Origin of the sequence: Pseudonocardia sp. T1-2H (genome assembly GCF_038039215.1) — a bacterium.
In the GTDB taxonomy this organism is placed as follows: domain Bacteria; phylum Actinomycetota; class Actinomycetes; order Mycobacteriales; family Pseudonocardiaceae; genus Pseudonocardia.
Genome location: NZ_JBBPCL010000001.1, coordinates 55,644 through 111,726 on the forward strand (window position 1 = coordinate 55,644; position 56,083 = coordinate 111,726).

General features: G+C 71.8%; 57 protein-coding genes, 2 tRNA genes, 1 other RNA gene and 1 pseudogene (1 of these 61 running past the window's edge). 32 read left to right on the forward strand and 29 right to left on the reverse strand.

The window, feature by feature from the left end:
• Positions 1-32: 32 nt before the first annotated feature.
• From WBK50_RS00310 to WBK50_RS00350, 9 genes are all read right to left on the reverse strand, one after another.
• Positions 33-2,027, reverse strand: a complete 1,995-nt coding sequence (locus WBK50_RS00310; protein WP_341333681.1) for an NAD(+) synthase — start codon at positions 2,025-2,027, stop codon at positions 33-35.
• A gap of 212 nt (positions 2,028-2,239) precedes the next feature.
• Positions 2,240-2,476 carry a hypothetical protein gene (locus tag WBK50_RS00315; protein ID WP_341333682.1) on the reverse strand — a complete coding sequence of 79 codons (237 nt, stop codon included), beginning with the start codon at positions 2,474-2,476 and terminating at the stop codon, positions 2,240-2,242.
• Positions 2,477-2,509: 33 nt separating this feature from the next.
• On the reverse strand, positions 2,510-3,469 hold the full coding sequence (locus tag WBK50_RS00320) for an LLM class F420-dependent oxidoreductase (protein WP_341333683.1): 960 nt from the start codon (positions 3,467-3,469) through the stop codon (positions 2,510-2,512).
• A 78-nt stretch (positions 3,470-3,547) separates the two neighbouring features.
• Complete coding sequence (locus tag WBK50_RS00325) at positions 3,548-4,174, reverse strand: DnaJ family domain-containing protein (RefSeq protein ID WP_341333684.1); 627 nt, start codon at positions 4,172-4,174, stop codon at positions 3,548-3,550.
• Positions 4,093-5,121, reverse strand: a complete 1,029-nt coding sequence (locus WBK50_RS00330) for an LLM class F420-dependent oxidoreductase (protein ID WP_341333685.1) — start codon at positions 5,119-5,121, stop codon at positions 4,093-4,095. The genes WBK50_RS00325 and WBK50_RS00330 overlap by 82 nt, the downstream gene beginning before the upstream one ends.
• 82 nt (positions 5,122-5,203) lie before the next feature.
• On the reverse strand, positions 5,204-5,611 hold the full coding sequence (locus WBK50_RS00335) for a hypothetical protein (RefSeq protein ID WP_341333686.1): 408 nt from the start codon (positions 5,609-5,611) through the stop codon (positions 5,204-5,206).
• A gap of 80 nt (positions 5,612-5,691) precedes the next feature.
• The gene (locus tag WBK50_RS00340) at positions 5,692-7,266 is read right to left on the reverse strand and encodes a long-chain-fatty-acid--CoA ligase (protein ID WP_341333687.1); all 1,575 of its coding nucleotides are present in this window, start codon (positions 7,264-7,266) and stop codon (positions 5,692-5,694) included.
• 147 nt (positions 7,267-7,413) lie between these two features.
• Positions 7,414-8,982 (reverse strand): AMP-binding protein, encoded by a 1,569-nt coding sequence (locus tag WBK50_RS00345; protein ID WP_341333688.1) that lies wholly within the window; start codon positions 8,980-8,982, stop codon positions 7,414-7,416.
• A gap of 36 nt (positions 8,983-9,018) precedes the next feature.
• Entirely contained in the window at positions 9,019-9,966 is a 948-nt protein-coding gene (locus WBK50_RS00350; RefSeq protein WP_341333689.1) for an NAD(P)H-dependent flavin oxidoreductase, read from the reverse strand.
• A 209-nt stretch (positions 9,967-10,175) separates the two neighbouring features.
• Here WBK50_RS00350 and WBK50_RS00355 point away from each other — a divergent pair, with 209 nt between their 5' ends.
• On the forward strand, positions 10,176-11,633 hold the full coding sequence (locus WBK50_RS00355; protein WP_341333690.1) for a SulP family inorganic anion transporter: 1,458 nt from the start codon (positions 10,176-10,178) through the stop codon (positions 11,631-11,633).
• 9 nt (positions 11,634-11,642) lie between these two features.
• On the opposite strand, the gene WBK50_RS00360 is transcribed toward WBK50_RS00355, so the two are convergent.
• On the reverse strand, positions 11,643-12,398 hold the full coding sequence (locus tag WBK50_RS00360) for a nucleoside phosphorylase (RefSeq protein ID WP_341333691.1): 756 nt from the start codon (positions 12,396-12,398) through the stop codon (positions 11,643-11,645).
• Between the two features lie 180 nt (positions 12,399-12,578).
• Here WBK50_RS00360 and WBK50_RS00365 point away from each other — a divergent pair, with 180 nt between their 5' ends.
• Complete coding sequence (locus WBK50_RS00365; RefSeq protein WP_341333692.1) at positions 12,579-13,097, forward strand: VOC family protein; 519 nt, start codon at positions 12,579-12,581, stop codon at positions 13,095-13,097.
• 389 nt (positions 13,098-13,486) lie between these two features.
• Positions 13,487-14,518, forward strand: coding sequence for an LCP family protein (locus WBK50_RS00370; RefSeq protein WP_341333693.1), 1,032 nt, complete (start codon positions 13,487-13,489; stop codon positions 14,516-14,518).
• 94 nt (positions 14,519-14,612) lie between these two features.
• Here the strand turns inward: WBK50_RS00370 and ku are convergent, their stop codons facing one another.
• On the reverse strand, positions 14,613-15,587 hold the full coding sequence (ku, locus tag WBK50_RS00375; RefSeq protein ID WP_341333694.1) for a non-homologous end joining protein Ku: 975 nt from the start codon (positions 15,585-15,587) through the stop codon (positions 14,613-14,615).
• Positions 15,588-15,658: 71 nt separating this feature from the next.
• Here ku and ligD point away from each other — a divergent pair, with 71 nt between their 5' ends.
• The 3 genes from ligD (at position 15,659) to WBK50_RS00390 (ending at position 17,610) form a co-directional block, all read left to right on the forward strand.
• Positions 15,659-16,585: a non-homologous end-joining DNA ligase gene (gene ligD, locus WBK50_RS00380; protein WP_341339237.1), complete on the forward strand. Its 927-nt coding sequence runs from the start codon at positions 15,659-15,661 to the stop codon at positions 16,583-16,585.
• Positions 16,586-16,736: 151 nt separating this feature from the next.
• Positions 16,737-16,934: an Rv0909 family putative TA system antitoxin gene (locus WBK50_RS00385; protein WP_341333695.1), complete on the forward strand. Its 198-nt coding sequence runs from the start codon at positions 16,737-16,739 to the stop codon at positions 16,932-16,934.
• Positions 16,935-17,001: 67 nt separating this feature from the next.
• Positions 17,002-17,610 carry a putative glycolipid-binding domain-containing protein gene (locus WBK50_RS00390; protein WP_341333696.1) on the forward strand — a complete coding sequence of 203 codons (609 nt, stop codon included), beginning with the start codon at positions 17,002-17,004 and terminating at the stop codon, positions 17,608-17,610.
• Positions 17,611-17,653: 43 nt separating this feature from the next.
• Here WBK50_RS00390 and WBK50_RS00395 read toward each other — a convergent pair whose 3' ends face one another.
• The 3 genes from WBK50_RS00395 to WBK50_RS00405 are packed head-to-tail and all read right to left on the reverse strand — an operon-like array spanning position 17,654 to position 21,232.
• Positions 17,654-18,598: a prephenate dehydrogenase gene (locus tag WBK50_RS00395; RefSeq protein ID WP_341333697.1), complete on the reverse strand. Its 945-nt coding sequence runs from the start codon at positions 18,596-18,598 to the stop codon at positions 17,654-17,656.
• Positions 18,599-18,651: 53 nt separating this feature from the next.
• Entirely contained in the window at positions 18,652-19,959 is a 1,308-nt protein-coding gene (locus WBK50_RS00400) for an amidase (RefSeq protein WP_341333698.1), read from the reverse strand.
• 34 nt (positions 19,960-19,993) lie between these two features.
• Complete coding sequence (locus WBK50_RS00405) at positions 19,994-21,232, reverse strand: M20 metallopeptidase family protein (RefSeq protein WP_341333699.1); 1,239 nt, start codon at positions 21,230-21,232, stop codon at positions 19,994-19,996.
• 67 nt (positions 21,233-21,299) lie between these two features.
• Between WBK50_RS00405 and WBK50_RS00410 the strand changes: the two genes are divergently transcribed.
• From WBK50_RS00410 to WBK50_RS00425, 4 genes are all read left to right on the forward strand, one after another.
• On the forward strand, positions 21,300-21,815 hold the full coding sequence (locus WBK50_RS00410; protein WP_341333700.1) for a tRNA adenosine deaminase-associated protein: 516 nt from the start codon (positions 21,300-21,302) through the stop codon (positions 21,813-21,815).
• A 56-nt stretch (positions 21,816-21,871) separates the two neighbouring features.
• Positions 21,872-22,354 (forward strand): nucleoside deaminase, encoded by a 483-nt coding sequence (locus tag WBK50_RS00415; RefSeq protein WP_341333701.1) that lies wholly within the window; start codon positions 21,872-21,874, stop codon positions 22,352-22,354.
• A 9-nt stretch (positions 22,355-22,363) separates the two neighbouring features.
• The gene (locus WBK50_RS00420) at positions 22,364-22,816 is read left to right on the forward strand and encodes an NUDIX hydrolase (protein ID WP_341333702.1); all 453 of its coding nucleotides are present in this window, start codon (positions 22,364-22,366) and stop codon (positions 22,814-22,816) included.
• A 69-nt stretch (positions 22,817-22,885) separates the two neighbouring features.
• A tRNA-Ser gene (locus WBK50_RS00425) sits at positions 22,886-22,973 on the forward strand.
• A 75-nt stretch (positions 22,974-23,048) separates the two neighbouring features.
• Here the strand turns inward: WBK50_RS00425 and WBK50_RS00430 are convergent.
• The 3 genes from WBK50_RS00430 to WBK50_RS00440 are packed head-to-tail and all read right to left on the reverse strand — an operon-like array spanning position 23,049 to position 24,899.
• A complete protein-coding gene (locus WBK50_RS00430) occupies positions 23,049-24,284 on the reverse strand; it encodes a tyrosine-type recombinase/integrase (protein ID WP_341333703.1) in 1,236 nt (411 codons plus the stop codon).
• Positions 24,281-24,484, reverse strand: coding sequence for a helix-turn-helix domain-containing protein (locus tag WBK50_RS00435; RefSeq protein ID WP_341333704.1), 204 nt, complete (start codon positions 24,482-24,484; stop codon positions 24,281-24,283). Before WBK50_RS00435 ends, WBK50_RS00430 begins: the two co-directional genes overlap by 4 nt.
• A 58-nt stretch (positions 24,485-24,542) precedes the next feature.
• Positions 24,543-24,899: a replication initiator gene (locus WBK50_RS00440; RefSeq protein ID WP_341333705.1), complete on the reverse strand. Its 357-nt coding sequence runs from the start codon at positions 24,897-24,899 to the stop codon at positions 24,543-24,545.
• Positions 24,900-25,383: 484 nt separating this feature from the next.
• Here WBK50_RS00440 and WBK50_RS00445 point away from each other — a divergent pair, with 484 nt between their 5' ends.
• From WBK50_RS00445 to WBK50_RS00475, 7 genes are all read left to right on the forward strand, one after another.
• Entirely contained in the window at positions 25,384-27,048 is a 1,665-nt protein-coding gene (locus WBK50_RS00445; protein WP_341333706.1) for an alkaline phosphatase family protein, read from the forward strand.
• Between the two features lie 1,036 nt (positions 27,049-28,084).
• Positions 28,085-28,789 (forward strand): hypothetical protein, encoded by a 705-nt coding sequence (locus WBK50_RS00450; protein ID WP_341333707.1) that lies wholly within the window; start codon positions 28,085-28,087, stop codon positions 28,787-28,789.
• Positions 28,790-28,950: 161 nt separating this feature from the next.
• Positions 28,951-29,712, forward strand: coding sequence for a hypothetical protein (locus WBK50_RS00455; protein ID WP_341333708.1), 762 nt, complete (start codon positions 28,951-28,953; stop codon positions 29,710-29,712).
• Between the two features lie 276 nt (positions 29,713-29,988).
• A complete protein-coding gene (locus WBK50_RS00460) occupies positions 29,989-30,606 on the forward strand; it encodes a GyrI-like domain-containing protein (RefSeq protein WP_341339238.1) in 618 nt (205 codons plus the stop codon).
• Between the two features lie 39 nt (positions 30,607-30,645).
• The gene (locus tag WBK50_RS00465) at positions 30,646-30,819 is read left to right on the forward strand and encodes a hypothetical protein (RefSeq protein WP_341333709.1); all 174 of its coding nucleotides are present in this window, start codon (positions 30,646-30,648) and stop codon (positions 30,817-30,819) included.
• A gap of 188 nt (positions 30,820-31,007) precedes the next feature.
• The gene (locus WBK50_RS00470; protein ID WP_341333710.1) at positions 31,008-31,544 is read left to right on the forward strand and encodes a nitroreductase family protein; all 537 of its coding nucleotides are present in this window, start codon (positions 31,008-31,010) and stop codon (positions 31,542-31,544) included.
• Between the two features lie 12 nt (positions 31,545-31,556).
• Positions 31,557-31,781, forward strand: a complete 225-nt coding sequence (locus WBK50_RS00475) for a hypothetical protein (protein ID WP_341333711.1) — start codon at positions 31,557-31,559, stop codon at positions 31,779-31,781.
• A gap of 59 nt (positions 31,782-31,840) precedes the next feature.
• Here the strand turns inward: WBK50_RS00475 and WBK50_RS00480 are convergent, their stop codons facing one another.
• The 4 genes from WBK50_RS00480 to WBK50_RS00495 form a co-directional block, all read right to left on the reverse strand.
• Positions 31,841-32,041, reverse strand: coding sequence for a hypothetical protein (locus WBK50_RS00480; protein WP_341333712.1), 201 nt, complete (start codon positions 32,039-32,041; stop codon positions 31,841-31,843).
• 95 nt (positions 32,042-32,136) lie between these two features.
• Positions 32,137-32,313 (reverse strand): hypothetical protein, encoded by a 177-nt coding sequence (locus WBK50_RS00485; RefSeq protein WP_341333713.1) that lies wholly within the window; start codon positions 32,311-32,313, stop codon positions 32,137-32,139.
• A gap of 2,154 nt (positions 32,314-34,467) precedes the next feature.
• Complete coding sequence (locus tag WBK50_RS34870; protein WP_445942199.1) at positions 34,468-34,938, reverse strand: cupin domain-containing protein; 471 nt, start codon at positions 34,936-34,938, stop codon at positions 34,468-34,470.
• A 95-nt stretch (positions 34,939-35,033) separates the two neighbouring features.
• A tRNA-Ser gene (locus WBK50_RS00495) sits at positions 35,034-35,118 on the reverse strand.
• A 73-nt stretch (positions 35,119-35,191) separates the two neighbouring features.
• Here WBK50_RS00495 and ffs point away from each other — a divergent pair.
• Both ffs and WBK50_RS00505 read left to right on the forward strand, forming a co-directional pair.
• An RNA gene (ffs, locus tag WBK50_RS00500) (signal recognition particle sRNA small type) lies at positions 35,192-35,286 on the forward strand.
• Between the two features lie 64 nt (positions 35,287-35,350).
• A complete protein-coding gene (locus tag WBK50_RS00505; RefSeq protein ID WP_341333715.1) occupies positions 35,351-37,741 on the forward strand; it encodes a DNA polymerase III subunit gamma and tau in 2,391 nt (796 codons plus the stop codon).
• Here WBK50_RS00505 and WBK50_RS00510 read toward each other — a convergent pair.
• The gene (locus WBK50_RS00510) at positions 37,693-38,514 is read right to left on the reverse strand and encodes an N-acetylmuramoyl-L-alanine amidase (RefSeq protein ID WP_341333716.1); all 822 of its coding nucleotides are present in this window, start codon (positions 38,512-38,514) and stop codon (positions 37,693-37,695) included. The genes WBK50_RS00505 and WBK50_RS00510 overlap by 49 nt on opposite strands.
• 158 nt (positions 38,515-38,672) lie before the next feature.
• On the opposite strand from WBK50_RS00510, the gene WBK50_RS00515 reads away from it, so the two are divergent.
• Together WBK50_RS00515 and recR are read left to right on the forward strand one after the other, a co-directional pair.
• A complete protein-coding gene (locus WBK50_RS00515; RefSeq protein WP_341333717.1) occupies positions 38,673-39,002 on the forward strand; it encodes a YbaB/EbfC family nucleoid-associated protein in 330 nt (109 codons plus the stop codon).
• 1 nt (position 39,003) lies between these two features.
• Positions 39,004-39,621, forward strand: a complete 618-nt coding sequence (gene recR / locus WBK50_RS00520; protein ID WP_341333718.1) for a recombination mediator RecR — start codon at positions 39,004-39,006, stop codon at positions 39,619-39,621.
• On the opposite strand, the gene WBK50_RS00525 is transcribed toward recR, so the two are convergent.
• The 3 genes from WBK50_RS00525 to WBK50_RS00535 form a co-directional block, all read right to left on the reverse strand.
• Positions 39,622-39,858: a hypothetical protein gene (locus WBK50_RS00525; RefSeq protein WP_341333719.1), complete on the reverse strand. Its 237-nt coding sequence runs from the start codon at positions 39,856-39,858 to the stop codon at positions 39,622-39,624. It lies immediately after the preceding gene.
• Between the two features lie 91 nt (positions 39,859-39,949).
• Positions 39,950-40,153 carry a hypothetical protein gene (locus tag WBK50_RS00530; RefSeq protein ID WP_341333720.1) on the reverse strand — a complete coding sequence of 68 codons (204 nt, stop codon included), beginning with the start codon at positions 40,151-40,153 and terminating at the stop codon, positions 39,950-39,952.
• A 379-nt stretch (positions 40,154-40,532) separates the two neighbouring features.
• Complete coding sequence (locus tag WBK50_RS00535; protein WP_297491198.1) at positions 40,533-40,775, reverse strand: hypothetical protein; 243 nt, start codon at positions 40,773-40,775, stop codon at positions 40,533-40,535.
• Between the two features lie 76 nt (positions 40,776-40,851).
• Here WBK50_RS00535 and WBK50_RS00540 point away from each other — a divergent pair, with 76 nt between their 5' ends.
• The 8 genes from WBK50_RS00540 to WBK50_RS00575 all read left to right on the forward strand — a co-directional run bounded on the left by WBK50_RS00540 (position 40,852) and on the right by WBK50_RS00575 (position 49,135).
• Entirely contained in the window at positions 40,852-41,937 is a 1,086-nt protein-coding gene (locus WBK50_RS00540) for a helix-turn-helix domain-containing protein (RefSeq protein ID WP_341339239.1), read from the forward strand.
• 127 nt (positions 41,938-42,064) lie between these two features.
• Complete coding sequence (locus WBK50_RS00545; protein ID WP_341333721.1) at positions 42,065-42,292, forward strand: DUF397 domain-containing protein; 228 nt, start codon at positions 42,065-42,067, stop codon at positions 42,290-42,292.
• Positions 42,293-42,391: 99 nt separating this feature from the next.
• Complete coding sequence (locus tag WBK50_RS00550; protein ID WP_341333722.1) at positions 42,392-42,643, forward strand: DUF397 domain-containing protein; 252 nt, start codon at positions 42,392-42,394, stop codon at positions 42,641-42,643.
• A gap of 717 nt (positions 42,644-43,360) precedes the next feature.
• Positions 43,361-45,031: an ABC transporter substrate-binding protein gene (locus tag WBK50_RS00555; RefSeq protein WP_341333723.1), complete on the forward strand. Its 1,671-nt coding sequence runs from the start codon at positions 43,361-43,363 to the stop codon at positions 45,029-45,031.
• An 87-nt stretch (positions 45,032-45,118) separates the two neighbouring features.
• Positions 45,119-46,123, forward strand: coding sequence for an ABC transporter permease (locus tag WBK50_RS00560; RefSeq protein ID WP_341333724.1), 1,005 nt, complete (start codon positions 45,119-45,121; stop codon positions 46,121-46,123).
• Complete coding sequence (locus WBK50_RS00565; RefSeq protein ID WP_341333725.1) at positions 46,123-47,046, forward strand: ABC transporter permease; 924 nt, start codon at positions 46,123-46,125, stop codon at positions 47,044-47,046. Before WBK50_RS00560 ends, WBK50_RS00565 begins: the two co-directional genes overlap by 1 nt.
• On the forward strand, positions 47,046-48,026 hold the full coding sequence (locus WBK50_RS00570) for an ABC transporter ATP-binding protein (RefSeq protein ID WP_341333726.1): 981 nt from the start codon (positions 47,046-47,048) through the stop codon (positions 48,024-48,026). Before WBK50_RS00565 ends, WBK50_RS00570 begins: the two co-directional genes overlap by 1 nt.
• Complete coding sequence (locus tag WBK50_RS00575) at positions 48,026-49,135, forward strand: ABC transporter ATP-binding protein (RefSeq protein ID WP_297499942.1); 1,110 nt, start codon at positions 48,026-48,028, stop codon at positions 49,133-49,135. Before WBK50_RS00570 ends, WBK50_RS00575 begins: the two co-directional genes overlap by 1 nt.
• 16 nt (positions 49,136-49,151) lie before the next feature.
• On the opposite strand, the gene WBK50_RS00580 is transcribed toward WBK50_RS00575, so the two are convergent.
• Positions 49,152-49,763, reverse strand: a complete 612-nt coding sequence (locus tag WBK50_RS00580) for a DedA family protein (RefSeq protein ID WP_341333727.1) — start codon at positions 49,761-49,763, stop codon at positions 49,152-49,154.
• 184 nt (positions 49,764-49,947) lie between these two features.
• Positions 49,948-51,743 (reverse strand): annotated as a pseudogene (leuA, locus tag WBK50_RS00585) (2-isopropylmalate synthase).
• Positions 51,744-52,013: 270 nt separating this feature from the next.
• Between leuA and WBK50_RS00590 the strand changes: the two are divergent.
• Entirely contained in the window at positions 52,014-52,316 is a 303-nt protein-coding gene (locus tag WBK50_RS00590; protein WP_341333728.1) for a hypothetical protein, read from the forward strand.
• 242 nt (positions 52,317-52,558) lie between these two features.
• Here the strand turns inward: WBK50_RS00590 and WBK50_RS00595 are convergent, their stop codons facing one another.
• A complete protein-coding gene (locus tag WBK50_RS00595) occupies positions 52,559-53,041 on the reverse strand; it encodes a hypothetical protein (protein ID WP_341333729.1) in 483 nt (160 codons plus the stop codon).
• Complete coding sequence (locus WBK50_RS00600; protein ID WP_341333730.1) at positions 52,969-53,763, reverse strand: hypothetical protein; 795 nt, start codon at positions 53,761-53,763, stop codon at positions 52,969-52,971. Before WBK50_RS00600 ends, WBK50_RS00595 begins: the two co-directional genes overlap by 73 nt.
• A 197-nt stretch (positions 53,764-53,960) precedes the next feature.
• Here WBK50_RS00600 and WBK50_RS00605 point away from each other — a divergent pair, with 197 nt between their 5' ends.
• Both WBK50_RS00605 and WBK50_RS00610 read left to right on the forward strand, forming a co-directional pair.
• Positions 53,961-55,226 (forward strand): aspartate kinase, encoded by a 1,266-nt coding sequence (locus tag WBK50_RS00605; RefSeq protein WP_341333731.1) that lies wholly within the window; start codon positions 53,961-53,963, stop codon positions 55,224-55,226.
• A gap of 2 nt (positions 55,227-55,228) precedes the next feature.
• Positions 55,229-56,083 carry the 5' portion of an aspartate-semialdehyde dehydrogenase gene (locus tag WBK50_RS00610; protein ID WP_341333732.1) on the forward strand. 207 nt of this gene lie beyond the right edge of the window, so 855 of the gene's 1,062 nt are visible here — the first part of the coding sequence; its start codon is at positions 55,229-55,231; its stop codon lies off the right edge, out of view.

Genomic DNA, 56,083 nt, shown 5'->3' on the forward strand with positions numbered 1-56,083 from the left:
GCGGCGGATCTCCTCAAGCCAGGTCTTCGCGCTCATGTCGCTCGGCGCACGCCAGTCCCCGCGCGGGGACAGGCTGCCGCCCGCGGACACCTTCGGGCCGTTGGGCAGGGCGCTCCGCTTGAACTGGGCGAAGCCGTAGAAGCGCTGCGCGAACACCTCGGACCACTTGCGGATGTCCGCCATCGTGAACGCCCCGCGCTTGTCCGGCGGGAACCCGACCGGCCAGTCCCCCTTCTCCGGGTCGCTCCACGCGTGCCAGGCGAGGAACGCGACCTTCGACGGCCGGAACCCCCAGCGCAGCACGTGGAACAGCGTGAAGTCCTGCAGCGGGTACGGGCCGACCTTCGCCTCGCTGCTCTGCACCTGCGCGCCGTCGGTCGAGGGCACGAGCCGGGGGTGATCTCGGTGTCCAGGACGGACTGCAGGACCTCGCCGACCTCGTCGTCGAACTGCTTCGACGAGATCACCCAGCGGATCAGGTGCTGGATCAGGGTCTTCGGCACCCCCCCGTTGACGTTGTAGTGCGACATCTGGTCCCCGACGCCGTAGGTCGACCAGCCCAGCGCCAGCTCGGACAGGTCCCCGGTGCCGAGCACGATCCCGTTGCGCTGGTTCGCCGCGCGGAACAGGTAGTCCGTCCGCAGCCCGGCCTGAACGTTCTCGAACGTCACGTCGTAGACGGGCTCACCCGCGGAGAACGGGTGGCCCAGGTTCTTCAGCATGAGTCGGGCGGTCTCGGTGATGTCGATCTCCTCGAACGTCACCCCGAGGGCCTTGCCGAGCCGGTAGGCATTGCCCTTGGTGTGCTCGCCCGTGGCGAAGCCGGGCAGGGTGAACGCGAGGATGTCGCTGCGGGGGCGGTTCTCGCGGTCCATCGCCCGTGCCGCGACGATCAGCGCGTGCGTCGAGTCCAGACCGCCGGACACGCCGATGACGATCTTCGGCTGGCGAAGAGCACGCAGCCGCTGCTCCAGGCCGCTGACCTGGATGTTGTAGGCCTCGTAGCAGTCCTGCTCGAGCCGGCTCTCGTCCGCGGGCACGAACGGGAAGCGCTCGAGGTCGCGGAGCAGCCCGATGTCCCCGCGCGGCGGCTCCAGCGCGAACTCCACGGTCCGGAACTCGTCCAGCCGCGCCGCGTGGTGGCGCCGGTTGTCGTCGAACGTGCCCATCCGCAGCCGCTCGTTGCGCAGCAGCCCCAGGTCGACGTCCGCGACCGAGTTCCGCGGTCCCCTCGGGAAGCGCTCGGTCTCGGCGAGCAGCACACCGTTCTCGTAGATCATCGTCTGGCCGTCCCAGGACAGGTCCGTGGTGGACTCGCCCTCGCCCGCCGCGGCGTAGACGTAGGCCGCCAGGCAGCGCGACGACGCGGAGCGGCACATCAGCTTCCGGTCCTCCGCGCGGCCGATCGTGATCGGGCTGCCGGACAGGTTGGCGAGGACCGTCGCGCCCGCGAGCGCCGCCTCGGCGCTCGGCGGGACCGGGACCCACATGTCCTCGCAGACCTCGACGTGCAGCACGAACCCGGGCACGTCCGAGGCGGAGAACAGCAGGTCCGGGCCGAACGGGACCTCCGTCCCGGCGACCCGGATCGTGCCGCGCACGTCGTCCCCGGGGGCCATCTGCCGGCGCTCGTAGAACTCCCGGTACGTCGGCAGGTAGGACTTCGGCGTCACCCCGAGCACCCGCCCGCGGTGGATCACGACGGCACAGTTGTGGATGCGGTGCCGCAAGCGCAGCGGCGCGCCGACGACGAGCACCGGCAGCAGGTCCGCGGACCCCGCCACGACGTCGGCGAGCGCCACCTCCACGGCCTCGAGCAGGGAGTCCTGCATCACGATGTCCTCGAGGGAGTACCCGGAGAGGGTGAGCTCGGGGAACACCACGAGGCCGACGCCGTCCGCGTCGAGGTCCCGGGCCTGCGCCAGCACGGAGGCCGCGTTGGCGGCGGGCTGCGCGAGGGCGGTGGTGATCGTGGCTGCGGCGACCCGCAGGAAGCCGTGGCGGTAGGCCGACCAGAAGTCCGTCACCCCCGCAGTCTGCTACAGCGAGCGGATCAGTACTCGTCGTGTCGCTTCAGCCACGACATGAACGGGCCGTCCCGGGGCCCGTACCGGTGAACGGCTCGGTGGGCGCGTAGTTGTACTCGTCCGGCCCGCGGTCGGTCTCGAAGGAGACGTGGAAGTCGAAGTTGAAGTCCCCGCCGGCCGAGGACTACCAGGGCACCGTCCAGCGTCATCGGTCATCCGGCAGGCTTCTCCTGGACGGCCCAGCTGTTGCCGTCCGGGTCGTCGAAGAAGACGAAGGCGTTCCAGGCGCCCCCGTGCCCGTCGAACCACTGGCCGTCCTCGCCGACGTGCCGGACCGGGCTCCCGTCGACGCCGCGTTCGACGAGCTGGTCACGTCGCTCACCGGGATCACGATGACCTCGAGCTTCCAGTCCATCTTCGCGGTCCTCTCGTCGGGTCTGCAACGGCATCTCACCACGAAGAACCGTCGTCGGCCCGGGAACTCATCGCCTGCCCAGCGAACGAATGACCGGCCCGGGGTCGCCGCCACCCATCGGCGCGAGTACCGGCGTGGTGACCCCTGCCTCCACGTACGCCTCGACCTGCTCCCGGACGGACTCCGCCGGCCCGTGCAGGATCAGCGCGTCGACGACGCGGTCCGGGACGGCGGCGACCGCGGCCTTCCGGTCCCCCGCGGCCCAGGCGTCCCACATCCCCTTCAGCTCGTCGCGGCCCAGCCACTCGTGGAAGGCCCGGTAGACCGGCACGTTCAGGTAGGCGGCGAGGTGGCGGCGGCCGATCCCGCGGGCGGTCTCCGCGTCGACGTCCGGCAGCACGAAGATCCGCGCCACGATCTCCTTGCCCCCGCCGACAAAGGGTGCGACGGTCCGGACGTCGTCGGCGGAGAGCCAGTTGACGATCGCGCCGTCGCCCTCCCGCCCGGCGAGCCGCAGCATCCCGGGCCGCAGCGCCGCGACCAGGACCGGCGGCACCGGATCCGGCGCCTCGGCGAGGGTGAACCCGCTGATCGCGAACGTCTCGTACGTCTCGCTGACCCGCCCGCCCGCGAACGCCGCCCGCAGGAACCGCACGGTGTCCCGGACGCGCTGGTAGGGCCGGGCGAAGGCGATCCCGTTCCAGCGCTCCACGATCACGTCCGACGACGTCCCGACGCCCAGGGCGAACCGTCCCGGGGCGAGGTTCGCCAGCGTCGCCGCGGACATCGCGAGGGTGGCCGGGCCGCGGGTGAACGCGGGCGCGATCGCGGTGCCGAGCCGCAGCGACGGAGCCCATTGCGAGGCGAGGACCAGCGGGGAGAACGCATCGGTGCCCGCGGCCTCGGCGGACCAGACGTCCGTGTAGCCGAGATCGGGCAGCGCCTCGACCAGGGCACGCTGCTCCCGCAACGGCACCCCGGGGAGCGGGACGCTCAGCCCCCAGCGGCGTTCGGCAGCGAGCGTCACGCGCTCACCCTAGAGCGGAGGCGCCGGGGCGATGAGGGCTCGGCCGAACTTCGCGACGGCCCGGTACCAACGCCACCGTCACGCGAGCGGCCGGCCGGTGAACCGGTGCCACCAGCGGCGCCGCCCGGCCGGCGGTGCCGCTGCGGGAGGGCGGTCCGGGGGCGGTGGCGCCGGAGGACGGCGTGCCTCCCGCCAGCCCTCGACGATCGCGTCCGGGTCCGCCTTCCGCAGCGGGACCCGGGGCATCGTCGGCATCCGCAGCTCGCGCACGACCCGGAGGTTCAGCTCGCGCACGAGGTCCCGGACGGCCTTCTCCGTGCGCAGCCCGCGGACGGTCTCGGGCAGCGCGGCGAGCTCCTTGCGGAGCTGGATCGGCTCGGGCAGCAGCACGTCCCGGGAGATCCCCTCGCGCTCCAGGTAGCTGCGGATCCACCAGTTCTCGCTGGTGTCGTGCAGGTTCGGCAGGGGCTTCCCCCTGCCGGGCAGGCGGTCGAAGTCCCCCGCTCCTGCGCCTCGCGGATCTGCTTCTCGACGGCCGACTCGTGCGGCGTCCTCCGTGGGTCTGGCACGGCGGTCCCCTCCCCGGATCCCTGGACCCGACGGTACCGGCGCGGGGGCGGCTCTCAGCCGAACGCGTCGGCGATCGTCTGCAGGGCCTGCGCGTCGCCGTGCACGAGGATCGTGTCGACGACGGTCTCGTCCCACGCGGCGAGCTCGGCCCTGATCTTGTCCTTGGGCCCGACGAGCGCGACGTCCTCCACCATCTCGAGCGGCACGGCCGCGATCGCGTCCGCCTTGCGTCCGGCCAGGTAGTGCTCCTGGATGGCGGCGCACTCCGCCTCCCAGCCCATCCGCACGAAGACCTGGTTGTGGAAGTTCACGTCCTTGGCCCCCATGCCGCCGATGTAGAGGGCCAGCTGGGGGCGGACCGCGTCCGCGGCCTTCTCCACGTCGTCGTCGACGATCACGTTCATCGACGCGGAGACGGCGAAGTCGTCCAGGCTGGTGTGCCGGGCGCCCGGCCGGGCGAAGCCCTCGGCGAGGGCGGCGCGGTAGAAGCCGTCCGTCTTGGGGGAGAAGAACAGCGGGAGCCAGCCGTCCGCGATCTCGGCGGCGAGCGCGACGTTCTTCGGGCCCTCGGCCGCGAGGTGGATCGGCAGATCGGTGCGCAGCGGGTGGACCGTGGACTTCAGCGCCTTGCCCAGGCCGGCGCCGCCCTGCAGGGGGAGCTGGTAGAATTCGCCGTCGAACTCGACCGGGCGTTCACGCGCGAGGATCTCCCGGACGATCGCGATGTACTCCCGGGTGCGGGCGAGCGGCTTCGGGTAGGGCTGGCCGTACCAGCCCTCGACGACCTGCGGCCCGGACGCGCCCAGTCCCAGGACGAAGCGGCCGCCGGAGAGGTGGTCGAGGGTGAGGGCGGCCATGGCGGTGGCGGCCGGGGTGCGCGCGGACATCTGCAGGATGTTGGTCCCGAGCAGGATCCGGCTGGTCGCGGCGCCGTACCAGGCGAGCGGCGTCAGGCAGTCCGAGCCGTACGCCTCGGCGCTCCAGATCGCCTCGTACCCGAGGCGTTCGGCGGCGAGGACGGCCTCCTGCGCGCCGGCGGGCGGACCGGACGACCAGTAGCCGACGTGGCATCCGAGCTTCATGGCGGCCTCCCGCGAACACGACAGTGTGGACGGGACCCATCCTCGCCCACCGTGGTGCCGCGGGCGGTGTGACGTGCTCGGCTCAGCGGGCCAGGTCGGCGAGGAGCTGGCCGTCGACCCACGGGTCCAGGGAGCGGGCGTGGCCGTTCTCGTCGGTGTAGCCGCAGGCCTTGTTCGTGATCGTGTCCGGCTCGGCAGGGTCCTCGAACCGCGGCGTCGCGTCCGGCTCGCAGGTGTAGACGGTGCCCGTCGGGACGACGGTGCGGACGACCGTGGCGGGCGTGGCGTCGTCGATGGCGCTGTCCGCGGCGCCGGCCGCGCCCCCGGACGTCAGCGCGAAGCCGGTGCCGAGGCTCGCGGCGACCATCGCCGGGACCACGGCGATGAGCAGCCGGCGCGGTCCGGCCGTCCCGCGGGTCGCGGTGCGTGTCGCGCAGTGCCGTCCGGCCATGTCCCCACCCCCGTCGTGCCGTGCTTCCTGCCCGTTCATCGAGGAGGACCGCCGCATGTGAACAGATCCGGTCCACATTCGTCACTTCTGGTGAACCCGTGACGGCTCGGGCAGGCCGGTCAGGTGCGGACGGTCTGCCGCAGGACGGGCTTGAGGACCTTGCCGGAGGCGTTGCGGGGCAGGGCGTCCAGCAGGAGGAGCTGGGTCGGCTTCTTGTAGGAGGCCAGCCGGGTGCGGCACCAGTCCGCGAGGTCGTCGAGTGTCGGCGGCGCGGCCGGGTCCGCGGCCACGACCACCGCGACCGGGGTCTCGCCCCAGCGCTCGTGCGGCGCCGCCACCACGGCCACGTCCGCGACGGCCGGATGCGCGGCCAGCACGTTCTCGACCTCGGCGCAGTAGATGTTCTCCCCGCCGGAGATGATCATGTCCTTCTTGCGGTCCACGACGTAGAGGAAGCCGTCGGCGTCCTCGCGGACCAGGTCCCCGGAGTGGAACCAGCCGCCCTCGAAGGCCTCCGCGGTGGCCTCGGGCTTGTTCCAGTACCCGGACATCAGGTTCGGGCCGCGGTAGACGATCTCGCCGACCTCGCCCTGCCGCACGTCGTTCATCGCCTCGTCGACGATCCGGACCGCGTTCGCCGGGACCGGCCGCCCGACCGAACCGATCTTGCGGAGGGCGTCGTCGCCGTCGAGCACGCAGGTCACCGGGGACATCTCGGTCTGGCCGAAGGTCGCGACGTTGGCGATGCCCGGGAACGTCGCGGCCATCGTCTCCAGCAGCGTGACGGTGGCGGGCGCCGCGCCCCAGCACATGACGCGCAGGGTCGACGCCCGGCGGGACGCGCCCGGCAGCCCGACGACCACCTGCCACTGGGCCGGGACCAGGAACAGGTGGGTGACCCGCTCGCGCTCGACGGTGTCCAGGAGCGTCTCGGGGTCGAAGGCGCCGCTCGGCATGATCACCGTGGTCCCACCGACGGCGATCATCGGCGCGATCGAGCCGATGGCCGCGATGTGGAACATGGGCGAGGCGCACAGGTTGACGTCGTCCTCGCGGTAGAGCCGCCAGTACCGGACGATCGTGCCGGTCTGTGCGCTCAGGTTCAGATGCGACAGCACCGCGCCCTTGGGCCGGCCGGTGGTCCCCGACGTGTACATGATCAGCGCCGGATCGCGCTCGTCGATCACGCGCTCCGGGAGCGGCGACGCGGGGCCGGCCACCAGTTCGTCGAAGGACAGGGCGCCGGCCCCGGCGGCCGCGGGGTCCGCGCCGGCCACCACGACGGTCAGCGAGCCGCGGACCTGGGCGGCGAGCGGCGCCAGTTCCTGGTCGACGGCCAGGGCGACCGCCCCGCTGTCGGCGAGGATGTAGGCCACCTCGTCGGCGCTGAGCCGGAAGTTCACCGGCACCGCGATCGCGCCGAGCAGGTTCGCGGCCAGCACCGTCTCCACGAACTCGGGCCGGTTGCCCATCAGCACCGCGACCCGGTCGCCCTCGGCGACGCCGCTCCCGGCGAGCGCGCCGGCCAGGGTCCGGACCCGGCGGCGCAGCTCGGCCCAGCTCGTCGCCTCGCCGCGGAAGCTCAGCGCGGTCTGCTCCGCCTTCTGGTGGGCATGCCGGTCGAGCTGGTCCAGCCAGTTGTGGCCGTTGCCGGGGAGCCGGATGGTGACGGGCGAGGGCTGTGTGACGGTCATCGTTCCCCTGTGCAGGACGCGGCCCGGCAGCGCTGGCTGCCGAGCCCTCTTCTTACGGGACAGCCTGAAGTGAATCGGGCGATCAGTAGTCGGCCTCGGTGTTGCGGACCACTCGAGCACCGAGTCTGCATGACGCGAACGTCCCGTTCAAGCAGTCGCATCAGGTGCGAGGGCCTTCCGCAGGGCCTTCTTGTCGATCTTGCCGACGGCCGTCGCCGGGAGCTGGTCCAGCACGTGGACGGCCTTGGGCGTCTGCACCGCGCCCTTGAGGTCGCGGACGTGCCGGACCAGCTCCTCGGGCGTGGCGGTGGCGCCGGGGCGCAACACGACCGCCGCGGTCACGGCCTCGCCCCACTTCTCGTCGACGATCCCGAACACCGCGGCCATCGCGACGGCCGCATGGCTGCTCAGCGCGTCCTCGACCTCGCGCGGGAAGACGTTGAAACCGCCGCTGATGATCATGTCCTTGGTGCGGTCGACGATCGTCAGGTACCCGCGCTCGTCCGCCCGGGCCACGTCGCCGGTGTGCAGCCGGCCGTGAGCGAAGGCCTCGGCGGTGAGGCCGGGCTTCTTCCAGTACTCCTCCATCACGCCGGGCCCGCGCACGCAGATCTCGCCGGGCTCACCGGGCGGGACCTCGTTGCCGTCGCCGTCGAGCAGGGTGACGTCGACGGTGCTCACCGGGATCCCGCAGGAGCCCATGAGCGAGGGGTCGGCGTGGTCCCCGCGGCGCAGGACGCTGATCGGGTAGCACTCCGTCTGGCCGTAGAGCTGGCTGAACACCGGCCCGATCCGCTCCATGCCCTCGACGAGCCGGCTCGGGGACATCGGGGACGCGCCGTAGAGCAGCAGCTCCAGCGAGGACAGGTCCGTGCGGTCCAGCTCGGGCCGGTCGAGCAGGGCGTAGACCATCGTCGGGACGAAGAGCGTCATCGAGATCCTCTCGCGCTCGATCGTCTCCAGCACCGCGTCCGGGGCGAACCCGTCGAGCAGGTGGACGGTGCCGCCGCGGGCGAGGACCGGCAGCACCTTGGTCCCCGCGACGTGCGTGATCGGCGCGACGGCCAGGTAGCGCGGGGCCTCGGGGATCTCGAAGTCCGCGAGGTTGGCGATCAGGCTGATGAACGACACCGCGGGGTGGCGGCGCATCACGCCCTTCGGCCGCCCGGTCGTCCCGCCGGTGTAGTTGACCAGTGCGATGTCCTCCGGCCGGGCGAGGTCCCGGGCGGTCACCGCACCCGCGGCGGCGGCCTCGGCGAGCAGGTCCGGCCCGAAGTCCGACGGGCCGAGCCCGAGCACGGGGAGCCCGCCGGCGCCCTCGGCGAGCGCGGCGCCCCGCCCGGCGTGCCCGCGGGCGTCGACGATGCAGGCCGCCGCGTCCAGGTCCGCGAGCTGGTAGAGCTGGTCCTCGACCGAACCCATGGGGTGCAGCCAGGACGTCGCCATCCCGCTCGCCTGCACCGCCATCCCCGCGCACCAGGCCTCGGCGCTGTTGCCGGCGAGCAGTCCGACCCGCATGCCCCGAACCAGCCCGTGGGCGGCGAGGACGTGCTGAAACCGGCCGATCAGGTCCGCCGTGGCGGCATAGCTGAAGGACCCGGTGGCGCTCACGAACGCCGTCCGGTCCGGGTACCTCCGCAGCGTGCGGAGCACGAGCGAGCCCATGGTGGCGCCGCTGTGCAGTGCGGGCGTCGGTGTCACGGTCTCGGTGGTCATGGCCTGCTCCTCGTCGAGTCGGGCTGGTTCCGGGGTCTACAGCGCGGTCGCGCGGGCCTCGTCGTACTCGCGCAGGGTGCGGGCGACGAGCTCGGCCGCCGTCGGGATCTCCCGGACCGCGGAGACCGAGTGGCCGGCGCTCCACACGTCGACCCACCGCTTGGGGCCGAGGTCCGGGCTGCCGCCGCCGTAGAGCTGGGCCGCCTCGGCGGGGGACACGTGCTCGTCCAGGTTCGCGGGGTCCAGGCCCGCGGCGCGGATCGCCGGCGCCAGCATGTTGGTGGGCAGGCCGGTGAACGCCTTCGTCAGGACGACGTCGTCGATGCCGCTGTCCACGAGCATCCGCTTGTAGTCCGTCGCGGCCATGGACTCCGCGGTCGCGATGAACGACGTGCCCATGTAGCCGAGGTCGCAGCCGAGCAGCCGCGCGGCGAGCAGCGCCCTGCCGTCGCCGATGCCGCCGGCGAGCACGAGCGGCCCGTCGAAGAACGCCCGGACGGCCCGCACGAACGCGAACGGGTTGAGCCAGCCGGTCTGCCCGCCCGCACCGGCCGTGAGCAGCACCAGACCGTCCGCGCCGGCCTCGACGGCGCGGTGTGCGTGCCGCAGGGTCGCGACGTCCGCCAGCACCAGGGTGCCGACCTCGTGCAGCGGCCCGACGACCTCGGCCGGCGACCCGACGCTGGTGATCACGACCTCGGCCCGGTGCCGGACGAGGACCTCGAGGTCCCGGGGCATCCGGGGCTGGCGGATGATCAGGTTGGGGGCGTGCGGTGCCGTCGCGGGGGTGGCGGCGGCGCCGATCTCGTCGAGCCATTCGTCCAGCTCGGCGACGGTGCGCGCGTTGGCCGTCGGGAACGCGCCGACGACGCCGGCGGCACAGGCGGCCTTCACCAGGTCGGGACCGGAGACGCGCAGCATGGGCGCGGCGATGACCGGCAGGCGCAGCCGGTCGCCGAGGTGCGGGGGCAGCCGTCCGCTCACTGGTGGCCTCTCGGAGGTTCGGCCGGGTCGCCGCGGAGGAGATCATGCGCCGCGGGCCGCGCGACGGTCAACGGTCCCGACGCCGCGTCCCGGGGTGTGACGCCCGCGGCGCGGGGCGGTTCAACTCTTCCGCACGGGTAGAGTTCGGGGCTGCGGCGCACCGGTGCGCGTGCGCCTCGCTCCTCACCCGAAAGTGGTGCCCCGCTCCGATGTCCCTCCCTGCGCTCGTGCGGCGCCCCGCCTGGTTCGCACCCGTCGTCCTCCGGACGGAGGTCCTGTCCGGACTGGTCGTCGCGCTGGCGCTCATCCCCGAGGCGATCGCGTTCTCGATCATCGCCGGGGTGGACCCCCGGGTGGGGCTGTTCGCGTCGGTGACCATGGCCGTCACGATCGCGTTCGTGGGCGGGCGGCCGGCGATGATCTCCGCGGCGACCGGCGCGGTCGCCCTGGTCGTGGCCCCGGTCGTGCGGGAGCACGGCGTGGAGTACCTCGTCGCGACGGTGCTGCTCGCGGGAGCGCTGCAGATCGTGCTGGCGCTGCTCGGTGCGGCGCGACTGATGCGCTTCCTGCCGCGCAGCGTGATGGTCGGGTTCGTCAACGCGTTGGCGGTCCTGATCTTCGTGGCGCAGCTTCCGCAGCTCTGGGACGTGCCCTGGCTCGTCTACCCGTTGCTACTCACCGGCCTCGCGATCATGGTCCTGCTGCCGCGGCTGACGACCGTCGTCCCGGCGCCGCTGGTGGCGATCGTCGTGCTGACCGTGGTGACGGTGGCCGCGCACATCGCCGTGCCGACAGTGGGGGACCAGGGCGCACTGCTGGACTCGGTCCCGCTGCCCGGCCTCCCGGACGTCCCGCTGACCTGGGAGACGCTGCGGATCATCGCGCCCTACGCGCTCGGCATGGCGCTCGTCGGGCTGCTGGAGTCCCTGATGACGGCGACGTTCGTGGACGAGATCACCGACAGCCGCTCGGACAAGCGCCGCGAGTCCTGGGGGCAGGGCGTCGCCAACATCGTCACCGGGTTCTTCGGCGGCATGGGCGGCTGCGCCATGATCGGCCAGACGATGATCAACGTCCGGTCCGGCGGCGCGCGCACCCGGCTCTCGACGTTGCTCGCCGGGGTGTTCCTGCTGGTCCTGTGCGTGCTGCTCGGCCCGGTGGTGGCGCAGATCCCGATGGCCGCGCTCGTCGGCGTCATGATCATGGTGTCCGTGGGGACGTTCGACTGGCACAGCCTGCGGACCCTGCGCCGGATGCCGCGCAGCGAGAGCGCGGTGATGCTGGTGACCGTCGTGGTCACGGTCGCCACCCACAACCTCGCCTACGGCGTCGTCGTCGGCGTGCTGACGGCCACCGTCCTGTTCGCCCGCCGGGTCGCCCAGCTCGTCGAGGTGACGAGCGAGCTCTCCGCCGACGGCGGCACCCGGACCTACCGGATCACCGGCCAGCTGTTCTTCGCCTCCAGCAACGACCTGGTGAGCCGGTTCGACTACGCCGGCGACCCCCCGTCCGTCGTCGTGGACCTGACCGCGGCGCACGTCTGGGACGCCTCGACGGTGGCCGCGCTCGACGCCGTCCGCTCCCGGTACGCGGCGCGCGGCACCGAGGTGGCGATCGCCGGGGCGAACGAGAACAGCCGGACCCGCCTCGAGGCCGTCCCGCGCTGACGCGCCTGTTCACAGCGCCAGCGCCGCCCGGGCGGCGAGCCGGAACAGGCCGTCCCGGGCGGCCCGCGCGGTCGTCCAGCCGCGGTGCTCCCAGGCCTCGCCGGCCAGTGAGTCGCCCGCCAGCAGCAGGTGGGCCAGCGAGATCCCGCGGTGCCGGGCCACCGCGATCAGCGCGGACGCCTCCATCTCGACCACCGCGCAGCCCTCCTCGCGGCGCCGGTCGACGCGGCTGCGGGTCTCGCGGAAGATCGCGTCCGTGGTCCAGGTGCGGGCGGTCACGTACGGGACGCCCGCCTCGTCGAGGGTCTCCGCGAGCGTCGCGACGCCCGCGGGGTCGGCGTCCACCACGCGCGCGGGCGGCAGGTAGTGGAGCGACGTGCCCTCGTCCCGCACCGCGCTGTCGACGACGACGGCGTGCCCGACCGTGAGCTCAGGGACCAGCGAGCCGCACCCGCCGACGGCCACGACCGCGCGCACCCCGAGCGCGATCAGCTCCTCGAGGAAGATCACCGACAGCGGCGCGCCGATGCCGGGCTGGATCACCGCCACCGGTCGTCCGTCGACCTCGATCTCGTACACCGGCCACGGGCCGAGCTCGGAGCGCAGGCGCAGGACCCGCCGCCCCTCCGCGCCGGCCGCGTCGACCACCTCCGGGAAGAAGCACAGGACCGCGGCCTCGGGCAGCGAGGCGCCCGGCTTCACCACCATCTCCGGGTTCAGCACGGCGGGCTGGGCGAGGTCGTCCTCGAGCAGGGGAAGGTCCACGGGATCAGGGTCGCGCACGTGGCCGAAGGGGCGCGCACGTGGCCGAAGGGGACGGCGTCGCCCGGCTCGCCGCGTGACCTGGTGGTGCCGAGTCGTGCCAGGCTGGTGACGTCCACCCCGACGGAATGTTGTGCGTGCAACTACCGTTGGCCCGGGTATCCGAGACGGAAGGGGAGTTCCATGCCGCAGCCCGAGGGAGCCCAGCTCGAGGCGGTCCGCGCCCGGCGCGCCGACCTGCGCGAGAAGTACCTGCACGCGGTCGCCGACCGCCCGGCCACCACGGTCCGGGGCGTGCATCACCTGGCCCTGATCGCCAAGGACGTGGAGGAGACGATCCGGTTCTACCAGGACCTGCTCGGCTTCCCGCTCGTCGAGCTCGTCGAGAACCGGGACTACGCCGGCTCGTCGCACTTCTTCTTCGACATCGGCAACGGCAACCTGCTCGGCTTCTTCGACTTCCCCGGCCACGGGCACCCGGAGTTCCAGGAGACGATCGGGGCGGTGCAGCACCTGGCGCTGTCGACCTCGCCGGAGGAGTTCGAGGCGGCGCGGAAGCGGCTCGACGAGGCGGGCGTCGAGTACCTCGGCCCGGACCGCGGCGTGGACAACAGCCTCTACATCCGGGACCCCAACGGCGTCGGCCTGGAGTTCTACCGCGAGGAGCTGGGCAAGTTCGAGGGTGAGCCGCTGCTCGGCTGAGCGTCGTCTCGCGCAGCGCGCCGCCGGTACCGGCGGGCGCGCCCCGCGTACCACTGCGCAACCTCCGCCTTCGTCGCGCGTCCTACGGGTGAGGGACCGGTACGTGGCTGCGTACCCTGGCCGACGACCGGCGGGGCGCGGGCCCGGACGCTGACAGGATGGGTGCGCAGCAGATGAACGGTGACTTCCGGGGGCCGCAGGGCCGTGGTGGCATGCCGTCCGGACCGCCACCACGGCGCGGGCCCGGTCCCGGCTGGGGCTCACAGCCGCAGCGCGGCCGCCGTCCGCAGCCGCCCGCCGAGGGCCCGACCCGGCCCGTGCACGGACGCCCGCAGCAGGGTCGACCGGCGCAGGGCCGGCCGGCGCAGCAGCCGTCCAGGCCGACGGCGATGATGCCCCGGTCCGCCGCCGAGCCGCCGCCGTTCCGCCCGCCGTCGTCGGACCGGCCCGTCGCGCTGCCACGGCCGCCGCGTCCGCCGAAGCGCCGCAACTGGCGCCGCCGGATCACCGTCGCGATCGCCCTGATCCTCATCGCGTTCATCGGGTTCGGCGTCTACCTGGACCAGAACCTGCAGCGCGTGGCGGCCCTGCCCGCGGACAGCGCCGCGACGTCGTCGGGCACGAACTGGCTGATCGTCGGCTCGGACAGCCGCGAAGGGCTCTCCGCCGAGGACGAGGAGAACCTCGCCACCGGCGACGCCGCGGGCCAGCGCACGGACACGATCATGTTGATCCACAGCGGCAGCTCGGGATCGGTGCTGGTCAGCCTGCCGCGGGACTCCTACGTGCCGATCGCCGGGCACGGCAGCAACAAGCTCAACTCCGCCTACGCGTTCGGCGGGCCGCAGCTGCTCATCAGCTCCGTCGAGGCGGCGACCGGGCTGCACATCGACCACTACGCCGAGATCGGGTTCGGCGGCTTCGTCGGCGCGGTCGACGCCGTCGGCGGCATCACGATGGACATCCCCGAGGCCATCAAGGACCCGAAGGCGGGCCTGGACATCAAGGCGGGCACCCAGGAGCTCGACGGCGCGACGGCGCTGGGCTACGTCCGCACCAGGGCCACGGCGAGCTCGGACTTCGGCCGGGTCGCCCGGCAGCGCGCGCTGCTCTCGGCCCTGATCGCGAAGGCGACCAGCCCGAGCACCCTCGCCAACCCGTTCCGGCTGGTCCCGCTGGCCAACGCGATGACGGGCACGATCACCGTCGACGACGGCGACCACATCTGGAACCTGGCCTCGCTCGGCCTCGCGCTGCGCGGGGTGTCCGGCGGGGACGGGGTCGCGACGACGGTGCCCGTGGGCTCGACGCCGAACATCGGCGGCCAGTCCGTGGTCCGCTGGGACAAGACCCGCGCGAGCAGCCTCTTCGGAGCCCTGCAGAAGGACGTCAAGCCGCCGGAGACCGCCCAGGGCCCGTGACGCGCCGGCCCACCGAACCGCGTTGTGGCTCCACAACGCGAAACCCTGGCCGTCCAGCCGCGTCATGGATCCATGACGCGAGAATGCGGGCTGCTCAGGCGGTGCGGCGCTTGCGGGTGGCGGGCTTCTTCTCCGGCTTGTCCTCCTCCGCGGACGCCGCGGTCTTCTTCGCCGCCGGTCTGCGGGCGGCCGGTTTGCGGGCCGCGGGCTTCTTCACCGGGGCCGGATCGTCCTCGGGCTCGGCCTTCGTCGAGGAGCCGGACGTGCCGGTCTTGTCCGCGGCCGCGCCCTTCGCCGCCTCGACGCTGCGCTGCAGGGCCGTGAGCAGGTCCGTCATCGAGTCCGCGCCGTCGTCCGACGACTTCTCGGCGACCGGCGCGGGCCGCGTGGCCCCGCTGGACTTCTTCGACTCGATCAGCTCGACGACCGCGTCCCGGTACTCGTCCTCGAACTGGGCGGGATCGAAGTCCGCGCCCAGGCTCTCGACCAGCGACGCGGCCATCTTCTGCTCCTGCGGGCGCAGCTCCACGTCCGCGTCGAGGATGTCGAAGTCCGGCTCGCGGACCTCGTCCGGCCAGAGCATCGTCTGCAGCACGATGACCTTGTCCCGCACCCGGAGCAGCGCGATGCTCTCCCGCTGCCGCAGGGCGACCTTCACCACGGCCATCCGGTCCGTCTCCTTGAGCGCCTCGCGCAGCAGCGCGTAGGGCTTGGCGGCCTTCGTCTCCGGCTCGAGGTAGTAGCTCTTGTCGAACAGGAGCGGGTCGATCTGGTCCGCGGGGACGAACTCGATGACGTCGATCTCGTGGCCGCTCGCGACGGGCAGCGAGTCGAGGTCGTTCTCGTCGAGCGTGATCAGCTCGCCGTCCTCGGTCTCGTAGCCCTTCACGATGTCCGCGTACTCGACCTCCTCGCCGCACGCCGAGCACGTCCGTTTGTACTTGATCCGCCCGCCGTCCACGCCGTGCACCTGGTGGAACCGCACGTCGTGGTTCGTCGTCGCCGAGTACAGCTTGATCGGCACGCTGACCAGCCCGAAGGACACCGCGCCACTCCACATCGCGCGCATGGCACGTGTCTCCTCTCGACCGGTCGCTCTCCGTAGGACCCCGGAAGTGACAGCATGACCGTGTGCAGCCCATGCTCGCCACCCCAGGAGGCCTCCCGACCGGCCCCGAATGGGTCTACGAGGTCAAGTGGGACGGCATGCGGGTGCTCGCCGAGGTCACCGACGGTGTGCTCCGGCTCCTCACCCGGACCGGCCGGGACGTCACCGCGAACTTCCCCGAGTTCGCCGTGATCGCGGACCTGGCGCCGGACGTGCTGCTCGACGGCGAGGCCGTCCTGCTCGACGACGGCGTGCCCAGCTTCGCGGCCCTCGCCGAACGCCTGCACGGCCCGGTCAGCCCGGCCCGCGCCGCCGCGCACCCGGCCACGCTGATGGTCTTCGACGTCATGCGGCTCTACGGCGTCCCCCTGCTGGACCGGCCGCTGGACGAGCGTCGCGCGACCCTCGAACGCATGGACGTCGACCCGCTGCCCACCGTCGAGCTGTCCCCGCTCTACACCGACGGGGGCGCGCTCTTCGAGGCCACCGCGCGGCGCGGCATGGAGGGCGTGGTCGCCAAGCTGAAGGAGAGCCCGTACCGGCCGGGGCGCCGCAGCCCGAGCTGGGTGAAGGTGACCCACCGGCACACCCAGACCTGCCTGGTCGGCGGCTGGCGGCAGGAACGGCCGGGCCGGTCCGGGCGCATCGCGACGCTGCTGCTCGGCGTCCCGGACGGGGACCGGCTGGAGTTCGCCGGCCGGGTCTGTGCGGGCCTCGACGGGGCGGCCGTGCAACGCGTGCTCGCGGACCTGCTGGGCGACGCGGCCGTGGAGACGTCCCCGTTCAGCGACCGGCTGCCGCGCGTCGACTCCGCGGGCGCGCGATGGTGCGACCCGCTCGTCGCGGTCGAGGTCGCGCACCTGGGCTGGACGGTCACGGGCCGGCTGCGCCAGCCCGTCTTCCGGGGCGTGCGCGCGGACGTGGAGCCAGCGGAGATCCGCCGCGAGGGCGCCCCGTGACCGCGCTGACTGATCATCCGATCCCGCTGAGCGAGCCGGGGCGGCATCACCTGTCCGATCGGTCCGCCTGTGACCGGGTGGCTGGCCCCTGACCGGGCACGGGGTGTTGGATGTGCCCGCAGGGGTCGATGCTCGAGAAGGGGGCACCACCATGGATTTCGACGCACTCAAGGGGCAGGCCGAGAAGCTGCTCGAGGAGCACGGCGGGACGGTCGAGGACCTCGCCGAGAAGGCCGGCGAGTTCGTCAAGGGCCGGTTCGGCCACGAGGACCAGGTGGACATGGTCGTCGACAAGATCAAGGACTTCGTCCCGGACACACCGGCCGCCGCTCCGCACCCGCAGGCCTGACCCCTCTTCCTCCCGGGGTCCGGGCCGATCCGGCCGAACGGACCCCACCTCTCCTACGGTGGTGTCGATGACGACCATGCTGACCTGGCAGGCCGACGGCCGGCCCGGCCTCGAGGGCGCCCGCGTGCTCCCTGCGTCCACGGGCAGGGGCTTCCGGGCCCTGAGCCGGATGGTGGTGCCCTCCCCGGAGGGCGACCTCACGGCGTCCTACAGCGTCTCGGTGGCCGAGGACGGCAGCCTGGCCCGGCTGACCGTGAGCTCGGCGACGGCGGAGCGGGAGCGCCACCTCACGGCGAACCGCACGGACGACAACTACTGGTTGCTCGACGACGGCTCCGGCGTCACGCGCAAGGAGTACGAGGCGGTCGACGTCGACGTGGCCTTCAGCCCGCTGTTCGCGTCGCTGCCGATCCGGCGCCTGGCCCTGCACCGCGACGCCGGGGACCACGAGGTCCCGGTGGTACAGGTGTCGCTCCCGGACATGGACGTCCAGCTCGTCACACGGCGGTACCGGACCGTCCGCACGGTCGGCGAGGACGGCACGGCGGTGGTGGCGTGCTCGGTCGGGGGCGGCGGCGAGGTCGAGATCGTCGTGGACGCGGACGGGTTCGTGATCTCCTACCCGGGTGTGGCCGCGCGGTTCGCGGACGCTCCCGCCTCGGCGGTCGCAGGCTGAGCCCGGCCGCGAGCCGAGCGCGGCCGCGAGCCGAGGAGCCGGCTCAGGCCTTCCAGCCCGAGACGACGTCTCCCCGGCGGCCGAGCTCGCGCAGCTCGGCGAGCGCGTCCGGCCCGTCGAGGGAGACCTCGAGGCCCAGGGGTTCCCGGGTCGACGCCCAGCGCTGACGGGCGGCGTACCCGGCGTTGACGGTCGCGGCGAGCCCGCCGGTGGAGGCGAGCGCGCCGCGCATCACGCCGAGGCGGCCCAGGGCCTCGTCGACCGCCGCGAGCAGCGCGTTGCGGTTGCCCTCGCACATCGCGAGGACCAGCTCCGGACGCGTGCCCGCGACCCGGGTGCCGTCGGCGAACGAGCCGGCGGAGAGCGCCAGGGGCAGGTCGTCGTCGGGTTCGCCGGCGCCCACGGCCGCGAGCACCGCGGCGAGCAGGTGCGGCAGGTGGGAGATCTTCGCGACGGCGAGGTCGTGTTCGTCCGACGCCGCGGGGACGACCCGGGAGCCGCACTCCCAGGCCAGCTCCGCGACGTCCTTGAAGACCCCCAGGTCCGCGCCGTCGTCCGCGATCACGACCCAGGCGGCACCCCGGAACAGCCCGGCGTCGCCGGCCGCCCAGCCGGACTCGGCGGTGCCCGCCATCGGGTGCCCGCCCACGTACCGGGCGTGCGGCGCGTAGGTGGCGACGGCGTCCGCCACCGCGACCTTGACGCTCACCGCGTCCGTCAGCCGCACCGTGGGCGCGACGTCGTCGATCCGGGCGAGCACGCCCTCGACGGCGGGCAGCGGGACGGCGAGCACGACCAGCGCGTCGTCCCCGGCGGCCCGGCGCAGGGCGGCGTCGAGATCGGTGGTGACGTCGAACCCGTCCGCCGCGGCCGCCGCGGCCGTCTCCTCGGACGCCGCGGTGCCGTAGACGTCCCGCCCGGCGGCCTTCGCGGCCCGCATCAGCGACCCGCCGATCAACCCGGTCCCGACGACGCATACGGCTCGCATGAGGTCACATTCTGCCCGTGCGCGGTACGTGGTGCTCCGGCACCACGCACCGCTCACGACCGGGTGATCGCTCCGGCGACACGCAGGATGCCGCGCTCCTCCAGGTCCACGCCCACAAGCTGGATCCCGGCCGGGAGCTCGCCCGCGGGCAGCGGCGCGGGCACGGAGAGGGCGGGCCAGCCCGTCAGGTTGAACGGCGAGGTCAGGCCCAGCATCGACGGCCGGACCGGGGTCCCGTCGACCTCGTCCGCGCCGATCGGGGTCGCCCGCAGCCGGGTGGTCGCGCTGATCAGCACGTCCATCCCCGCGACGGCCTCGCGCAGCGCGGCACCGAGGCGGCGCCGCGCCCGCTGCGCCTCGACGTAGGCGTACGCGGGCTGGTCCGCGACCGCGAGCAGCCGCTCGGCGGTGGCCGGCTGGTAGTCCGCGCGGCGCTCGGCGAGCCAGGCCCGGTGGGTCGCGTACGCCTCGCCGCCGGCGATCCGCGCGTAGGCCGCCGCGAGCTCCTCGATCATCGGGGTACGGATCTCGAAGATCTCCGCGCCGGCCTTCTCCAGCGTCTGCACCGCGTCCGCCACCGCGCCGGCGAGCACCGGGTCCACGGCCTGCCAGAACTCGTCGACCAGCACGCCGACGTGGGTCCCGCGCACGCCCGGCTGCTGGATCCCGCCGCCGGTGCCGTCCGGCCGGGACAACACGTCCCACGCGACCGACGCCGAGTGCACGTCCGACGCGAGCAGCCCGACGGTGTCCAAGCTCTCGGCCAGCGGGAACACCCCGTCCGCGGAGAGCGTGCCGAACGCAGGCTTGAGCCCGACGACGCCGCAGAGCGCGGCCGGGGTGCGCACGCTCGCACCGGTGTCCGTGCCCAGCGCGAGCGGCAGGTGCCCCGCGGCGACGGCGGCGGCCGAGCCCGACGACGAGCCGCCGGTGATCCGGGTGCGGTCGTGCGGGTTGAGCGCGGGGCCGGTCGCGGAGACGTCCCCGGTGGGGCCGTAGGCGAACTCGTGGGTGTGCAGCTTGGCGACGATCACCGCCCCCGCTTCGCGCAGGCGGGCGACGACCGGGCCCTCGCTGGTCGCGGCGGGGGCGTCGGCGAGGACGTTCGAGCCGGCCCGGGTCGGGAGCCCGACCACGTCGAACAGGTCCTTCACCCCGACGGCGACGCCGTGCAGCGGGCCGCGCCACTCCCCGCGGCGCAGCTCGGCGGCACGCTCCTCCGCCGTCGCGACGGCGGAGTCGTCGAGCAGGACGACGGCGTTGTGCTCGTCGGCGCGCAGCCGCTCGAGGGTGTCCCGGACGTGCTCGACGGGCGAGAGCTCGCCGGAGCGGAGGGCGAGGGAGAGGTCGCGCAGGCTCATGCGACCCATCCTTCACTCACCTCCGGCCCTTCCCTCACATCAGGTGGTGCAGCGCGAGGCCCGCGTAGAGCGCGACGCCGGAGACCATCGCCGCCTCGTCGAAGGTCACCCGGTTGGAGTGGTTCGGCGCAACGCTCAGCGGGTCCGCGCCGGGGCTGCACGCGCCGAGGAAGGCCAGCGCGCCCGGGATCCGTTCGAGGACGTAGGCGAAGTCCTCCGCGCCCATGATCGGCGTCGGCATCGTGGCGACCTTGCGGGCGCCGAACAGCCGGATGGCGAGGTCGCCGAGCGTGGTGGCGGCGGCCGGGTCGTTGATCGTGACCGGGTAGCCGGGCTCGATGTCGACGCGGGCGGTGCAGTCGTGGGCGAGTGCGGTGTGCCGGCAGACCCGGCGGATCTCCTCGCGCAGCGCCAGCCGGACCGGCTCGGACATCGTCCGCAGCGTGCCCTCGAGCTCGGCGGTCTCCGGGATGATGTTGTTCGTGGTCCCGGCGGTGATCCGGGCGATCGTCAGGACCGCCGGCTGATGCGTGTCGACCTTGCGGGTCATCATCGTCTGCAACGCCCCGACCATCGCCGCGGCCGCCGGTACGGGGTCGACGGCGTCGTGCGGGGCCGACGCGTGCCCGCCCCGCCCCACCACGGTGACCCGCAGGACGTCCGCCGCCGCCATGATCGGCCCCGGGCGGGTGTGCACCTCCCCGGACGGCAGCGTGGCGCTGATGTGCAGGGCGTACGCCGCCTTCGGCAGGCCCGCGGGGCCGTGCCGGTCCAGCAGGCCGTCGGAGATCATGTGCCGGGCGCCGTGGAAGCCCTCCTCGCCGGGCTGGAACATGAAGAGCACACGCCCGCCGAGGTCCTCCCGGTGGTTCGCGAGCACCCGCGCGGCCGAGGCGAGCATCGCGACGTGCGTGTCGTGCCCGCAGGCGTGCATCGCGCCGTCGGTCTCCGAGCGGAACTCGACGGCGGTGTCCTCCTGCAGCGGCAGCGCGTCCATGTCCGCGCGCAGTAGGACCGTCGGCCCGGGCCGGCCGCCCTCCAGGACCCCGACGACCGAACTGACCTCCCGGCCCAGGTGGAGGCGCAGGGGGAGGTCCGCCAGCTCGGTCAGGATCGCGTCCCGGGTGACGGGCAGGACGAGACCGATCTCGGGCCGGCGGTGGAGGGCACGGCGCAGCGCGACCGTGCGCGGCTGGACCCGCCTGGCCTCCGCGGCGAGCCCCGGCAGGACCGCTGCGAGCAGCGCCGCGGAGCGGCTGTCGGAGGAGGCCATGAGACGATCCTGGCATTCGCCGGATTGTGGTTTGTACCACAGTCGGCTCTGGGCTTACCGTAGGTCCATGCCGGTGCAGAGTGTGAAGGCCCCCGCGGAGGTGCGGGACCAGCCCCTGCCCGGATTCGCTGTCGTGGCGATCCGGGAGGAGGGACGGTGGCGCTGTGCGCGACTGGACCCCGAGGCCCTGGTCGATCTGGACACAGCGATCACGGAACTCCGGGGACTGCGTTCCACCGGCGCCGTCATCGGGTTGCTGGACGTCGACGACGAGTTCTTCATCCTCCTCCGCCCCACGCCGGGCGGGGTGTCGCTGATGATGTCGGACGCGGTCGCGGCCCTGGACTACGACGTCGCCGCGGACGTGCTGGACCTGCTGCGCGTCGAGCTCCCGCCGGACGAGGACGCCCTGGACGACGACCCGTGGCCCGAGGGCGACCTGTCGATCTGCGCGGACCTCGGCCTGCCCGCGGACGAGCTCGAGGTCCTCGCCGGCGAGCTCGACCTCTACCCCGACGAGCAGCTCGCCGCGATCGGCCGCCGGCTGGGCTTCGGCGAGGCGCTAGCGGAACTCGTCGACTAGCGGCGCCTGTGCGCGGAAATCGTTGCCGGAGCAGCGTTTTCCGCGCACGACCGCTGATGGCGCAGAATCGGCCCGTGCTGACGGGTGCGAGCGACGAGATGCTGCTCCGGCGCGCTCTCGTGCTGGCCGCGGAGGCCCCGCGGACCGGTGACGTCCCGATCGGCGCCGTGATCGTCGATGCGGACGGGGTGGAGCTCGCCGCGGCCCGCAACGCCCGCGAGGCCCTGGGCGACCCCACCGCCCACGCCGAGATCCTCGCGTTGCGCGCCGCGGCCGCGCGGCGGGGCGAGTGGCGCCTCGAGGGCTGCACCCTGGCCGTCACCGTGGAGCCCTGCACGATGTGCGCGGGTGCGATCGGGCTGGCCCGCGTCTCCCGCGTCGTGTTCGGGGCCTGGGAGCCCAAGACGGGCGCCGCCGGTTCGCTCTGGGACGTCCTGCGGGACCGCCGGCTGACCCACCGGCCGGAGGTCGTGGGCGGGGTCTGCGCGCCGGAGGCCGCCGCGCTGATGGAGGAGTTCTTCGCGGGTCACCGCACGTAGTCTCGATCAGTGCCGAAGCCCTTCCAGCGGATCGCCGCCTACGTCGTGTGCGTCCGTGACGAGCAGGTCCTCCTCGCCCGCTGGATCAGCCCGGACGGCCCGCGCTGGACCCTCCCCGGCGGCGGCATCGACCACGGCGAGGACCCGCGCGACGCAGCGGTCCGGGAGGTCGACGAGGAGACCGGATACGAGGTCGTCCTCGATTCCCTGCTCACCGTGGACTCCGTGCATCTCACGACGGGCCTCGACGGCAGGGCGATCGACCACCACGGCATCCGCGTCGTCTACGCCGCGCACGTCACGGGCGGCGAGCTGCGCTTCGAGGTGGGCGGGAGCACGGACGAGGCCGCGTGGGTGGATCTTGCCGCGGTGGACGGCCTGACGCGGGTCGGCCTCGTCGACGTCGGGCTGGCGGCGTGGCGCGCGGCGGACCCGGCCCGGCACGCGGTGCTCCGGGGCTGATTGCGCAGGTCAAGGCGGGTGGCCGTCCCCCGGCGAAGGTCGCGGGAGGGTTTCGGTAAAGTATCCGGCGGTAGCGTGTCCGAGCGGCCGAAGGAGCACGCCTCGAAAGCGTGTGAGGTGCAAGCCTCCGTGGGTTCAAATCCCACCGCTACCGCCAGCCTCACCAGGCGAAACGCCGGAAGGGTCCACACGGACCCGACCGGCGTTTCTGCTTCCAGTCTCAGTTCCAGTCTCAGTTGCCCTCCCGGGACGGGTCCTCGACCTGCCAGATGAGCCCGCCGACACGGTCCGCGATGTCACGCTGGATAGCCCCGGTGACGTGCTGATATCTCGCCGCCATCGCCGTGTGGGACCAGCCCATGATGCCCATGACCGCCCGCTCCGGAACACCGAGCAGAAGGAGCACCGTCGCGGCGGTGTGCCGGGCGTCGTGCAGCCGACCATCCCGCACGCCGGCCTTCACGAGGAGCTTCTTCCAGCCGTCCCAGTCGGTGCGAGGGTTCAACGCGCCGCCGGTCGGTGTGGCGAACAGCCAGCCGCCGTCGTTCCAGAGCTGGCCGGCGTTGTGCCGCTCCCGCTCCTGCGCCTCCCGGTGGGCTTTCAACAGCTCGACGACTTCGGCCGGGAGCCCGACTACCCGCCGACCTGCGCGCGACTTGGTCTCCGAGGTCTCGGCTCGCGCCGGCTCTCGCTGCGGGCAATGTCCGCCGTACTTGTGACCGCAGGTCCCCCCGCACCCGTGACGCCACCGCGGGCGAAGCCGGCCCCGCCGGATGGCGAGCGAACCGATGTCGAGGTCGACGTCAACCCACTTCAACCCCAGCGCCTCACCCTGACGGAGACCGAGCGCGAGAGCGACTGCCCAGCGGGCACCGTTCCGGGTCTCCAACGCCGTCTTGAGCAGTAGCCGGATCTCCTCGACGGTGTACGGCTCGATCTCCTTCTCCACGAGGCGAGGCGCCTTCGCCAACGTTGCCGGATTCCGGGCGAGGTGACCACGTCGCACCGCCTCGTTCAGCGCGGTACGGATCGTCCGATGAGCCTGGTGGGCGGTAGCCGGTGAGCTGCCCTCGGACATCATCCGGACGTAGAACTTCTCCAGGTGCTCCGGAGCGAGCCGGTCGAGCCGATGCTTCCCGAGACCGGGGACGAGGTGCACGTTCACCGCGACCCGGTACCCGGCGATGGTGTTCTCCCGGACGAACGGGGCGGCGATGTTCTCCACCCAGTGGATCAGCCACTTCTCCACGGTCCACGCCGGCCCGGACTTCCGAACCGCTCCGTCCTCGCGGTCTCGTTCCAGCTGCCGGACCGCCTTGATCGCCTCGGCCTTGGTCTTGCGCATGACATGTCGGCGGTCAGGCCTGCCGTCGTCCTTCACCCCGACGGTGACGCGTCCGTGCCAGTAGCCGTCCTTGCCCTCGTAGACGCTGGACGCGCCGTTGGGCTGTCTCGATCGGGGAGTCACGCAACCTCCCCGCGCAGGCTCTGTACGTAGGTGGTGAGGGCGTCGGCGGGGATGCGGCGCAGGCGGCCGATGCGGACCGATTCGACCTCCCCGGCGGAGACGAGCGCGTACATCAGCGTGCGGCCGATCCTGAGCCGTTCGGCGGCCTCCTCGATGGTCAGGACGAGACACAGCGGAGGGACCTGCGGGGTGTCGTTCATGCTGCCTCTCCCTCGGTTGCCGAACGGTTTTCGTCGTCGGGTGGGTCTCCGGCTGCCATCACTGCGGCGTCGTAGTCGGCCCGCCAGTGCTGTCGTTGGTTGATCGCGTGCAGGAGCAGGACCGGCCGGGAGGGGACGTCGCAGTCCCCGCCCGGGTGCGTTCCCATTCGAAGGGGCCGTCGTCGACGGCGTAGCCGGGTCGGACGCCGGCCTTGTCGAGCAGTTGCCGAACGAACGCCGCCCGCTCAGCCCGGTGGTCTTTGAGGGACTTGTTCGACCACTTCCGCGAGACCAGGACCCGGCGGCCCGCGATGCCGAGATGCTCGGGCTTGTGGGCCTTGCCCTTGCACTGCCCCGGCACTGTCAAGGCGCCGCCTCCGGCGGCGCGGGCCGGCCACGCCGGCCCGTCGTCCACCCCTCTACCTCCGGCCCGGGGCGGCCGCCGGCCCGGCTACCCGGCCCACACGTCGGAGCTCGCGCAGCTCCCATGTGCCAGTTCAGCAGCTCAGAGCGAGTCCGTCCGCTGCGACCAATGGTGACTTGAGGACCACAGATGGATCCGGCGCGGTCACGGCGAGGAATCTGCATCATGCCGCCCAGGGGACGGCGATCAAGCGGGCTCCGCCCGCACCCGACACCGCTCGGAGATCGGGGGAATGAGGCGGGGGTGGTGACCTCCTCACAGCGCGCCGAGACGGCTACCGGGCCGCGAGGAGATCACCACCGACACCCGGCGTTGAGCGTTGAGAACAACCCGCTCCCGACGCTGCGTGGCCAAGGTAGCCGTGTCAGGTCTACTCGCCCGAAGGATGCCCGCGTGGGCGCTTTGATCGGGCGCGAGACCACCCAAGACAGGTGACTCCTCGACGAGCGAGTCTCGTTAACGTGCCGCCCGATAAGTGATCGAGCACCGCCCTCGACTCGACCGGTGCTCGGCCCGTAGAGGTGCATGCGTTGCGGTCGGAGGTCACGAGTTGGTTGGTCAGAGCAAGGACAACGCCCTTGATCACATCGTTGTCGTCGTGTTCGAGAACCGTTCGCTCGACAACATTCTCGGCCGCCTCTACGGGCCGGAGGATGGCAAGAACTTCGACGGTGTCGTCGGCAAGGACCTCACGAACCCGATTCCGGAATGGGCCGAGCACGGCGCCGAACGCAAGGTCGTCCCCTACACCGTCGCCACGGACATGGACAGCCCCAATCCCGACACGGGGGAGGAGCACTCGCACACCAACACCCAGATGTTCAACATCCTCGACGAGCACAACCGGTTCAAGGTCGGCGCGGAGGTCTCGGCACCGTACAACGCCCCGGAGCCTGGTCAGCTGCCGACGATGGACGGCTTCGTCACCGACTACATCAGCACGCTGACCGCGGAGTTGGGTCGGCAGCCCACTTACGAGGAGTACTCCCAGGTGATGACCGGGTTCACCCCGGAGCAGGTGCCGGTGTTGAGCGGGGTCGCCCGCGGGTTCGGGGTGTTCGACCACTGGTTCAGTGAGGTCCCGTCGCAGACGTTCACCAACAGGTCGTTCTGGACCGCGGCGACGTCGTCGGGGTTCGTGGTGAACTCGCCGGTCAGGAACTGGTTGACCGACAACGACGCCGAGACGATCTTCAACCGGGTCGAGGCACACGGCAGGACGTGGAAGGTCTATGTGGGCGAGCCGGACAGGTTCTCGGCCACGGGATTGATCCACTTCCCGAGGCTCAAGGACCGGTTCGAGACCCATTTCGTGCCGTTCTCCCAGTTCGAGGCCGACGCTGCCGCCGGAGATCTGCCGGACCTGTCCTTCATCGAGCCGTGCCTGATCCTGGGGCACGGGGACTACCACCCGGCGGCCGGCCGAGCATTGGGGCACGGGATCGTGATTCCCGGGCTCGACCCGCCGTCGTCGATCCTCGGTGGTGAGGCGTTCCTGGGGCGGATCTACAACGCATACAAAGGGATGCGATCTCCGACCGGTTCCAACGTCTGGAACACGACGTTGCTCATCGGCTGGGACGAGCCCGGTGGCACCTACGACCACGTGCCGCCCCGCCCGGTGCCGCCGCCGGACGCGTCCGCCGGTCCCGGCCAGGAGGGGTTCCGGTTCGACCGTTCCGGCTACCGGGTGCCGGCCATCGTGGTGTCGCCCTGGGTGGCCGAAGGCGAGGTGTTCAACGAGGAGTACCGCCACACCTCGCTGATCGCGACACTGCGGGAGCAGTGGGGACTGGGCGATCCCCTCACCGGTCGGGACGCGGCAGCGCGAACGTTCTCCTCGGTGTTCACCCTGAATGAGCCGCGGGACCCGCAGGTCTGGCCGTCGATGGATCCGCGCCCGGTGCCCCAATACATCCAAGACGCCCTCGGTCTTGGAAAGAGCCTCTCCACGCTGGGGAAGACTGCCTTCACGGGGATTCGGAAGTACGCGGACGAGCACAACATCGACATCGAGGGACTCCCCGAGGACCCCGACGCCGAGGTTCCTCCCGAGCAGGCGTTGCATATCCTGCACAACTTCCTCGCGATCTTCTTCCCTCAGCTGCATCCGACCGTCCCGACCCAGAGCACCAGATAAGTGGCGTCCACGAAGCCTTTGGCGACGTCCTCCGGGAGCCCTTGGCCCGACCACCGCGACGAGCAGAGCTGCAACTGTGAGTAAGAGTGTGGCGTCGGGACCAAGCTACGGACTATTCGCGGACGCAACACGGGTGTCGTCGGCTCCACCGCAGGTGGGAGGGGTTTTGACGGCCCACTGTAAATCCGTCGGCGGTAGGCGGCGCGAGACGCCCCGCGCGCAGGCGTAGTGATCTTGCTCAGTCTCAGTCATAGTCTCATTCGCCGCCGTCCGCCAAGGTCCGCCAGGCAGGAGCGGGGGAGAGGTGGCGCTGGTGGGACAAGGGCGGTCTCCCGTGAACGCCTGTCCGCAGACCTCGAAAGCGTGAGGTGCAAGCCTCCGTGGGTTCAAATCCCACCGCTACCGCCAGCCTCACCAGGCGAAACGCCGGGCCTCCCGAATCGGGAGTGCCCGGCGTTCGTCGTCTGGTTGCAGTTGTGGGGCATTCGGCCCGCTACGCGGCCGTCGCGGCCCCTCTTCGCCGTTCTCCTCGGCCGGTGCTGGCGAGTCCGGTGCAGCCGGCGGCTTCCACAGGCGCCCGCCCACCTGGATCGCCACGTCGCGCCGGACGGGTGACGCCGAGCAGGAGGAGCACGGTCGCCGCCGCCGCGAGACCGGCTCATCGAACCTCGGTCGGCGACGTCGGGATCATCTGCACGACCGGTCCCGGAGTCCGCGAGAAGGTCGCAGGGTCAGGCGCGAACTGCCAATCGGTCGAAACCACCGGTACCCATGGCGATTCAGCTCATACCGGCCTGATCCGACTGTCCGGCGGCGCAGGTCGAAGCGTTCGTCGCTGTGCATCCCGCCGGACGGCCGCCCTCACTCTGGGGTCAGGGAACCCCCTCGCCTGCGGGGTCCTTCCCCGCGAATCGCCACATAGCGTCGTCAGGGTTCATCCAGCGATCCCGGGCAGACACGCCGCCGGATCGTCGGCGCTACCGATCAGGTGGCGTGGAAATCGGATGGATCAATGGCTTCGAGCGGGGGAGACGTCATGATCGAGCAGTCCAGAAGTAGTCAGTGGAGGAAGTTGTCGGCGAGGGTGCTCCTCCCGTCCCTGCTGGTGGGGTCGGGCGTCGGGGTGTTCGGCGTCGCGCCCGCCCTGGCCGCCGGCTCTCCGACTACGGCTGCGTTGCACGCCAACGACGACGGGGATCACGACCGCGGCGACGACGGCCACCGCCGCATCTTCCGCGACCGTGGCGACGTCCGCTACATGTGGTTCCGCGTCTGCGACACCGCTCCGAGCACCGCAGCAGCGAGCACAGGAACGACCAGCACCGGAACGACCAGCACAACGACCCTGGAGCCGGTGGCGCCCGACGCGGTTGCTGCAGCCGTCGCAGGCGCGACCACGACCGACACCACGACGGGGACGGTCGCGCCCGGCGCGAGCACGAGCGACACCACGACCACCACCACCACCACGACGCCCGACACGGCGGCAACCGAGACGACCACCGACACCACCACTACCGACGCGGACGACGCGACCAAGGCCTACCCGACGTTCATCGTCATCCCCATGGCCAAGGACGAGGCGAAGGCGCTCGACCGGTCCGACCGGCGGGAGTGCTACGACCTGACCACCCGCGCGCTGACCTCGGCGGACACCACGTCGGACACGGAGACCACGACGGCGACCCCGACCGTCACCGAGACGCCCGCGCCGACGGCGACCACGCAGACCACCGGCTGAGCCGGTTCGGCGTGGCAGGAACAGTCGGCCGACGGGAAGTGCGTTCTCTGAGCCTTCCACCGGGGCTGGGCGGACCGTAGACCCGCCTGCGAGTCGCCAGTCCGGACGAGGCCTGGACAGGGTGGCCTCGCCGGCCGGGTAGGTCTTCAGGACGGAGTGCTGTGCGTCCCGACAACTTCCGGAACGGGCAGGTGGTCGGGCTGTGCCAGGTCGAAGGGATGGCAACTAGGCGGCAGGGGAAGGTTGGCCAGGACTTGCCGGGCCTCAGTGGCATCCTCGGCTTCATGGGGGACGAGACGAAGGCCACAAAGGATTCCGCGACTGCTGCCGCTGCACGACGGGATCGTCTGATGGCGCCGGCCAACGAGGTACCCGTGCTGCTGCCCTGGACAAGTCTACTCGGCCGCTCCGAGGACTTGGCCGTCGTTCTCGTCGGTGCGCGCCTCTACAGCACGGGAATCCAGTTCGATATCGGCGTGCGTGGGCGCGGCTCGGCAGCACTTGGCCTCCATGCCGGTGTGTCAGGACGAGTCGACGCCGGCGGAGATGTGTTGTGCCTGGGAATCGACATGCCCGGCGGCCTATCGGTTGCGAACGTTCCAAGGGAGGGAACGGATTCAGGGCTGCCGACCGACGGCCCGTCGCTCGTAGCGGGTGGTGGTGGCGGCGGCCCGGGCGCCGTAGACACGAGCTACCTCCTCTACCCGGCGCCACCCCCTGGACGGCTTGCCATCCTCTGCGCGTGGCCTGCGCACGGGATCGACGAGACCCGGACCGAATTCGATGGCTCCGGCCTGGCGGCGCTTCAATCACAAGTGGAGACGCTGTGGCCGATCGACACTCGGGAGCCCTGGCCTCCAACGCCACCGAAGCCCGTCCTCCCTGCTGGCGGCTGGTTCGCGGCGTATGCCAATGGAGCATGAGGCAGGTCTCTGAGGACCGCCGATCCGACCGTGACGGCCTGGTGGCTGTGGGCTCGCCGCACGAGCCTCTGAGTCAGTCGCTCCGTCGGTGGCCGGGCCGTCGACGGAGGGGCGTTGACCGGCCGACTGCGTCAGCGCGCAGACGAGCGCGTCCACGTCCGCGATCCCTTCGGCGACCGCCTGCCGCTCCTCGGTTCAGCCCGTGACAGGCGCGCCGGGACACGGAAGGCTTCGAAGGTCCACATCATCGTGACTCTCGTCGGTCCAGGAGAACTCGTGACAGCCAAGCTCGACTTCAAGCGGGAACTGGACTGCTACCAGGCGAAGCGCAACTCACCGCAGGTCACTGATGTGCCGGATCTGCAGTACCTCATGATCGATGGCCACGGTGATCCGAACACGCCCGCCTACGTGGAAGCGGTCTCGACACTCTACCCAGTGGCCTACAAGCTCAAATTCACCAGCAAGAAGAACCTTGACCGTGACTATGTCGTGATGCCGCTAGAGGGTCTGTGGTGGGCCGACGACATGGACACCTTCACCATCGCTCGGGACAAGCCGCAGTGGGACTGGACCCTCATGATCATGGTTCCCGACTGGATCACGGCCGAGATGTTCACGGATGCGGTCGAGCAGGTCGGCATGAAAGATCGACCCGCGCGACTCGACGATCTCCGCCTGGAGGCCCTGTCGGAGGGACGGTGCGTCCAGGCTCTTCACGTCGGAGCCTACGACGACGAGGCCGAACTGCTGCGGTACATGCACGAGGAGTTCATCCCTGATCAAGGCCTCAAGATGGTCGGGAAGCACCACGAGATCTACCTCAGCGATCCGCGGAGAGCGGAGCCAGCCAAGCTGCGCACGATCCTGCGACAGCCCATAGCTGACGCTTGAGCCATCTCATCGTCAGATCCGGTGCGAGCGGGTGACGGAGTGCCGCCCCCCTCGGCCGAGGAGTCTCCACGTCGTGGTGCCGGCCGCAAGGGCGCCTTCGGCGTCGCTTCGCGATGGGACGCGGCGGCGGAGACCGCGACGGCGACCCCGACCGAGACCGGGACCGTCACCGAGACGTCCGCGCCGGTGGCGACCACGCAGACCACCGGCTGAGCCGGTTCGGCGTGGCAGGAACAGTCGGCCGACGGGGAGTGCGTCTTTCTGCTTCTGGTCCCGGTTCCGGTCCCACTCGCCGTCCGGCGGACTCTCTTCGGCCTGCCGGATCAGCCCGCCGGGCACCGGCCCCGGAAAGGCGTCGAACGCAGCGGCCGTTGGCCGGGTCGCTGCGTACGTTGGAGGACGTGGAGACGTGGGACGCGATCAGATCTCGGCGGAACGTCCGGGTGTACGAGGATCGACCGATCCCGCGTGCGGACCTGGAGCGGATCCTGGAAGCGGGCCGCCGCGCCCCTTCCTCGCAGAACTGGCAGCCCTGGGACTTCGTCGTCGTCACCGACCGGGAGCAGCTCCGCCGGCTCGCCGGCGTCTGGCACGGCGGGAGCCACGTGGCTGCCTCCGCCGCGACGATCGCCCTCGTCGCGCCGCAGCCCGAGGACGCCCGCCAGCGAGACTGGATCCACTACGACTTCGGCCAGGCGACGATGAACATGATGGTCACCGCGGCGGACCTCGGCATCGGCAGCGGCCACTCGGCGGTGGCCGACCAGGACCTCGCACGCCGGATCCTCGGCAACCCGGACACGACGTGGTGCCAGAGCCTGATCGCAATGGGCTATCCCGCGGACCGCCCGCTGACCCCGATCCAGCGGCCGAACCGCCGGCCGTTCGACGACGTCGTCCATTGGGGCCGCTGGTCGGGGGGACCGGCCGCGCAGTGAGGGGGTCCGCGCATGACAGATCCTGAGTTCATCCCACCCCGGATCGGCGACCACGTCCAGATCAAGACCCCTGGCCGCGTCGTCGAGTTGCGCAACCTCGCCGGCGTTCCCGGCGCCGTCGTGGAGCTGGACCCGACGGTCGGCCCGTACACCCGAGACCACCCGGACGGCGTCCGGCCCGCCCGCGTATGGCTTCCGCTCGACGCGCTCGTCGTCCTTCCTCCGGCCACGGCGTGAGGCTCGGGGCTGGGCCTTTCCAGCGCGGGGACGGCTGCAGGGCCGTCAACGCGGCCCGGCTACCGGAACCTGCTCTCCAGGTCCGCGAAGAACGCCTTCGCGAGACGCTCGAAGTCCTCCGCGCCCAGCACGATCGGGTCCCCGACCTCGAGCTTCACGATCGACGTCGCCGCGAACGCCCGGTACGCCGCGAGCTGCTCGTCGATCGTCGCCTCGGCGCGGTCGATCTCGTCCTGGGTGAAGGTCTTCCGTCCGAGCACGCACTCTCCGCCCTCCCGCCGCCGCCGGCCGGATCCGGCGGCGGTGGCAGGACCGCCGCCGGAGGGGAGGAGGTTGTGGACGACGCGCTCGGCGCTCAGTCCAACAGGTCCGGAAACCTCCGCACCCAGCGCTTCTGGCCCGGGGTCTCCACCGCGTGGGCGCGGTAGTGCGCTCTGGCCCAGGCCACCGCACCGGCCGCCGGGTGCCCGGCGAGGACCGCCATGCACGCGATCACGGTGCCCGTGCGGCCCGTGCCTCCCGCGCAGACCATCTCGACGCGCTCCCCGGCCCGTGCCCGTTCGTAGGCCGCGAATCCGCGCCGCCGCGGCCCGGTCGTCGCGCGGGGTGCGGAAGTCCGGCCAGTCGATCCACTCGGTCGGCCAGGTCGGGGCTCGTTCGCGGCCCTTGAGCCGGCCGAGGTGCAGCCCGAACTCGGGCAGGGGCCCGGGCGGCAGCTCCTGGCGACGTCCCCGGCCGCGGACCAGGGTGCCGTCGGGCAGCGCGACGGCACCGGTCAGGACGGGTGTCATCGGATCTCGCGGAGCGCGGGTGACGCGCCGATCAGCTCCGGCATCGGCAGCTCCCTTCGAGAGCGGGTGGGCCCGCTGCCGACCGTAGAGACCGCAGGCTCACCCGGCCCTGACCTTCCGGTCCGGACGGCGTGCGCATCCCGTCCCCGTCGTGCCACAGTCTGGGGGAGAGCCACGTCAGGAGCGCCGATGTCCCTCGCGACCGCATGGGAACGCTTCCAGTCCGGGGAGGAGCCGCCGGACGTCCGCGGGGACGTGCTGACCTCGTGGCGACGCTCGCGGTTCAGCGGCGTCGATCCCGAGACCGTCGACGTCCCGCAGGTCGAGACGGACGCCGACAGCCACTTCCTGCGCGTCGCCGAGCCGATCATGACCGGCATGGCCGAGCTGCTGACCGGCGACAGCTCCTGTCTCGCCCTCGCCGACGAGCGCGGCGGCGTCCTCTGGCGCTGGGTGTCCGAGCCGATGCTGCGCGGTGTCCTCGACGATCTCTCGGTGGTGGAGGGCGCCTGCTTCGACGAGGAGTTCGTCGGCACCAACGGCCTGGGCACCGCGCTGGAGACCGGGGGCATCGCCGTCATCCGCGGGTCCGAGCACTTCGTCCACCGCTTCCACGACGTCACCTGCGTCGCCGCGCCCGTGCGGCACCCCGTGACCCGGCGCACGGTCGGTGCCGTCAACGTGACCTGCCGGGCCGAGCACACGAACCCCCTGCTCAAGGTGGTGGTGCGCAAGCTCGTCGACGAGATCCGCGCCGGGTTGCTGGCCTGCGCGAGCGACCGCGAGCAGCAGCTCCTGCAGGCCTTCCTCGCCGCGCAGCGCGCCACGCAGGGCCCGGTGCTGACCGTCGGGGAGGGGGTCGTGATCGCCAACGACGCGGCCGCGGATCTGGGGATCGACGGCCGGCAGCTGTGGGACGAGATCCGCGCGACCCGGTCCGACCGGCCCGTCCTCGAACTCCCGGCGGACCTCGGGGCGCGGGTACGGGTGCTGCGCACCGGATCGACGCCGACGGGCGCGGTGCTCACCGTCAGCGGCCCGGCCGCGGAGGCGCCCCGGCGCCGGACCACGGCGCCGTCGACGCCGCTCGGGATCTGGGACCGCCTGCTCGGCGACGTGCGCCGGCTCGCCGGGGCGGGTCCGGTTCTGGTGCGCGGGGAGACCGGGACCGGGAAGGCGACGCTGCTGGCCGAGGCGCTCTGTGGTGACGGGGCGGGTGGCCACGGGGCAGGCGGGGACGGGTCGCCGGGGGCTTCGACGATCGACGGCGCGACCTGCGCCGTCGAGGGCCTCCCGGCCTGGGCCGCTCGCCTCAGCGCGCTGCTCGACGGCACGGCGCCGGTCGTGCTCCGGCACGTCGAACTGCTCGCGCCGGATGCGGTGCGCGCCGTCGCCGCACTCGTCGAGGCCCGCCCCGGGCACCCGGCGCTGGGCCTCACCCACACGCCTTCGGACGACCGCGGCTCCGACCTCGCGGACCGGCTCGCCGCCGGGACGGTGACCGTGCCGCCGCTGCGTCGCCGAGCGGACGACGTCCCCGCGATCGCCCAGCGGGAGCTCCGCCGGTACGGCGAGCGGCTGACCTTCGCCCTCGACGCCCAGGCCGCGCTGCGCCGCCACGACTGGCCGGGCAACGGCCGTGCAGCTCGCCCGTGTGGTCCGGGACGCGGCTCGCCGGGCGCACGGCGGCGTCGTCGGGATCGACGCCCTGCCCGCGGAGATCCGGGCCGCCGCCGGTCGCCGGGTGCTGACGCCGCTCGAGCGGGCCGAGTCGTCCGTGATCGCCTCGGTGCTCGAGGAGTGCGGCGGGAACAAGTCCGCGGCGGCGAAGGAACTCGGGATCTCCCGGACGGCGCTCTACGCGAAGATCCGCAGCTACCGGCTCTGAGCGGCGCTCAGCGCAGGTTGATCTGGTCGTGCCGGGCGGCGATCTCGTCGATCTCGGCCGTGGTCGGCGGCTCGGCGCGGTCCTGCAGCGCAGCCATCTCGGCGAAGTACTCCTCGCGCGGCGCCCCCGGCGTGAAGAGGATCAGGAAGTGGGCCTCGTCGTCGCCGGTCGGGTGGAACGCGTGGATACCGCGGCGCGGCACGTGCACGAGGTCGCCGCTGCCGGCTGTCACCCAGTCGTCCCCGGTCCGGACCGCGAGCCTCCCGGAGAGCACGTAGAAGGTCTCGGTGAAGTGCTCGTGATAGTGCGGCCCGGGGCCGGGCGCACCGGGCGGGGTGCGGCAGTCGAAGAGCCCGAACTCGCCGCCGGTGGCCGAGCCGGGGGCGGCGAGCACGGTCGTCAGGGTCGGGGTCTCGATCCGGGGCTGGTCCGCGTGCAGGCGCACGACGCCGGCGGGATGCGGCTCGGGCAGGGTCATGATCGTCCTTCCGGCGTCCGGGGCTGCAACCGGCGGAAAGCAGAACGCCGGGCCGGCCTGCTCGGCCGCCCGGCGTTCTCGCTGCGCTACTGGCGCGGAGGATAGGGGATTCGAACCCCTGAGGGATTGCTCCCAACACGCTTTCCAAGCGTGCGCCCTAGGCCACTAGGCGAATCCTCCGCGCAGGAGCATACCGACCGGATTTCGGTGCCCCCGAGGCGGGACCCGTCGCACGGAGGTGGCTACACTTGGCCACGGACCCCGCGCGGCGTCCATCCTGTGAACTCCCCCAGGGCCGGAAGGCAGCAAGGGTCAGCGGGCTCTGGCGGGTGCGCGGGGTCCCCTTTCGTCTTCTCCCGCGGCTGTGCGCCCGCCGCCGGGATCGTCGGTCCCGGTCGGTAGCCTCGGGGACGTGGCGCTGGCTCTGTACCGGAAGTACCGCCCGGCGAAGTTCGCCGAGGTGGTGGGGCAGGAACACGTCACCGAGCCGCTCGGCACGGCGCTCACCGCGAACCGGATCAACCACGCGTACCTCTTCTCGGGCCCGCGCGGCTGCGGGAAGACGTCGTCCGCCCGGATCCTGGCCCGTTCGCTGAACTGCGTGCAGGGCCCCACACCGGATCCCTGCGGCGTCTGCGACTCGTGTATTGCGCTGGCCCCGGAGGGTCCTGGCTCGATCGACGTCGTGGAGCTCGACGCCGCCTCGCACGGTGGCGTCGACGACGCGCGTGAGCTGCGGGACCGGGCCTTCTACGCGCCCGCCGAGTCCCGCTACCGCGTCTTCATCGTCGACGAGGCGCACATGGTCACCACGCAGGGCTTCAACGCCCTGCTGAAGATCGTCGAGGAGCCGCCGGAGCACCTCGTCTTCATCTTCGCGACCACCGAGCCGGACAAGGTCCTGCCGACCATCCGCTCGCGCACCCACCACTACCCGTTCCGGCTGATCCCGCCGGGCACGCTCCGGGCTCTGCTCGAGCGGATCTGCGCCGACGAGGGCGTCCTCGTCGCGCCGGCGGTGTACCCGCTGGTCATCCGGGCGGGCGGCGGCTCCGCCCGGGACACGCTCTCGGTGCTGGACCAGTTGCTCGCGGGCGCCGGACCCGAGGGCGTCACCTACGAGCGGGCGATGGCGCTGCTCGGGGTCACGGACGTCGCCCTGATCGACGACGTCGTGGACGCCCTCGCCGCGGCCGACGGCGCGTCGGTGTACGAGGCGGTGGACCGGCTCGTCGAGGCCGGGCACGATCCCCGCCGGTTCGCCGCGGACCTCCTCCAGCGCCTGCGGGACCTCATGCTCGTCCAGGCCGTCCCCGACGCGGGGGCGCAGGGCCTGGTCGATGCGGCGGACGACGTGCTGAACCGGATGACCGAGCAGGCCGCCCGCCTCGGTCCCGCCACCCTCGCGCGCTACGGCGAGATCGTCCACAGCGGGCTCACCGAGATGCGCGGCGCGACCGCGCCCCGCCTCCTGCTGGAGCTGCTCTGCGCGCGGATGCTGCTGCCCGCGGCCACCACCTCGGACTCCGCGCTCCTCGAGCGGCTCGAACGCCTGGAGCGGCGGAACGCGATCGCGCCCGAGCCGACGGCCACCGCCGGCGGCGAGGGCGCGGACACCGGCGCGCGACGGCAGTTCGTCCGCCCGGCGGAGCGGGCGAGGGGCCAGGCCCCGGAGCCGACACCCGAAGCGGCCGGCGCGCCGACCGCCCAGGCGCCCGCCGAGCAGGTCCGTCCGGCGCAGACCGTGTCACCGGTGGCGCAGGCGGAGGACCCGGCTGCGGGAGCCGCGCCGGCCGCTGCCGAGCCCGCTCCCTCGGGCGACGCCCCACGGCCGACCGCGGCCGCCGCTCCCGGCTCCGGTGAGGCAACCGGCCCGGTCGCTGCCGAGCGTCCGGTCGAGCCTCCACGCTCTGTCGAGGCGTCCTCCGCTCCCGCACCGGTGGCCGCGCCGGCGCGGGAGCCCTCCCGCGTCGAACAGCCACCCCCCACGCCGGCGCCCGCTGCTGCCTCCGCCGCGCTATCGACGGCCTCCGCGGACAGCGCCTCCGGCCTCGACGCCGGCGCCGTCCGTCGGGTCTGGTCGGAGATCCTCGCTGCCGCCCGGCAGCGCAGCCGCAGCACCGAGGCCCTGATGGTCAACGCGACCGTCCGGGCCGTGCAGGACGACACCCTCGTGCTCGCGATCGGTTCGCCGCCGCTGGCCCGGCGGCTGTCGGACCCGCGGAACACCGACGTCATCGTCGAGGCCCTGCGGGCGGTCCTCGGCGTGCAGTGGCGGGTCCGCTGCGAGTCCGGTGACGGGGGCGTACCGGCGGCGGCCCCGCCTCGCGCCCGGGCGGCCGCCCCGCAGCGCCAGGCCCCGCAGCGCGCGTCGCGGCCCGAGCCGCAGCGGTCGTCGGAGCAGGCCCAGCCGCAGCCGGGGCCGTCCTACGAGCGGCCGTCGCGGCCCGAGCAGCCACAGCGCCCGGACCCGCGCCGCCGCTCCGGCACGGACGAGAGCGGCATCCCGCTTCCCCCGAGCCGCCCGCGGACGAGCCTCCGCCGGACGACGAGGAGGCCATGCTCGCCGAGGCCGCCACCTCCCGCGGCGAGCAGGTGGTGCGCCGGGACCCGGAGGAGGCGGCGATCGAGCTGCTGGCGTCCCAGCTCGGGGCGAGCACGATCGAACCTCGCTGAACCGGTCGTGCGCGGAGCGGCTCCGCCGCTTGTGAGCGGAGTCGTTGCACCGTCCGCCTCACGGTGCGACAGCCGAGCTCAGCGCGCCAGGAAGCGCATGATGCCGTCGGTGATCGCCGCGGCGTAGCGGGCCCGCCCCTCGGCCGACGACACGAGCGCCGCCTCCTGCGCGTTGCGCATGTTGGCGCATTCCACCAGCGCCGCCGGGACGGTCGACAGGCTCAGCCCGGCGAGGTCCGGCCGCGGGGAGAGGCCGTCCCTGCCGATGTAGTCCGAGGCCGCGAAGTTCCCGGCCTGCAGGGCGTCGCGGAGGTCGCGCGAGAGGTTCAGGGCGGGTCCGCGCTGGGCGTCGTTGAGCGGGGGTGAGGAGTAGGCGACGTGGAAGCCGCGGTTCCCGGCCGCCGAGCCGTCCGCGTGGATCGAGACGACGGCCGCGGCGCCGGCTTTCTGCCCGGCCGCACCGCGCTCGTCGACGCAGGGGCCGACCCCCTGGTCCCCGGATCTCGTCATGACGACATGAACACCGCGCTGCTCCAGCGCGGCCCGCACCCGCTGCGCCACGTCCCAGGCGAACGCGTGCTCGGAGTAGCCGGCGTTCGTGCTGGTCCCGGTGGTGTTGCAGGGCTTGGTGCCGCCGCGACCGTCGGGGACCTGACGGTTGATCTGGCTGCTGTGGCTCGCGTTGCCGCCGTTGTGGCCGGGATCGAGGACGACGACCGTGCCCGGGGCCGCAGCCACCCGCGGGCGGAGCGTGGCGGCCGGGCTCGGGGTGAGGGCAGGGCTCGTGGCGGCCGGGCTCGTGGTGGAGCTGGGGCGGCAGTCGCCGGGGTGCTCGTCGCGGCCGGGCTGCTCGTCCGTCCCGGCGCCGGGGCGCCCGTCGTCGCCGCGGCGCAGCTGCACAGGGCGAGCGTGACGAGGACTCCGACGGCGAGACGATGCGGGGCGGACACGCAGGACACCCTGGCACGGCTACGCTGAGGATGGGCCGTCACAGGCGGGGCGGCCCGATCGTGGACCGGACGAGGAGAGTTCCTGTGCAACCTGGTGGCCAGCCGGACATGGCGATGATCTTGCAGCAGGCCCAGAAGATGCAGGAGCAGCTCATGGCCGCACAGGCCGAGCTGGCCGAGTCCGAGGTGACCGGGCAGGCGGGCAACGGGCTCGTCACGGTCACGCAGACCGCGGCGGGCGAGGTGCGGTCCGTCGTGATCGACCCGAAGATCGTGGACCCGGAGGACGTCGAGACGCTGCAGGACCTGATCGTCGGCGCGATCCAGGACGCCGCGCGTGCCGCGCAGGCGCTGCAGGCCGAGAAGATGGGTCCCCTCGCGGGCGGCCTGGGCGGCCTGGGCGACCTCGGTGGCGGTCTGGGTCTGCCCGGCGCCTGACGTGTTCGAGGGACCGGTCCAGGACCTGATCGACGAGCTCGGCCGGTTGCCCGGCGTCGGCCCGAAGAGTGCGCAGCGCATCGCGTTCCACCTGCTCGCGGCCGATCCGATGGACGTCTCACGGCTGCAGGAGGTCCTGCAGAAGGTGAAGCAGGGCGTCCAGTTCTGCGAGGTGTGCGGCAACGTCTCGGAGCGCGAGCGGTGCCGCTACTGCTCGGACGCGCGGCGGGACCCGACGGTCGTCTGCGTCGTCGAGGAGCCGAAGGACGTGCTCGCGGTCGAGCGCACTCGCGAGTTCAAGGGCCGCTACCACGTGCTCGGCGGCTCGCTGGACCCGCTGGCGGGCATCGGCCCGGACTCCCTACGGATCCGCGAGCTGCTCGCCCGCCTGGGCGGCACCGGCCCCGCGACGGACGAGACGGACATCGTTGAGGTCATCATCGCGACGGACCCGAACACCGAGGGCGAGGCCACCGCGACCTACCTCGTGCGGTTGCTCCGGGACTTCCCCGGCCTCTCGGTCACCCGGCTGGCGTCAGGCCTGCCGATGGGCGGGGACCTGGAGTTCGCGGACGAGATGACGTTGGGCAGGGCGCTCAGCGGCCGTCGCGCGATGTAGCTACTCGGGCGCCGGGCTCTGCAGCTCCGCCCGCGTGCGCAGCAGCGCACAGCACGGGCAGCCGGTCACCGCGGCGGCGGTGACGATCTGGTTCTCCCGGATCCAGAGGTCCCAGTCCTTGGCGAGCAACGCCTCCCGCTTCTTCGCGACGTCCTCGTGGGCGACCGCCACTCCCACCGCCACGGAGACCACGATCAGGACGGTCAGGCCGACGGCCACGACGATGCTGTAGAGCATGATCCCTCCCCGGTTCGCCGGCGGGGCGACGACGGGCCGGCCGCTGGTAGGCGACCGGACCTCGGCGCAAGAACCCCCCGGTTTTGCGCATTCAGTCGTCGTAGTCGTCGCTCCGGGCGTCGACGCCACCGGAAGTGCGCCCCATCAGTTCCTGGCGCATCTCCCAGTTGCGACGGCGCTCCGCGGCGACCCGGCGCCATGCCTTGTTCTGGGCGGCGTCGACGACGCCCACGACCGTCGCGATGGCGGCCAGCGCGGCGAGCCCGACCAGGATCAGCGTGACGATGTCGATCACGGGGACCACCTCCCCGAACGGCGACGGGCGACCTTGCGGGATTCGGAACTCGAACGAACGTGGCGGATCATGACCATCACGGATTCACCTTTCTCGACGACGAATTCCGACAGCTGACCGGAAGCCGTGGGGATGCCCAGGACTCGGGGAGTCGAGGGTGGGAGAGGGGCACGTCTGCGAGAGCCAGGCGTGCGGGCCGGATCCGACGATCACGGCGGCCTCCTTCCCTCGTGGACCCCGGGACGGAGGTGATGCGAACCACTGGGGTCCCGCTGTGTTCAGCGTGCCCGACCGATCTGCGGCGTGCAATTGCACAAGCCTTAAGTCTTTCCCAAGTAGCGGACGGTGCCGCGTGAACCGTTTACGGACGGTCCGCCCGTCACTCCCTGCGCCTGTCCTCGTCGCGTCGGCGCAGGTACTCGGCCAGGAGCTCGCAGGTGCCGCAGCCGCGACGTTCTGCGGCTCTGATCAGGCTCCCCTCCCATTCGTGCAGCTCACGGCGCTCTTCCGCGATCCGCTGCCACGCCTGGCTCTGAGCCCTGCTCTCGGCCAGGCCGACGGTGGTGGCGAGGGAGAACAGTCCGAGAACACCGGCAATGATGATCAAGTTCGTGACCGACATGACGCCTCCTTCAGGAGGTGACGCCGGCCGGCGGTGGCCGTACAGGCGTCGTTGCACCAGCGTCTTGCACCATGCAATGTCATGGGCTACGTTCGGTCGCTGTCCCGAAGTGACGCGGGATGGCCACCTTCGCCCGTCGGATTCGTCCACTCAAGGACGTATTCGACCCAGCTTTCCGACGATCAGCGGTGCGGTCGGGATCGGCGTGCTCTCGCCTCGCCGTCTCGTTCCGCAGCTATATGATGCATTGTCTTCATGCAATTGCACAAGAGGAGAGGTTGCGGTGGGTCAGGGGCCGACCACGTCGCGTCGACGGTTGGGTGCGGAACTGCGGCGGTTTCGCGAGGCAGCAGGAATGACTCTCGAGCAGGCAGCCGACGCACTCGAGTGCTCGGTGTCGAAGATATCGAGGCTCGAGACGGGTAAGGGGCTTCCCAAGCAGCGCGACGTCCGAGATCTCACGCGCCTGTACGGAAAGGACGCCGAGGCGGGCCTCGAGCGTCTGCTACGGATGGCGCGGGATGGTTCCCGTGCCGGATGGTGGCAGGAGTACACGCCGCTGCTGACCGCGGAACCCTTCGTCTTCGACGGCGCGGACCGCTACGCCGCCCTCGAGTCGGAAGCTTCGTCGATCAAGGTCTTCGACATGTCGGCCTTCCACGGCCTACTGCAGGCCCCCCGTTATGCGAGGCAGATCCTCGAGGCGGTTCTTCCGCACCACAGTGGATCCGAGCTGGACAGCTTGATCGACTTTCGGATGAAGAGGCAGGAAGTCCTCGAGCGCGAGGATTCTCCGCTGCGGCTACACCAGATCATCGATGAGTCAGTCGTCCACCGACTCGTCGAGATGGATCCTGAAGTGGCTGTGGCGCAACTCGAGCACGTGCTGGGGACCATGGAGTCAGATACCGTGACGATTCAGGTTCTGCCGTTCTCGGTCGGTTTCGTGCGGGCATTGCAGGGACCGTTTGCGCTTCTGGAATTCGATGACTCGGTCGATCAGGACGTGGTCTTCGTCGAGACGCACGCCGGAGCCTCCTACTTGGAGGGTGACTTCGGCGTCGAGACCTTCAAGGGGGTCTTCGAGCGCACACAGGCGAAGGCGCTGGGCCGCACGGGGACCGAGAAGCTCCTGAGGAACGCTCTGTCCACGTTCGACTGAGTCGACCAACGGTGTGCTCGATCCGCCGGACGGCACTTTCGTCTCCTGGGCGCTACCGGGACGCCGGTGGCCGCAGGTCGAATGCGTCCACTGTAGAATCGTCACCTTCTCACGTAGCATCCGCGCGGTGACCTCGACGACCGCCCTCGACGGCGACTCCAGGCAAGTTGGCGCGGCTCTTTTCAAGAAGAGCACTTTTTGTACCGTCGGTTCCTGCGTCGAAGTGGCCATCGCTGGCGACGATCAGGTCCGAGTGCGTGACTCCAAAGACCTCTCCATTCAGTCCCTCACCTTCACCTCGGCGGAATGGAGGGCCTTCGTACGGGGAGTCAAGAACGGAGAGTTCGACGTCTGAACGGGTCCAGTTCAAGGCCGGATGAACAGCGGTCGGTGAATCGGTGCGTCGCAAGGGCTTCGACGATGCCCCATTCTCATGCATGATGGTGTGCGAGAGGTGGGTGTGGTGTTGAGTCGAGGCATCGCGAAGATCTTCCGCAAGAGCAGCTTCTGTTCAGTGGGCACGTGTGTCGAGGTCGCTGAGGACGCGGATCGGGTGCAGGTGCGTTCCAGTACGGAGCCGAGTGTCGTTGTTTCCGTGACCCGTGACGAGTGGGTCGACTTCGTGCGTGGCGTGAAGGCCGGGGAGTTCGACCTTTCGTTGATCTACCCGGACCCCGGCGGCGGTGGTGGTGGCGGGCGAAGCTGACGGGACCGCCCGCGGAACGGCGCCTCGGGGCGCCGCTCCGCTCGACGGGACGCCGAACTGATGACGTGCAGCATCTCGAAGATCAGTCGACTGAAGGCGGGCAAGGGCATCCCCTAGCTCCCGGCCGTCAACGAGCTGATCCGGGTCCACCAGGTCACCTCCGACGCCCAGATCGAGATGCTCCGCAGGCTCATTCAGGGAGCGGACCCGCGGCTGGTGGGAGCCCGTCCCGAGGGCAGCCGGAGCGGTTCGTCCTGGACTCGTCGAGCCGATTCGCTGCGATGGAGACCGAGGCCGGTCGGCGTCTGGACCTTGAACGGGCCTCGTGCTCTACGGGCTCGGCAGCCCGGTCTCCCGGACGGCCGGCTCTCCCTGGCGATCATGCCCTTCGGTCGTCCGGCACGGCTGATCACGGACAGGCGGTCGCGGTTCGAGGCCCTGCCGAGGCCCTTTTCCCAGGCTCGGCGGTAGGGCCGACCTGTTGCCCATGATCGGCGCGGTCGGTCGACCGCGGTCACGCGGAGTCGTCGAAGGGTGCGCTGTGACGGTCTTTCCTGTGCTCGACCGAGTGTGTCGGTTACGCTCCGGTGTGCGACTTGAGGTGGATTTGAGCTGCCTGTGCCTCAACTGTGACTTCAGGGCCTACCGACGGGTAGCGGTCGGCGCTAGCGTCTGCGATCACCCTGACGCACTCCCGACGATCTCGAGGTGCCCGCAATGCCCACCACCAGACGCCTGGCCGCTGTCATCGCGGCCGGCGCCCTAGTCGTCTCCCTCGCCGCGTGCGCGAACTCCGAGCGAGACGGCGGCGCCGCCGGCTCCGCAGGAGCCACCGGCGGGACGATGGTCTTCGGCGCCGCGGGCGCCCCGAAGAACTTCGACCCGATCTTCAACGACGACGGCGAGAGCTTCCGTCCGATCCGGCAGATGTACGACACGTTGATCACGTACAAGCCGGGCACCACCGAGCTCGCGCCCGGTCTGGCGACCGAGTGGTCGTCCTCTCCGGACGGCAAGGTATGGACCTTCAAGATCCGGCAGAACGTCAAGTTCAGCGACGGCACCGCGCTCGACGCCGCAGCGGTGTGCGCGAACTTCGACCGCTGGTTCAACATGAGCGGCGCCGCGGCGCAGAGCCAGATGATCTACTACGGCGACATCTTCGAGGGCTTCAAGACGAATGCCGGTGACGCCACGGGCGAGCCGGTCTACAACAACTGCGCCGCGCAGGACGCGGGCACCGCGGTGATGACCCTCAACAAGTACAAGGGCGCCTTCCCCGCGGCGTTCGGTCTCACGGCGTTCTCGATCTCGAGCCCGACGGCGCTGAAGCAGTACGACGCGGACAACGTCGCGCAGAGCGGCGACTCGTTCAGCTACCCGGCCTACGCGACGGAGCACCCGACGGGCACCGGCGCGTTCAAGTTCGAGAGCTTCGACAAGGCCGCCGGCACCATCACCCTCGTCCGCAACGACGACTACTGGGGCGAGAAGGCCAAGCTCGACAAGCTGATCTTCCGCGTCATCCCGGACGAGAACGCGCGCAAGCAGGAGCTGGCCGCCGGCACGATCGACGGCTACGACCTGCCCTCCCCGGCGGACTACGCGACGTTGAAGGAGGGCGGGAACCAGGTCCTCATCCGCCAGCCGTTCAACGTGCTCTACATGGGCATCAACACGAAGAACAACCCGGCGCTCAAGGACATCCGCGTCCGACAGGCGCTCGCCTACGCGATCAACCGCGACGCCCTGGTGAGGAACAAGCTGCCCGAGGGCGCCGAGGTCGCCAAGGAGTTCATGCCCAGCACGGTCGCGGGCTACGCCGGCGACGTGCAGGAGTACCCGTACGACCCGGCGAAGGCCAAGCAGCTGCTCGCCGAGGCCGGCGCGTCGAACCTGACGCTGAACTTCTACTACCCGACCGAGGTCTCCCGGCCGTACATGCCGAACCCGACGGACCTGTTCTCGGTGATCGCCGAGGACCTGAAGCAGGCCGGCATCACGATCAACCCGGTCCCTCGGCCGTGGAACGGCGGCTTCAAGGACGACGTCCAGAAGGCCGGCAAGCACGACCTGCACCTGCTCGGCTGGACCGGCGACTACAACGACGCCGGCAACTTCGTCGGCACGTTCTTCGGCCGCGAGAAGGCGGAGTTCGGCGCGGAGGACCCGGCCATGTACGCGGCCCTCGCCGCGGCCGACGCCCAGCCGGACCCCGCGGCCCACGCCGCGGCGTACGAGCAGGTCAACCGGGACATCATGGCCAAGTACCTGCCGGCCGTCCCGATCAGCAGCTCGCCGCCCGCGATCGTGGTGCGGGCCAACATCCAGGGCCTGGTTCCCTCGCCCCTGACCGACGAGCGGTTCTACTCGGTCAGCAAGAGCTGACGAATCGACGACGGGTGGCGCCGGCTCCTCCGGGGGCCGGCACCACCGGTCGTCGTCGACCTACGCTCCTGCTCGGGAGAGAGATCAATGCTGCGCTTCATCGTGCGGCGGCTCCTCCAGGTCGTGCCCACCCTCTTCGTGCTCTCCGTCCTGCTCTTCGCCTGGCTGCGCCTGCTGCCCGGCGGACCTGCGGCGGCGCTGCTCGGGGACAAGGCCACGCCGGAGAAGATCGCCGAGCTCAACCGGGTACTCGGCCTCGACCAGCCGATCCCGCTCCAGTACCTGCGCTACCTCGGCCGCTCGCTCACCGGCGACTTCGGCAACTCGCTGATCAGCGGTGACCCCGTGATCTCCGAGATCGGTCGTGCCCTGCCCGCGACGCTGGAGCTCGCCGTCGCCGCCCTGCTCCTCGCGGTCGTGCTCGGCATCCCGCTGGGCTACGTCGCCGCGCGCTACCGCGGCCGTCCGCTGGACACGACGACGGTCATCGGGACCCTCGTCGGCGTCGCGGTCCCCGTGTTCTTCCTCGGCTTCCTGCTCAAGCAGTGGTTCGCCGTCGACCTCGGCTGGTTCCCGCCCTCGGGCCGTCAGTCCGTCTCCATCGACGCCACGAAGGTCACCGGCCTGGCCGTCCTGGACGGGCTGCTGACCCGCGAGTTCGACGCCAGCTGGGACGCCCTGCTCCATCTGGTCCTGCCGGCGATCGCGCTGGCCACGATCCCGCTCGCGGTGATCACCCGGATCACCCGCGCCTCGGTCCTCGACGTCCTGGGGTCGGATTTCGTCCGGACGGCCAACTCCAAGGGCCTCGCCCCCGGGACGGTCCGCAGCCGCCACGTCCTGCGCAACGCGCTGCTTCCTGTCTCGACGACGATCGGCCTGCAGACCGGCCTGCTGCTCGGCGGCGCCGTGCTCACCGAGAAGGTGTTCGTCTGGGGTGGCATCGGCACGCTGATCGCGCAGGGCATCGAGCGCCGGGACTACCCGCGCCTGCAGGCGATCGTGCTGCTCGGTGCGGCCGTGTACGTGCTGGTCAACCTGCTCGTCGACCTCTCGTACGCGCTCATCGACCCCCGGGTGAGGTTGCGCTGATGGCCACCACCTGGGCCAACCGCCGGCGCGCCCGGATCGACGACCTCGCCACCGGCCGCAGCCTCGGCGCGGACGCGCTCGTGCGGCTGCGGCGCAACCCCGTCGCGATCGTCGGCGCGGTCATCATCGCGCTGTTCATCCTCGTCTCGATCTTCGCGCCGTGGATCGCGCCGCACGACGCGTCGCAGTCCTTCCCCGAACTGCAGGAGGGGCTGCGCCCGGACGTCATCCCGGGCGCGCAGCCGGGGTTCCCGCTGGGCAGCGACCAGAACGGCCGGGACTTCTTCTCCCGGATGATCCTGGCGTCCCGGCAGACCCTGCTCGTCGGCGTGTTCGCGACGCTGATCGGGCTGATCTTCGGGGTCCTGATCGGGGTGCTGGCCGGGGCGTTCGGCGGCTGGGTCGACACCCTGCTCATGCGGTTCACCGACGTCCTGCTGTCCATCCCGTCGCTGCTGCTCGCGATCTCCATCGCGGCGCTGGCGGCCAAACCCAGCCAGACGACGGTGATCATCGCCGTCGCGATCGTCGGCGTGCCGATCTTCGCCCGGCTGCTGCGCGGTTCGATGCTCGCCCAGCGCGACAGCGACCACGTGACGGCCGCGACCGCGCTCGGCGTCAAGCGCCGTGCGATCGTGCTGCGGCACATGGTGCCCAACGCGATCGGGCCGGTGATCGTGCAGGCCACGCTGACCCTGGCCACCGCCATCCTCGACGCCGCCGCCCTGTCCTTCCTCGGGCTCGGCGACGGCGACCCGGCCCGTGCCGAATGGGGGCTCATGCTCGCCAACGCCCAGGCCTACCTCGACGTCCGTCCGGCGCTCGCGTTCTACCCGGCGATCGCGATCATCCTGGTCGCGCTCGGGTTCACGCTGCTCGGCGAGGCGCTGCGCGAGGCGCTCGACCCGAAGGGGCGTCGCTGATGACCACACCGTTGCTGGAGGTCGAGGACCTCGGCGTCGCGTTCACCCGCAAGGGCGAGCCGGACTCCGTCGCCGTCGACGGCGTGAGCTTCGACGTGCAGCCCGGCGAGGTCGTCGGGCTGGTGGGGGAGTCCGGCTGCGGCAAGTCCGTCACCTCGCTGGCGATCATGCGGCTGCTGCCGGAGCGGGGCGTCCGGGTGTCCGGGTCCGCACGGATGGAGGGCACGGACCTGCTGACGCTCTCGGACTCGGCCATGCGCGAGAAGCGCGGCCGGGACCTGAGCATGGTCTTCCAGGACCCGCTGTCGTCGCTCAACCCGGTGGTCGAGATCGGGTTACAGGTGACCGAGGTGCTCAAGCGACACCGCGGGATGAAGTCCGACGCCGCCCGCCGGGAGGCCGCCGAGCTGCTCGAACGCGTCGGTATCCCGGACCCGCGGCGCCGGCTGGACTCCTACCCGCACCAGATGTCCGGCGGCATGCGGCAGCGCGTCATGATCGCGATCGCGCTGGCCTGCCGGCCCCGGCTGCTGATCGCCGACGAGCCGACGACCGCGCTCGACGTCACGATCCAGGCGCAGATCCTGGAGCTGCTCAAGGAGCTGGTGGCGGACAGCGGAACCGCACTCGTCATGATCACGCACGACCTCGGCGTCGTCGCGGGGCTCTGCGACCGGGTCAACGTGCTCTACGGCGGCCGGATCGTGGAGCGCGCGGAGCGGCACCGGCTGTTCGCGACGCCGCGGCACCCGTACACGTACGGACTGCTCAGCTCGATCCCGCGGCTCGACGCCCCGCCCGGTGAGGACCTGAACCCGATCCGCGGTTCGGTCAACGACAACCTGCCCTGGGCGAGCGCCTGCGCGTTCGCGCCCCGGTGCCCGCGGGCGCTGGGGAAGTGCACCGAGATCACCCCGGCCCCGGAGCTCGTCGGCGGCCGGTTCCTGCGGTGCCACAACCCCGTCCCGGCGGAGGCCTGATGACCGAGAACCTCCTGGAGGTCGACGACCTCGCCGTCCACTTCCCGATCACCCGGGGCGTGGTCCTGAACAAGACCGTCGGCCACGTCTACGCGGTCGACGGCGTCTCCCTGACGATCCGGCGCGGTGAGACGTACGGCCTGGTCGGCGAGTCCGGCTGCGGGAAGTCGACGCTCGGCCGGGCGATCCTGCGGCTCACGGACCTGACGCGGGGGGCCGTCCGGTTCGACGGCCAGGACGTCGCCGGGCTGAAGGGGGAGGAGCTGCGCCGGGCGCGGCGCCGCTTCCAGATGGTGTTCCAGGACCCGATGTCCAGCCTGGACCCACGCCAGTCCGTCGAGTCCCTGTTGATCGAGGGCATGAAGGCGCACGGGCTCAGCAAGGGGCCCGAGGCGGACCACGCGCGGCTGCGCGAGCTCGTCGACGCGGTCGGGCTCCCGGCGGGAGCGCTGCGGCGCTACCCGCACGAGTTCTCCGGCGGGCAGCGCCAGCGGATCGGCATCGCGCGGGCGCTGTGCGTGGAGCCGGACCTGATCGTCGCGGACGAGCCGGTGTCCGCGCTCGACGTGTCCGTGCAGGCCCAGGTGCTCAACCTGCTGTCCCGGCTGCAGCGCGAGCTCGGGCTGACCTACCTGGTCATCGCACACGACCTCGCCGTCGTGCGGCACGTGAGCGACCGGGTCGGCGTCATGTACCTGGGCGGGATCGTGGAGGAGGCGCCGGCGACGGACCTCTACGCGGACCCGCAGCACCCGTACACGCGGGCGCTGCTGTCCGCGGTCCCGGTGCCGGACCCGGAGCTGGAGGACCGCCGCGAGCGGATCCTGCTCACCGGGGACCTGCCCTCACCCGCCGCACCCCCCGCCGGGTGCCGCTTCCACACGCGGTGCCCGTGGCGGCAGCCGGAGCGCTGCGACACCGAACGCCCGGAGCTGCGGCAGCTCGACGGCGCGGTCGAGGGGCATCGGGTCGCCTGCCACTACGCCGAGGCCATCCGGGAGGGGCGGCTGGCCCGGCACACCGTCGAGCCGCAGTCGTTCGAGGTGGACGGCCCGTCGAGTGCGCCGCCGGAGCACGCGGCGTCGGTCAACGAGATCCTCGGGATGTAGCCCGTCGGGGACGGGGTCAGGCGGCCTTCTCGGCGGCGACGACCTCGTCCTCGGCCGGCTCGGCGTCCGGCGCGACGCGGCCGACGCGGGTGATCCGGCGCTTGGCCACCAGCCCGACGACCAGCGCCGCCGGTACCGCGAGCGCGATCCCGACCCACGGGTTCCCGGCGAGCGCGCCGCCGAGGTAGCCGAGGCCGAGATAGACCGCCGACCAGAGGATCGCGCCGAACGTCGAGGCGAGCAGCACACCGCGTACCCGCATGCCGAGCGCGCCGCACAGGATCGTCGACGCGACGACGCCGAACGGCACGAAGTAGGACGGGGCGATCACCATCGGCCCGACAGCGACGAGCCGGGACTCGATCCACGACACCGCCCTGGCCCCGGCGGGCCGCCGGGTGAGGCGGCGCAGCAGCCGGGGCCCGGCGAGGCGGCCGAGCAGGTACTTGGCCACGTCGCTGACCAGCGAGCCCGCCGCCGCGGCCGCGACGGCCAGCGGGAGGAAGAGGGCTCCGGTCCCGGCGAACGAGCCCGCGGCCAGCAGCACGGGCTCCGCGGGCACGAACGGGATGGCGGACCAGCCCAGCAGGAACAGGTAGGCGGCGAGCGGGGCCACGGGTAACGGCACGATCACGACGCTACCGATCGGGTGTGTCGTGAGCGTGACGTGGCCCGCCGGGACGGGGGTCACCCGTCCGGGGTGGACGGCCCGGGCCCCGCACGCCGTCCCCTCGACGAGCCTCGTTCGTGCAGCTCATCGGGGGTCGTGCGCGTGGAACCTCGCTAGAGCGAGGTTTCCCGCGCACAGGTCGTCAGCGCATGGCGCGGTTCACGGCCGAGACGACGGCCTTGAGGGTCGCGGAGACGATCGAGGAGTCGATCCCGACGCCCCAGAGGACGGTGTCCTCCACTGCGCACTCGACGTAGGCCGCGGCGCGGGCGTCGTCGCCGCCGCCCATCGCGTGCTCCTGGTAGTCGAGGACCCGCACGTCGAAGCCGATGCCGGCCAGGGCGTCCACGAACGCGGCGAGCGGGCCGTTGCCGCTGCCGCGGATCTCGTGCAGGTCGGACTCCACGCGCACGGTCGCGACGATCTCGTCCCGGCCCTCGCCGTCGCTGGTCAGCCGGTGCCGGATCAGCCGCAGCGGCGTCTCCCGCTGCAGGTACTCGGTCTCGAAGACGTCCCGCATCTCCTTCGGGGAGACCTCGCCGCCCTCGGTGTCCGTGACCTCCTGGACGACCTTCGAGAACTCCATCTGCAGCCGACGCGGCATGTCCAGCTGGTGCTCGGTCTTCATGATGTAGGCGACGCCGCCCTTGCCGGACTGCGAGTTCACCCGGATCACGGCCTCGTAGGTGCGGCCGATGTCCTTGGGGTCCACGGGCAGGTACGGGACCTCCCACGGCATCTCGTCCACGTCGACACCGGCCTCGACCGCGTCGGCCTTCATGGCGTCGAAGCCCTTGTTGATCGCGTCCTGGTGGCTGCCGGAGAACGCCGTGTAGACCAGGTCCCCGCCCCACGGGTGGCGCTCGCCGACGGGCAGCTGGTTGCAGTACTCGACGGTGCGGCGGATCTCGTCGATGTCCGAGAAGTCGATCTGCGGGTCGATCCCCTGGGTGAACAGGTTCATCCCCAGGGTCACCAGGTCGACGTTGCCGGTGCGCTCGCCGTTGCCGAACAGGCAGCCCTCGATGCGGTCCGCGCCGGCCTGGTAGCCCAGCTCGGCGGCGGCGACGCCGGTGCCCCGGTCGTTGTGCGGGTGCAGGCTCAGCAGGATACCGTCCCGGCGCGCCAGGTTGCGGTGCATCCACTCGATGGAGTCCGCGTAGACGTTCGGGGTGGCCATCTCGACGGTCGCCGGCAGGTTGACGATCATCGGGTGCGCGGCGGTGGGCTGCCAGATCTCGCTGACGGCGTTGCACACCTCGACGGCATACTGCAGCTCGGTGCCCGTGTAGGACTCGGGGAGTACTCGAAGCGCCAGTCCGTGCCGGGGAACTTCTCGCTGAACCGCAGGACGTTCTCGGCGCCGTCGGTCGCGATCTTGGTGATTCCGGGGCGGTCCGAGCGGAAGACCACGCGGCGCTGCAGGATCGACGTCGAGTTGTACAGGTGGACGATCGCACGGGGCGCGCCCTCGCAGGCCTGGAAGGTGCGCTCGATCAGCTCGGGGCGCGCCTGGGTCAGCACCTGGATGCTGACGTCTTCCGGGATGGCGCCCTGCTCGATGATCTCGCGGACGAAGTCGAAGTCCGTCTGGCTCGCGGCCGGGAAGCCGACCTCGATCTCCTTGTAGCCCATCCGGACCAGCAGGTCGAACATCCGGCGCTTGCGGGTCGGGCTCATCGGGTCGATCAGCGCCTGGTTGCCGTCCCGCAGGTCGACCGCGCACCACAGGGGCGCCTTGGTGATGCGGGTGTCCGGCCAGGTGCGATCGGGCAGGGATACCGGCTCGACGAGCTCGTGGAACGGCTTGTACCGGCCGAACGGCATCTCCGAGCCCCGCTGGGTGTTCCACGCCGCCTGGTCGGCCGGAGCGGGTCTGGACGGCGTGCGCAGCTTGCTGGTGTGCGAGACGGTGTAGGCGTCCGGGGTCGTGCTCACGGAAGTGGTGCTCCTTCGGGTTCGAACCGGTTGACGACCGGCGAACACGCCGAAACCCGCGACGAGGGGCCGGTCGGTCAGACCCCGCCGCGGCAACGAAGAAGCAGGCGCGCCACGGTCCGAGACTAACCCCACCACCCCGGCCGGAGGCAACCCAGGGCCGGGGTCGAGTGATCGGGGCGACGCGACACACCCGATCGGGGGAACGCCGGGTACGTCCTCTGGGCCGGTGTTCGTGACAGGATGACTGTCGCGATCCGGGGAGGACACATGGCTGTGGGAACCACGGTGCGGAGGGGCGCGGGACTGCTCGCCTCCGTGTTGAGACTGATCGGCACGCTCATCGCTGCGGTGTTGGTGATCCACATCGTGCTGACACTGCTGGACGCGAACCAGGCCAACTTCCTGACCCAGTTCTTCAAGGACGCCGCGGACTATTTCAACCTCGGCCTCGGAGACCTCTTCCTTCCCGCGGAGCCGAAGCTGAAGGTGACCCTGAACTACGGGGTCGCTGCGATCATCTGGATGATCATCACGGCGGTCGTCGTCCGGCTGGTCCGCCGCATCGGCTGACCAGCCCCGTCCCACGCGCGTCACGGCTCCCTGACGCGCTGCTCCGGGCCTCCGGATCGCGCCATGGAGCCACAACGCGCCTCAGGGCTCAGTGCGCGTGGTCGTGGACCTGCTCCGCGGCGGCCATGGGGTCGACGCCAGGGCCTGCGACGGCGTCGCGGAACGGTTCCCGTACTGACGCCGCGACATTCCTCTTGCCCCCTCCCGGCAACCGCCAGGAAAGCGTCTTCGCACCTCAGGGGCTAGATCGCGTACGGCCAGCCGATCAGCGCGTAGGCCCCGAACCAGGCCGAGGCCACGACGGCCGCGACGAGGACGGACGTCGTCGTCCCCGGTCGGCGGCGGGCCAGCCCCAGGGCCATCGGCAGCAGCAGCGTGAACGCCGGCAGCAGCAGCCGGATCTTGGAGTTCATGAGCCCGTTGCTGCCCACGTCCATCACCAGGACGATGGCCGCGTACGCCAGCAGCGGCCACGGGAGCCCCATCCGGACGCCGACGACGAGCAGCACCAGCCCGCCGAGCAGCACCCCGATCGTCGCCACCTCCAGCACGGATCGTCCGCTCGCCAGGATCTCGCGGGCGAAGGACAAGGTGGCCGCGCCGCCGTCGAAGTGCGACCCCCAGCCGCGCTCCTGCAGGTCGAACCAGCCCGTCACCGAGCCCGTGCGGGTGCCGACCCAGCCGAGGTAGCCGAGCAGGCCGAGCGGGGTGAGCAGGCCGCCCACCCAGGGCCGCCACCCGTCGCGGCGGGCGAGCGCCGCGAGCAGCGCCGCCCCCCGACCGCGACGACGAGGCCGGCGGCCGTGGGCCGGACCAGGCCGGCGACCGCGGTGAGCAGCCCGGCGAGCAGCCACTGCCGGCGCAGCAGCGCGACGAGCGCCCAGGCCGCGACCGCGCAGAACAGCGCCTCGGAGTAGGTCATCGAGAAGACGACCGCCATCGGCGTCGCCGAGAACAGCGTCACCAGGACCAGCCCCACGCGCCGGGACCCGCCCGGCACGAGCTCGCCGAGCCGGGCGACGCCGTGGGCCGCCACCACGCCCGCGACCGTCGCGGCCAGCAGCCCGGCCTCGACCAGGGGCAACCCGGTGAGGAAGCGGACCACGGCGACCGTGGCCGGGTAGCCGGGGAAGAATGCGAGCGGGGTCTCGGCGGAGCGCTTCCCGTAGGCGTCGGCCAGGCCCGCCGGCACGCCGTCGTAGCCGCCGCCCTGGGCGATGCCGAGGAACCACTGGCCGTCCCAGCTGCTCAGCTCGTCACCCAGCTGGACGTGCTGGTTCGTCGCGAGGACCGCGAGCACCGCGAGGCCCACCAGGCGGACACCGAGGAAGATCGCCGCCGGGGCGACCGTCCGGCCGATGCGACGCCACGGGACCCGGCGTCGGCGTGGCGCGCCGTCGGAATCCGGGGTGAACGGCACCGCGTTCGTGGGAGGCTCGAGGATCACGGGTTCTTCAGTCGCCCCAATCGGCATCTCGACTGCTCGGTAAACGTGACGGCGGCCTCTGTGGCATCGGTCATTGAGGTTAACGACGCAGATCGCGGCCGGTAGTCTCGGCTCCCGACCGATGCCCGGGGGACCAACCGAATCCCCGTGCGGGAAGTGCGAAGGCGCCGAGACAGGCGCCGGAGAAGGAGGTCGGGGTGGCCCTCGTCGTGCAGAAGTACGGCGGATCCTCGGTGGAGAGCGCGGACCGGATCAAGAAGGTCGCCGAGCGGATCGTCCGGACCCGCAAAGAGGGTCACGACGTCGTGGTCGTCGTCTCCGCCATGGGAGACACGACCGACGAACTGACCGACCTCGCCCAGCAGGTCTCGCCCGCGCCGCCCGCGCGGGAGATGGACATGCTGCTGACCGCGGGGGAGCGCATCTCGAATGCGCTCGTCGCGATGGCGATCCACTCGCTCGGCGCCGAGGCCCGCTCGTTCACCGGTTCCCAGGCCGGCATGCTCACCACCTCCAAGCACGGCGACGCGCGGATCGTCGAGGTGAACCCCTACCGGCTGCGCGAGGCGCTGGCCGAGGGGCACATCGTGCTCGTCGCCGGGTTCCAGGGGATGAGCGAGGACTCGAAGGACATCACCACGCTCGGCCGGGGTGGCTCGGACACGACCGCCGTCGCGCTCGCCGCGGCGCTCGAGGCGGACGTCTGCGAGATCTACACCGACGTCGACGGCATCTTCAGCGCGGACCCGCGCATCGTGCCGAAGGCACGGCACCTGGACACGGTGACCTACGAGGAGATGCTCGAGCTGGCGGCGTGCGGCGCGAAGGTGCTTCACCTGCGTGCCGTCGAGTACGCCCGCCGCTACAACGTCCCGCTGCGCGTCCGCAGCTCGTACAACGACAAGCCGGGCACGCTCGTCTCCGGCTCGATCGAGGAGATTCCGTTGGAGAACCCCATCATCACGGGGGTCGCGCACGACCGGTCCGAAGGCAAGATCACCCTCACCGGCGTGCCGGACACCCCCGGCATGGCGGCCCGGATCTTCCGCACGGTCGCCGACGCCGAGATCAACATCGACATGGTCCTGCAGAACATCTCGACGTCCAAGGTCGGCCGCACGGACATCACCTTCACCCTTCCCCGCTCGGACGGCCCCACGGCCGTCGCGGCGCTGGAGAAGGCGAAGGACCAGGTCGGGTTCGAGCAGCTGATCTACGACAACGAGGTCGGCAAGGTCTCGCTCGTCGGCGCCGGCATGCGCAACCACCCGGGCGTCACCGCGACGTTCTGCGAGGCGCTCTCCGACGCCGGGATCAACATCGAGACCATGAACACCTCCGAGATCCGGATCTCGGTGATCTGCCGCTCGGACCAGCTGGACGACGCGGTGCGCGCGCTGCACGAGGCGTTCGAGCTCGGCGGCGAGGAAGAGGCCGTCGTGGCGGCCGGGACGGGGCGATAGACATGGCCGGACCTGTTCTGGCGATCGTCGGCGCGACCGGCGCCGTCGGCACCACCATGCTCGAGATCATCGACGCCCGCGAGTCCGTGCCGTGGAGCGAGGTGCGGCTGGTCGCCTCCGCCCGCTCCGCCGGCAAGGTGCTCAAGGTCCGCGGCGAGGACGTCACCGTCCGGCTGCTCGAGCCCGAGGTGTTCGACGGGGTCGACATCGCGCTCTTCGACGTCCCGGACGAGATCAGCGCCGAGTGGGCGCCGATCGCCGCGTCCCGGGGCGCCGTGGCCGTGGACAACTCCGGCGCCTTCCGGATGGACCCGGACGTCCCGCTGGTGGTGCCGGAGGTCAACGCCGACGCCGCCGCGAAGCGGCCCAAGGGGATCATCGCGAACCCCAACTGCACCACGCTGTCGATGATGGCGGCGATGGGCGCGCTGCACCGCGAGTTCGGGCTCGAGTCCCTGGTCGTGGCCTCGTACCAGGCCGCGTCCGGCGCCGGGCAGCCCGGCATCGACCGGTTGCAGGCCGAGCTGTCCGCCGTCGCGGGCAAGGACGTCGGCAAGCGTGCCGGGGACGTCGCGGAGGCGCTGTCGGAGGCCGGGTTGGGCACGGACTCGCCCTTCCCGGCGCCGCTCGCGCTGAACGTCGTTCCCTGGGCGGGCTCGCTGAAGGACGACGGCTGGTCGTCCGAGGAGCTCAAGGTGCGCAACGAGTCGCGCAAGATCTTGGGCATCCCGGACCTGAAGGTCTCCGCGACCTGCGTCCGGGTCCCGGTGGTCACCACGCACGCGCTCTCGGTCCATGCCACGTTCGGCCGCGAGGTCACCGTCGAGGCCGCGCACAAGGTGCTGGCCGCGCAGCCG

Excerpts from the sequence above, each read along its gene's own strand:
- WBK50_RS00590 (WP_341333728.1), top strand. The coding sequence starts at position 52,014 with ATGGCTGTGGGAACCACGGTGCGGAGGGGCGCGGGACTGCTCGCCTCC.
- WBK50_RS00475 (WP_341333711.1), top strand. The coding sequence starts at position 31,557 with ATGACAGATCCTGAGTTCATCCCACCCCGGATCGGCGACCACGTCCAG.
- WBK50_RS00370 (WP_341333693.1), top strand. The coding sequence starts at position 13,487 with ATGATGCCCCGGTCCGCCGCCGAGCCGCCGCCGTTCCGCCCGCCGTCG.
- WBK50_RS00330 (WP_341333685.1), bottom strand. The coding sequence starts at position 5,121 with ATGAAGCTCGGATGCCACGTCGGCTACTGGTCGTCCGGTCCGCCCGCC.
- ku (WP_341333694.1), bottom strand. The coding sequence starts at position 15,587 with ATGCGCGCGATGTGGAGTGGCGCGGTGTCCTTCGGGCTGGTCAGCGTG.
- WBK50_RS00345 (WP_341333688.1), bottom strand. The coding sequence starts at position 8,982 with ATGACCACCGAGACCGTGACACCGACGCCCGCACTGCACAGCGGCGCC.
- WBK50_RS00515 (WP_341333717.1), top strand. The coding sequence starts at position 38,673 with ATGGCGATGATCTTGCAGCAGGCCCAGAAGATGCAGGAGCAGCTCATG.
- WBK50_RS00365 (WP_341333692.1), top strand. The coding sequence starts at position 12,579 with ATGCCGCAGCCCGAGGGAGCCCAGCTCGAGGCGGTCCGCGCCCGGCGC.
- WBK50_RS00390 (WP_341333696.1), top strand. The coding sequence starts at position 17,002 with ATGACGACCATGCTGACCTGGCAGGCCGACGGCCGGCCCGGCCTCGAG.
- WBK50_RS00355 (WP_341333690.1), top strand. The coding sequence starts at position 10,176 with ATGTCCCTCCCTGCGCTCGTGCGGCGCCCCGCCTGGTTCGCACCCGTC.
- WBK50_RS00395 (WP_341333697.1), bottom strand. The coding sequence starts at position 18,598 with ATGCGAGCCGTATGCGTCGTCGGGACCGGGTTGATCGGCGGGTCGCTG.
- WBK50_RS00535 (WP_297491198.1), bottom strand. The coding sequence starts at position 40,775 with ATGTCGGTCACGAACTTGATCATCATTGCCGGTGTTCTCGGACTGTTC.
- WBK50_RS00385 (WP_341333695.1), top strand. The coding sequence starts at position 16,737 with ATGGATTTCGACGCACTCAAGGGGCAGGCCGAGAAGCTGCTCGAGGAG.
- WBK50_RS00405 (WP_341333699.1), bottom strand. The coding sequence starts at position 21,232 with ATGGCCTCCTCCGACAGCCGCTCCGCGGCGCTGCTCGCAGCGGTCCTG.
- WBK50_RS00435 (WP_341333704.1), bottom strand. The coding sequence starts at position 24,484 with ATGAACGACACCCCGCAGGTCCCTCCGCTGTGTCTCGTCCTGACCATC.
- WBK50_RS00565 (WP_341333725.1), top strand. The coding sequence starts at position 46,123 with ATGGCCACCACCTGGGCCAACCGCCGGCGCGCCCGGATCGACGACCTC.
- ligD (WP_341339237.1), top strand. The coding sequence starts at position 15,659 with ATGCTCGCCACCCCAGGAGGCCTCCCGACCGGCCCCGAATGGGTCTAC.
- WBK50_RS00335 (WP_341333686.1), bottom strand. The coding sequence starts at position 5,611 with ATGAACGGGCAGGAAGCACGGCACGACGGGGGTGGGGACATGGCCGGA.
- WBK50_RS00525 (WP_341333719.1), bottom strand. The coding sequence starts at position 39,858 with ATGCTCTACAGCATCGTCGTGGCCGTCGGCCTGACCGTCCTGATCGTG.
- WBK50_RS00415 (WP_341333701.1), top strand. The coding sequence starts at position 21,872 with ATGGCGCAGAATCGGCCCGTGCTGACGGGTGCGAGCGACGAGATGCTG.
- WBK50_RS00340 (WP_341333687.1), bottom strand. The coding sequence starts at position 7,266 with ATGACCGTCACACAGCCCTCGCCCGTCACCATCCGGCTCCCCGGCAAC.
- WBK50_RS00570 (WP_341333726.1), top strand. The coding sequence starts at position 47,046 with ATGACCACACCGTTGCTGGAGGTCGAGGACCTCGGCGTCGCGTTCACC.
- WBK50_RS00315 (WP_341333682.1), bottom strand. The coding sequence starts at position 2,476 with ATGCCGTTGCAGACCCGACGAGAGGACCGCGAAGATGGACTGGAAGCT.
- WBK50_RS00560 (WP_341333724.1), top strand. The coding sequence starts at position 45,119 with ATGCTGCGCTTCATCGTGCGGCGGCTCCTCCAGGTCGTGCCCACCCTC.
- WBK50_RS00400 (WP_341333698.1), bottom strand. The coding sequence starts at position 19,959 with ATGAGCCTGCGCGACCTCTCCCTCGCCCTCCGCTCCGGCGAGCTCTCG.
- WBK50_RS00450 (WP_341333707.1), top strand. The coding sequence starts at position 28,085 with ATGATCGAGCAGTCCAGAAGTAGTCAGTGGAGGAAGTTGTCGGCGAGG.
- WBK50_RS00410 (WP_341333700.1), top strand. The coding sequence starts at position 21,300 with ATGCCGGTGCAGAGTGTGAAGGCCCCCGCGGAGGTGCGGGACCAGCCC.
- WBK50_RS00540 (WP_341339239.1), top strand. The coding sequence starts at position 40,852 with ATGTCATGGGCTACGTTCGGTCGCTGTCCCGAAGTGACGCGGGATGGC.
- WBK50_RS00575 (WP_297499942.1), top strand. The coding sequence starts at position 48,026 with ATGACCGAGAACCTCCTGGAGGTCGACGACCTCGCCGTCCACTTCCCG.
- WBK50_RS00555 (WP_341333723.1), top strand. The coding sequence starts at position 43,361 with ATGCCCACCACCAGACGCCTGGCCGCTGTCATCGCGGCCGGCGCCCTA.
- WBK50_RS34870 (WP_445942199.1), bottom strand. The coding sequence starts at position 34,938 with ATGACCCTGCCCGAGCCGCATCCCGCCGGCGTCGTGCGCCTGCACGCG.
- WBK50_RS00485 (WP_341333713.1), bottom strand. The coding sequence starts at position 32,313 with ATGGTCTGCGCGGGAGGCACGGGCCGCACGGGCACCGTGATCGCGTGC.